Source organism: Roseateles sp. P2_H4 (genome assembly GCF_056403315.1).
In genome coordinates, this window is the sequence record NZ_JBFUFR010000033.1 from 1 (window position 1) to 54,528 (window position 54,528).

The 54,528-nt window shown below is 69.1% G+C and carries 55 protein-coding genes and 2 tRNA genes (1 of these 57 only partly in view); 38 read left to right on the plus strand and 19 right to left on the minus strand.

What is annotated here, in order from left to right; genetic code table 11:
• The 13 genes from AC1DW3_RS22245 to AC1DW3_RS22305 form a co-directional block, all read left to right on the plus strand.
• Positions 1-934: pseudouridine synthase (locus AC1DW3_RS22245; RefSeq protein WP_477934970.1), on the plus strand; the 934-nt coding region annotated here is incomplete at its 5' end.
• Positions 919-1,845 carry a tRNA (adenosine(37)-N6)-dimethylallyltransferase MiaA gene (miaA, locus tag AC1DW3_RS22250; RefSeq protein ID WP_477934972.1) on the plus strand — a complete coding sequence of 309 codons (927 nt, stop codon included), beginning with the start codon at positions 919-921 and terminating at the stop codon, positions 1,843-1,845. The genes AC1DW3_RS22245 and miaA, both read left to right, overlap by 16 nt.
• A gap of 72 nt (positions 1,846-1,917) precedes the next feature.
• The gene (locus tag AC1DW3_RS22255) at positions 1,918-2,802 is read left to right on the plus strand and encodes an SPFH domain-containing protein (protein WP_477934973.1); all 885 of its coding nucleotides are present in this window, start codon (positions 1,918-1,920) and stop codon (positions 2,800-2,802) included.
• Between the two features lie 10 nt (positions 2,803-2,812).
• Positions 2,813-3,022, plus strand: coding sequence for a type II toxin-antitoxin system antitoxin (locus AC1DW3_RS22260; protein WP_477934975.1), 210 nt, complete (start codon positions 2,813-2,815; stop codon positions 3,020-3,022).
• Complete coding sequence (locus AC1DW3_RS22265) at positions 3,019-3,672, plus strand: ABC transporter ATP-binding protein (protein WP_477934977.1); 654 nt, start codon at positions 3,019-3,021, stop codon at positions 3,670-3,672. Before AC1DW3_RS22260 ends, AC1DW3_RS22265 begins: the two co-directional genes overlap by 4 nt.
• The gene (locus AC1DW3_RS22270; RefSeq protein WP_477934979.1) at positions 3,669-6,218 is read left to right on the plus strand and encodes an ABC transporter permease; all 2,550 of its coding nucleotides are present in this window, start codon (positions 3,669-3,671) and stop codon (positions 6,216-6,218) included. Before AC1DW3_RS22265 ends, AC1DW3_RS22270 begins: the two co-directional genes overlap by 4 nt.
• A complete protein-coding gene (locus tag AC1DW3_RS22275; protein ID WP_477934981.1) occupies positions 6,218-7,252 on the plus strand; it encodes a lipocalin-like domain-containing protein in 1,035 nt (344 codons plus the stop codon). Before AC1DW3_RS22270 ends, AC1DW3_RS22275 begins: the two co-directional genes overlap by 1 nt.
• Positions 7,253-7,269: 17 nt before the next feature.
• Entirely contained in the window at positions 7,270-8,415 is a 1,146-nt protein-coding gene (locus AC1DW3_RS22280; protein WP_477934983.1) for a DegT/DnrJ/EryC1/StrS family aminotransferase, read from the plus strand.
• A gap of 4 nt (positions 8,416-8,419) precedes the next feature.
• A complete protein-coding gene (locus tag AC1DW3_RS22285) occupies positions 8,420-10,228 on the plus strand; it encodes an ABC transporter transmembrane domain-containing protein (protein ID WP_477934985.1) in 1,809 nt (602 codons plus the stop codon).
• Positions 10,229-10,347: 119 nt separating this feature from the next.
• Complete coding sequence (locus AC1DW3_RS22290; RefSeq protein WP_477934987.1) at positions 10,348-10,944, plus strand: hypothetical protein; 597 nt, start codon at positions 10,348-10,350, stop codon at positions 10,942-10,944.
• A 144-nt stretch (positions 10,945-11,088) separates the two neighbouring features.
• Entirely contained in the window at positions 11,089-11,904 is an 816-nt protein-coding gene (locus tag AC1DW3_RS22295; protein WP_477934989.1) for a thymidylate synthase, read from the plus strand.
• Positions 11,901-12,395 (plus strand): dihydrofolate reductase, encoded by a 495-nt coding sequence (locus AC1DW3_RS22300; protein ID WP_477934991.1) that lies wholly within the window; start codon positions 11,901-11,903, stop codon positions 12,393-12,395. The genes AC1DW3_RS22295 and AC1DW3_RS22300 overlap by 4 nt, the downstream gene beginning before the upstream one ends.
• Before the next feature lie 264 nt (positions 12,396-12,659).
• The gene (locus AC1DW3_RS22305) at positions 12,660-13,238 is read left to right on the plus strand and encodes a DUF4337 domain-containing protein (protein ID WP_477934993.1); all 579 of its coding nucleotides are present in this window, start codon (positions 12,660-12,662) and stop codon (positions 13,236-13,238) included.
• A gap of 4 nt (positions 13,239-13,242) precedes the next feature.
• Here AC1DW3_RS22305 and AC1DW3_RS22310 read toward each other — a convergent pair whose 3' ends face one another.
• From AC1DW3_RS22310 to AC1DW3_RS22320, 3 genes are read right to left on the minus strand one after another with little or no spacing between them, the layout of a single operon-like run.
• On the minus strand, positions 13,243-15,642 hold the full coding sequence (locus AC1DW3_RS22310) for a hybrid sensor histidine kinase/response regulator (RefSeq protein WP_477934995.1): 2,400 nt from the start codon (positions 15,640-15,642) through the stop codon (positions 13,243-13,245).
• Positions 15,643-15,666: 24 nt separating this feature from the next.
• Positions 15,667-16,269 carry a response regulator gene (locus AC1DW3_RS22315; protein WP_477934997.1) on the minus strand — a complete coding sequence of 201 codons (603 nt, stop codon included), beginning with the start codon at positions 16,267-16,269 and terminating at the stop codon, positions 15,667-15,669.
• Positions 16,270-16,273: 4 nt separating this feature from the next.
• The gene (locus tag AC1DW3_RS22320) at positions 16,274-16,639 is read right to left on the minus strand and encodes an Hpt domain-containing protein (protein ID WP_477934999.1); all 366 of its coding nucleotides are present in this window, start codon (positions 16,637-16,639) and stop codon (positions 16,274-16,276) included.
• Positions 16,640-16,857: 218 nt separating this feature from the next.
• Between AC1DW3_RS22320 and AC1DW3_RS22325 the strand changes: the two genes are divergently transcribed.
• The 14 genes from AC1DW3_RS22325 to AC1DW3_RS22390 all read left to right on the plus strand — a co-directional run bounded on the left by AC1DW3_RS22325 (position 16,858) and on the right by AC1DW3_RS22390 (position 30,131).
• On the plus strand, positions 16,858-18,555 hold the full coding sequence (locus AC1DW3_RS22325; RefSeq protein ID WP_477935001.1) for a methyl-accepting chemotaxis protein: 1,698 nt from the start codon (positions 16,858-16,860) through the stop codon (positions 18,553-18,555).
• Positions 18,556-18,646: 91 nt separating this feature from the next.
• The gene (locus tag AC1DW3_RS22330; protein ID WP_477935003.1) at positions 18,647-19,579 is read left to right on the plus strand and encodes a LysR substrate-binding domain-containing protein; all 933 of its coding nucleotides are present in this window, start codon (positions 18,647-18,649) and stop codon (positions 19,577-19,579) included.
• A gap of 127 nt (positions 19,580-19,706) precedes the next feature.
• A complete protein-coding gene (dctP, locus tag AC1DW3_RS22335; RefSeq protein WP_477935005.1) occupies positions 19,707-20,717 on the plus strand; it encodes a TRAP transporter substrate-binding protein DctP in 1,011 nt (336 codons plus the stop codon).
• 7 nt (positions 20,718-20,724) lie between these two features.
• The gene (locus AC1DW3_RS22340; protein ID WP_477935007.1) at positions 20,725-21,300 is read left to right on the plus strand and encodes a TRAP transporter small permease; all 576 of its coding nucleotides are present in this window, start codon (positions 20,725-20,727) and stop codon (positions 21,298-21,300) included.
• On the plus strand, positions 21,297-22,658 hold the full coding sequence (locus AC1DW3_RS22345; RefSeq protein ID WP_477935009.1) for a TRAP transporter large permease: 1,362 nt from the start codon (positions 21,297-21,299) through the stop codon (positions 22,656-22,658). The genes AC1DW3_RS22340 and AC1DW3_RS22345 overlap by 4 nt, the downstream gene beginning before the upstream one ends.
• Positions 22,659-22,668: 10 nt before the next feature.
• Complete coding sequence (mdcA, locus tag AC1DW3_RS22350) at positions 22,669-24,333, plus strand: malonate decarboxylase subunit alpha (protein ID WP_477935011.1); 1,665 nt, start codon at positions 22,669-22,671, stop codon at positions 24,331-24,333.
• A 10-nt stretch (positions 24,334-24,343) separates the two neighbouring features.
• Positions 24,344-24,661, plus strand: a complete 318-nt coding sequence (mdcC, locus tag AC1DW3_RS22355) for a malonate decarboxylase acyl carrier protein (protein WP_477935013.1) — start codon at positions 24,344-24,346, stop codon at positions 24,659-24,661.
• On the plus strand, positions 24,661-25,521 hold the full coding sequence (locus AC1DW3_RS22360) for a biotin-independent malonate decarboxylase subunit beta (protein ID WP_477935015.1): 861 nt from the start codon (positions 24,661-24,663) through the stop codon (positions 25,519-25,521). Before mdcC ends, AC1DW3_RS22360 begins: the two co-directional genes overlap by 1 nt.
• Positions 25,521-26,222, plus strand: a complete 702-nt coding sequence (locus AC1DW3_RS22365) for a biotin-independent malonate decarboxylase subunit gamma (RefSeq protein WP_477935017.1) — start codon at positions 25,521-25,523, stop codon at positions 26,220-26,222. The genes AC1DW3_RS22360 and AC1DW3_RS22365 overlap by 1 nt, the downstream gene beginning before the upstream one ends.
• A gap of 4 nt (positions 26,223-26,226) precedes the next feature.
• The gene (gene mdcG, locus AC1DW3_RS22370) at positions 26,227-26,859 is read left to right on the plus strand and encodes a malonate decarboxylase holo-[acyl-carrier-protein] synthase (protein WP_477935019.1); all 633 of its coding nucleotides are present in this window, start codon (positions 26,227-26,229) and stop codon (positions 26,857-26,859) included.
• Positions 26,856-27,677, plus strand: coding sequence for a triphosphoribosyl-dephospho-CoA synthase MdcB (gene mdcB / locus AC1DW3_RS22375; RefSeq protein WP_477935021.1), 822 nt, complete (start codon positions 26,856-26,858; stop codon positions 27,675-27,677). Before mdcG ends, mdcB begins: the two co-directional genes overlap by 4 nt.
• A gap of 77 nt (positions 27,678-27,754) precedes the next feature.
• Positions 27,755-28,666, plus strand: coding sequence for an acyltransferase domain-containing protein (locus AC1DW3_RS22380; protein WP_477935023.1), 912 nt, complete (start codon positions 27,755-27,757; stop codon positions 28,664-28,666).
• Between the two features lie 50 nt (positions 28,667-28,716).
• Complete coding sequence (locus AC1DW3_RS22385; protein WP_477935025.1) at positions 28,717-29,319, plus strand: helix-turn-helix domain-containing protein; 603 nt, start codon at positions 28,717-28,719, stop codon at positions 29,317-29,319.
• Entirely contained in the window at positions 29,316-30,131 is an 816-nt protein-coding gene (locus tag AC1DW3_RS22390; RefSeq protein WP_477935027.1) for an SRPBCC family protein, read from the plus strand. Before AC1DW3_RS22385 ends, AC1DW3_RS22390 begins: the two co-directional genes overlap by 4 nt.
• A 53-nt stretch (positions 30,132-30,184) precedes the next feature.
• On the opposite strand, the gene AC1DW3_RS22395 is transcribed toward AC1DW3_RS22390, so the two are convergent.
• From AC1DW3_RS22395 to AC1DW3_RS22425, 7 genes are all read right to left on the minus strand, one after another.
• A tRNA-Val gene (locus AC1DW3_RS22395) sits at positions 30,185-30,259 on the minus strand.
• Positions 30,260-30,331: 72 nt separating this feature from the next.
• Positions 30,332-30,406 (minus strand) — tRNA-Val (locus tag AC1DW3_RS22400).
• Positions 30,407-30,428: 22 nt separating this feature from the next.
• The gene (gene dnaQ / locus AC1DW3_RS22405) at positions 30,429-31,160 is read right to left on the minus strand and encodes a DNA polymerase III subunit epsilon (RefSeq protein WP_477935029.1); all 732 of its coding nucleotides are present in this window, start codon (positions 31,158-31,160) and stop codon (positions 30,429-30,431) included.
• Positions 31,157-31,966, minus strand: a complete 810-nt coding sequence (gene lgt / locus AC1DW3_RS22410; protein WP_477935031.1) for a prolipoprotein diacylglyceryl transferase — start codon at positions 31,964-31,966, stop codon at positions 31,157-31,159. The genes dnaQ and lgt overlap by 4 nt, the downstream gene beginning before the upstream one ends.
• 54 nt (positions 31,967-32,020) lie before the next feature.
• Positions 32,021-32,569, minus strand: coding sequence for a tetratricopeptide repeat protein (locus AC1DW3_RS22415; RefSeq protein WP_477935033.1), 549 nt, complete (start codon positions 32,567-32,569; stop codon positions 32,021-32,023).
• A complete protein-coding gene (locus tag AC1DW3_RS22420) occupies positions 32,569-32,991 on the minus strand; it encodes a hypothetical protein (protein ID WP_477935035.1) in 423 nt (140 codons plus the stop codon). Before AC1DW3_RS22420 ends, AC1DW3_RS22415 begins: the two co-directional genes overlap by 1 nt.
• 75 nt (positions 32,992-33,066) lie before the next feature.
• The gene (locus AC1DW3_RS22425; RefSeq protein WP_477935037.1) at positions 33,067-33,921 is read right to left on the minus strand and encodes a LysR family transcriptional regulator; all 855 of its coding nucleotides are present in this window, start codon (positions 33,919-33,921) and stop codon (positions 33,067-33,069) included.
• 91 nt (positions 33,922-34,012) lie between these two features.
• Between AC1DW3_RS22425 and ilvD the strand changes: the two genes are divergently transcribed.
• Positions 34,013-35,692 (plus strand): dihydroxy-acid dehydratase, encoded by a 1,680-nt coding sequence (ilvD, locus tag AC1DW3_RS22430; protein WP_477935039.1) that lies wholly within the window; start codon positions 34,013-34,015, stop codon positions 35,690-35,692.
• 116 nt (positions 35,693-35,808) lie between these two features.
• Here ilvD and AC1DW3_RS22435 read toward each other — a convergent pair whose 3' ends face one another.
• Complete coding sequence (locus AC1DW3_RS22435) at positions 35,809-36,069, minus strand: TIGR04438 family Trp-rich protein (protein ID WP_477935041.1); 261 nt, start codon at positions 36,067-36,069, stop codon at positions 35,809-35,811.
• 59 nt (positions 36,070-36,128) lie between these two features.
• On the opposite strand from AC1DW3_RS22435, the gene AC1DW3_RS22440 reads away from it, so the two are divergent.
• Both AC1DW3_RS22440 and AC1DW3_RS22445 read left to right on the plus strand, forming a co-directional pair.
• Positions 36,129-36,431 carry a c-type cytochrome gene (locus tag AC1DW3_RS22440; protein ID WP_477935043.1) on the plus strand — a complete coding sequence of 101 codons (303 nt, stop codon included), beginning with the start codon at positions 36,129-36,131 and terminating at the stop codon, positions 36,429-36,431.
• Between the two features lie 166 nt (positions 36,432-36,597).
• The gene (locus AC1DW3_RS22445) at positions 36,598-37,974 is read left to right on the plus strand and encodes an esterase-like activity of phytase family protein (RefSeq protein WP_477935045.1); all 1,377 of its coding nucleotides are present in this window, start codon (positions 36,598-36,600) and stop codon (positions 37,972-37,974) included.
• Between the two features lie 46 nt (positions 37,975-38,020).
• Here AC1DW3_RS22445 and AC1DW3_RS22450 read toward each other — a convergent pair whose 3' ends face one another.
• A complete protein-coding gene (locus AC1DW3_RS22450; protein ID WP_477935047.1) occupies positions 38,021-38,791 on the minus strand; it encodes an AraC family transcriptional regulator in 771 nt (256 codons plus the stop codon).
• Between the two features lie 88 nt (positions 38,792-38,879).
• Between AC1DW3_RS22450 and AC1DW3_RS22455 the strand changes: the two genes are divergently transcribed.
• Positions 38,880-39,224 carry a hypothetical protein gene (locus AC1DW3_RS22455; RefSeq protein WP_477935049.1) on the plus strand — a complete coding sequence of 115 codons (345 nt, stop codon included), beginning with the start codon at positions 38,880-38,882 and terminating at the stop codon, positions 39,222-39,224.
• Positions 39,225-39,351: 127 nt separating this feature from the next.
• Here AC1DW3_RS22455 and acs read toward each other — a convergent pair whose 3' ends face one another.
• The 3 genes from acs to AC1DW3_RS22470 all read right to left on the minus strand — a co-directional run bounded on the left by acs (position 39,352) and on the right by AC1DW3_RS22470 (position 42,679).
• Entirely contained in the window at positions 39,352-41,313 is a 1,962-nt protein-coding gene (acs, locus tag AC1DW3_RS22460; protein WP_477935051.1) for an acetate--CoA ligase, read from the minus strand.
• Positions 41,314-41,374: 61 nt separating this feature from the next.
• Positions 41,375-42,013 (minus strand): PEP-CTERM sorting domain-containing protein, encoded by a 639-nt coding sequence (locus tag AC1DW3_RS22465; RefSeq protein WP_477935053.1) that lies wholly within the window; start codon positions 42,011-42,013, stop codon positions 41,375-41,377.
• A 105-nt stretch (positions 42,014-42,118) separates the two neighbouring features.
• Positions 42,119-42,679, minus strand: a complete 561-nt coding sequence (locus AC1DW3_RS22470) for an ECF-type sigma factor (RefSeq protein ID WP_477935055.1) — start codon at positions 42,677-42,679, stop codon at positions 42,119-42,121.
• Positions 42,680-42,794: 115 nt separating this feature from the next.
• Here AC1DW3_RS22470 and AC1DW3_RS22475 point away from each other — a divergent pair, with 115 nt between their 5' ends.
• Both AC1DW3_RS22475 and AC1DW3_RS22480 read left to right on the plus strand, forming a co-directional pair.
• On the plus strand, positions 42,795-45,677 hold the full coding sequence (locus AC1DW3_RS22475) for a protein kinase domain-containing protein (RefSeq protein ID WP_477935057.1): 2,883 nt from the start codon (positions 42,795-42,797) through the stop codon (positions 45,675-45,677).
• A 52-nt stretch (positions 45,678-45,729) separates the two neighbouring features.
• On the plus strand, positions 45,730-46,353 hold the full coding sequence (locus AC1DW3_RS22480) for a TIGR00645 family protein (protein ID WP_477935059.1): 624 nt from the start codon (positions 45,730-45,732) through the stop codon (positions 46,351-46,353).
• Position 46,354: 1 nt separating this feature from the next.
• Here the strand turns inward: AC1DW3_RS22480 and fumC are convergent, their stop codons facing one another.
• Entirely contained in the window at positions 46,355-47,740 is a 1,386-nt protein-coding gene (fumC, locus tag AC1DW3_RS22485; RefSeq protein ID WP_477935061.1) for a class II fumarate hydratase, read from the minus strand.
• Positions 47,741-47,852: 112 nt separating this feature from the next.
• Between fumC and AC1DW3_RS22490 the strand changes: the two genes are divergently transcribed.
• Positions 47,853-49,394 (plus strand): fumarate hydratase, encoded by a 1,542-nt coding sequence (locus tag AC1DW3_RS22490; protein WP_477935063.1) that lies wholly within the window; start codon positions 47,853-47,855, stop codon positions 49,392-49,394.
• A gap of 3 nt (positions 49,395-49,397) precedes the next feature.
• Here AC1DW3_RS22490 and AC1DW3_RS22495 read toward each other — a convergent pair whose 3' ends face one another.
• Positions 49,398-49,679 (minus strand): hypothetical protein, encoded by a 282-nt coding sequence (locus tag AC1DW3_RS22495; protein ID WP_477935065.1) that lies wholly within the window; start codon positions 49,677-49,679, stop codon positions 49,398-49,400.
• A gap of 85 nt (positions 49,680-49,764) precedes the next feature.
• Between AC1DW3_RS22495 and AC1DW3_RS22500 the strand changes: the two genes are divergently transcribed.
• Genes AC1DW3_RS22500 through ahr form a run of 4 tightly spaced genes read left to right on the plus strand, consistent with a single transcriptional unit; the run spans position 49,765 to position 52,835 of the window.
• Positions 49,765-50,226: an N-acetyltransferase family protein gene (locus AC1DW3_RS22500; RefSeq protein WP_477935067.1), complete on the plus strand. Its 462-nt coding sequence runs from the start codon at positions 49,765-49,767 to the stop codon at positions 50,224-50,226.
• Complete coding sequence (locus AC1DW3_RS22505) at positions 50,213-50,914, plus strand: putative signal transducing protein (RefSeq protein ID WP_477935069.1); 702 nt, start codon at positions 50,213-50,215, stop codon at positions 50,912-50,914. Before AC1DW3_RS22500 ends, AC1DW3_RS22505 begins: the two co-directional genes overlap by 14 nt.
• A gap of 40 nt (positions 50,915-50,954) precedes the next feature.
• Positions 50,955-51,806, plus strand: coding sequence for a CE1 family esterase (locus tag AC1DW3_RS22510; RefSeq protein ID WP_477935071.1), 852 nt, complete (start codon positions 50,955-50,957; stop codon positions 51,804-51,806).
• A gap of 12 nt (positions 51,807-51,818) precedes the next feature.
• Positions 51,819-52,835, plus strand: a complete 1,017-nt coding sequence (gene ahr / locus AC1DW3_RS22515) for an NADPH-dependent aldehyde reductase Ahr (RefSeq protein WP_477935073.1) — start codon at positions 51,819-51,821, stop codon at positions 52,833-52,835.
• Here ahr and AC1DW3_RS22520 read toward each other — a convergent pair.
• Complete coding sequence (locus tag AC1DW3_RS22520) at positions 52,802-53,836, minus strand: PEP-CTERM sorting domain-containing protein (protein ID WP_477935075.1); 1,035 nt, start codon at positions 53,834-53,836, stop codon at positions 52,802-52,804. The genes ahr and AC1DW3_RS22520 overlap by 34 nt on opposite strands.
• Before the next feature lie 86 nt (positions 53,837-53,922).
• Positions 53,923-54,528 carry the final stretch of a mechanosensitive ion channel family protein gene (locus tag AC1DW3_RS22525; RefSeq protein WP_477935077.1) on the minus strand. 678 nt of this gene lie beyond the right edge of the window, so 606 of the gene's 1,284 nt are visible here — the last part of the coding sequence; its start codon lies beyond the right edge, outside the window — the gene reads right to left on this strand; its stop codon occupies positions 53,923-53,925.

A 54,528-nucleotide genomic window follows, 5' to 3' on the forward strand; every position in this document is an offset into this window, starting at 1 on the left:
CCCTGAGCGCGCCCCCCGTGCCCGGCCGGACGAGCGCCCGCCTTCGGACCGCCCGCCGCGCGTCGACCAGCGCCGCGTCGCCAACCGCGGCCCCGGCTTCGAGCCGCCGCAGCGCCCTCAGCAGCGCCGCAACCCGGCCCGGGAGGTGGCACCCGAGGACGGCGAGCGCCTGTCCAAGCGCATGGGCGAGTTGAAGCTCGCCTCGCGCCGCGAGGCCGACGACTGGATCGCCGCCGGCTGGGTGCGCGTCAATGGCAAGGTCGCCGTGCTCGGCCAGCGCGTCGGCCCCGACGTGCAGATCGACATCGACCCGGCCGCCCGCAACCAGCAGGCCCAGCTCGTCACCGTGCTGCTGCACAAGCCCATCGGCTATGTCTCCGGCCAGGCCGAGGACGGCTATGAGCCGGCCGTCGTGCTCTTCCAGCCCGAGAACCGCTGGACGGAAGATGCCTCCGGCATCAAGCCCAACGCCGGCCACCATCGCAATCTCGCGCCCGCGGGGCGGCTGGACATCGACTCCACCGGCCTGCTGGTGCTGACCCAGGACGGCCGCATCGCCCGCGTGCTGATCGGCGACGACTCCGACGTGGAGAAGGAATACCTCGTGCGCGTCGAGTTCGTCGGCCTGCCCGGGGCCGAGCCGGTGCCCGAGGGCACGCTGCCCAATGCGGCGCTGTCGAACAACAAGCTCGCCCTGCTCAACCACGGCCTGGAACTGGACGGCGAGGAGCTCAAGCCGGCCAAGGTCAGCTGGCAGAACGAGCATCAGCTGCGCTTCGTGCTGCGCGAGGGCAAGAAGCGCCAGATCCGCCGCATGTGCGAGCTGGTCGGCCTCAAGGTCGTCGGCCTGAAGCGCGTGCGCATCGGCCGCATCCCGCTGGGCCACCTGCCCGTCGGCCAATGGCGCTACCTCGCTCCATGGGAGAAGTTCTGACCCCAATCTGTCTTGCCGGCCCCACGGGCTGCGGCAAGACGGCGGCGGCCCTCGCGATTGCGGAGGTGCTGCCGGTCGAGATCATCAGCGTCGACTCGGCCCTGGTCTACCGCGGCATGGACATCGGCACGGCCAAGCCCACGGCCCCCGAGCAGGCCGCAGCGCCCCACCACCTGATCGACATCCTCGACCCGACCGAGAGCTACTCGGCCGCCGAGTTCGTGCGCGATGCCAAGCGGCTTGCCGCCGAGATCAGCGCACGCGGCCGGCTGCCGCTGCTGGTGGGCGGCACGATGCTGTACTTCAAGGCCCTGTTCGACGGCCTCTCCGCCCTGCCCCAGGCCGATGCCGAACTGCGCGCGGCCATCGACGCCGAGGCGGCCCAGGTCGGGTGGCCGGCCATGCATGCCGAGCTGGCGAGGCTTGACCCCGAGACCGGCGCCCGCCTGGCGCCCAACGACAGCCAGCGCATCCAGCGCGCCCTCGAGGTCATCCGCCTGACCGGCCGGCCCTTGAGCGCACTGCACGCCGCCTCGCGTGACGCAGGTGTGGACTGGCCGCTGTTCTCGCTCGAGCCCACCGACCGCGCCTGGCTGCACGAACGCCTGGCCCAGCGTTTCGACGTCATGCTCGCAGCAGGTCTTGTCGACGAAGTGAAGACGCTGCGCGCCCGCGGCGACCTGAGCCTGGCCCTGCCGTCCATGCGCTGCGTGGGCTATCGCCAAGCCTGGGAAGCCCTCGACAGCGAAGACTTCTCCGACCTGCGCGAGCGCGGCATCGCCGCCACCCGCCAACTGGCCAAGCGCCAGATCACCTGGCTGCGCAGCATGCCCCAGCGCCGCGTCATCGCCTGCGACGGCCCCCAGCCCATCGCCGAGCTGTTGGCGGGCCTGCAAAGACTGATGGGCTAGAAAGTCCTTGCGCCCGCCGGAAAGCCCCGCTAAAGTGATATCACTTTGATTCACTTTTGAGACAGGTTCACCATGCCCAATCACTCCCCGTCGCGCACCCTGGTGACCGAGAAGCCGGCGCTGGCCAGCAACGGCTATCTGATGGCCGTCGTGGGCCTGGCGCTCGTCGGCGCAGGCCTGTTCATGCTGACGCGCGGCCTGCCGCTCTATGGCATTCCCCTCGGTCTGGCCGGCCTCTTCGTGCTGATCGGCCTGTACATGCTCAACCCCAACCAGGCCGCCGCGCTGACGCTGTTCGGCGCCTACACCGGCAGCGACCGTGGCGCCGGCCTGCGCTGGGCCAACCCGCTGGCCCTCAAGAAGCGCGTCTCCCTGCGCGACCGCAACCTCAACGCGCCGGTGCTCAAGGTCAACGACCAGCGCGGCAACCCCATCGAGATCGCCGCCGTCGTCGTCTGGCGGGTGCGCGACACGGCCCAGGCGCTGTTCCAGGTCGACGACTACGAGGGCTATGTGCGCGTGCAGGCCGAAGCCGCCATCCGCCACCTGGCCGCCTGCTATGCCTATGACCATGCGGACGAAGTCGACGCCGGCGAGGTGACGCTGCGCGGCGGCCAGGACGCCGTGGCGCAAGCCCTGCGCACCGAACTGCAGGCCCGCTTCCACGATGCCGGTGTCGACGTGCTGGACGCCAAGATCAGCCACCTCGCCTATGCCCCCGAGATCGCCCAGGTGATGCTGCGCCGCCAGCAGGCCGAGGCCATCGTCGGCGCCCGCAGCAAGATCGTGCAGGGCGCGGTCGGCATGGTCGAGGCCGCTCTCAAGGGGCTGAGCGAGCGCGACATCGTGGTGCTGGACGACGAGCGTCGCGCGGCCATGGTCAGCAATCTGCTGGTCGTGCTGTGTTCGGATCGCGAAACCCAACCCGTGGTGAACACGGGCACGCTGTACACCTGATCCTGCAGGCATGGCCAGCCCCGACAAGAAGTCCTTCCCGCTGCGCGTCGACCCCGCGCTGTGGGCCGAGGTCGAGCGGCTCGCGGCGACGGAGCTGCGCAGCGCCAACGCGCAGGCCGAACTGCTGCTGCGCGAGGCCCTGGCACGACGCGGCGTCAAGCTCGCGCCACCCAAGGGTCGGGCGAACGCCGCTCGACAGGACCCAGAATCCGGTCCATGAGTCTTTTGAGTGCACGCCGCCTGTCCAAGGCCTATGGCGAGGTGGCGGTGTTTTCCGAGGTGGACCTGGACCTGCAGGCCGGCGAGATCGTCGCCCTGCTCGGCGAGTCCGGCAGCGGCAAGTCCACGCTGCTGAACTGCCTGGCCGGCCTGGACGAGGCCGACGCCGGTTCCATCACGCTGGCCGGCCAGGACCTGCGCAGCCTCGACGACGACGCCCGCTCGGCGCTGCGCCGCCGCGAGCTGGGCTTCATCTTCCAGGCCTTCCACCTGCTGCCCCATCTGAACGTGGCCGACAACGTCGCCCTGCCGCTGCGCCTGCTGGGCCAGCGTGACGACGAACGCGTGCGCCAGATGCTGGCCGCGGTCGAACTGGCCCCGCTGGCGGCACGCATGCCGCGCCAGCTCTCGGGCGGACAGTTGCAGCGCGTCGCGATCGCGCGCGCCCTGGTCCACCGCCCGCGCCTCGTGCTGGCCGACGAGCCCACCGGCAACCTCGACCCTCGCCATGCCGGCGAGGTGCTGGAACTGCTGCGGCGCTGCACGCAGGAGGCCGGCGCGGCCTGCCTGCTCGTCACGCACTCGGAGCGCGCGGCCGAGGCCACGGACCGGCGGCTGCGGCTGGACGCCAGCGGGCTGCACGCGGAATGACCTTGTGGCGCCACTTCAGCTGGCCCGCCTGGCGTGACCAGCCCGGCCGCGTCCTGCTCGCCGTCGTCGCCGTCATGCTCGGCGTCGCCCTGGCCTTCGGTGTGCACCTGCTCAATGGCGCCGCCCTCGCCGAGTTCGCACGGGCGGCGCGCGGCGTCAACGGCCAGCCCGACCTGGTGGTCAAGGCGCGTTCCGGCGCGCTGACCGATGCCGATCTCGTCGAGCTGCTGAACCGCCCCGAGGTCGCTGCCGCCAGCCCCGTCGTCGAGGCGCTGGCCTTGTGGCCCGGCCAGGTCGGGCCCGGCGGACGCGGCCTGTCCATCCACCTCATCGGCCTGGACCCGCTGGCCCTGCTGGCCTCGGCCGCCGCCGGCCAACCGCTGGCGCCCGAGCTGACGCCACAGGTCGACGGCGGCATCACCGGCCTGATGGGCGCCAACGCCGTGCACCTGAACGGCGCCGCCCGCAAGCTGCTGCCCGCTGGCGCCACCAAGCTGACGCTGCGCCTGCCCGGCGGTGGCACGCCGCGCGACATCGAGCTCAGCATCGGCGGCCGCGTCGCTGCCGACAACACCCCGCTGGGCGTGCTCGACATCGCCGATGCCCAGGCGCTGTTCGGCCGCGTCGGCAGCCTGGACCGCATCGACGTGCAGCTCGCGCCCGGCACGGACGCGAGCGCCTGGGCCGCCCGCCTGCCCACGCGCTGGCAGGCCACGCCGCCGACCGATGTCGGCGCCCATCTGTCCGACATGACGCGCTCCTACCGCGTCAACCTCGGCCTGCTGGCGCTGATGGCGCTGTTCACCGGCAGCTTCCTCGTCTACGCCGTGCTGTCGCTGGCCACCGCCCAACGCCTGCCGCAATGGGCCCTGGTGGGCGTGCTGGGCGTGTCCGCGCGCATGCGCTGGCGCCTGATCCTGACCGAAGGCGCGGTCATCGGCGTCGCCGGCACGCTGCTGGGCCTGGCCCTGGGCGTGGGCCTGGCGGCCGGAGCGCTCAAGCTGATGGGCAGCGACCTCGGCCTGCACGGCGCCAACGATTCGTCAGCCGAACTGCTGTTCAACCAGCCCCTGCTGCTGCCCGCCGTGGTCTATGGCGCCCTGGGCCTGGCCGCGGCTCTCCTCGCCGCGCTGGCGCCGGCACTGACGGTGCGCCGCATCGCCCCCGCCCTCGTGCTCAAGGGCCTGGGCCTGCCCGCCGGTCGCACGCTGCCAGCCTGGGCCGGTCTCGCGCTGCTGGCCCTGGGTGYAGCGCTGTCCTGGCTGCCCCCTCTTTTTAACGACACCCCCGTCGCCGCCTACCTGGCCATGTTCTTCCTGATGATGGGCGGCCTGGCCCTGGTGCCGGCCCTGGTGCAGGGCCTGACCGCCTTGTTGTCGCGGCTGCCGGCAAGAGCACAAGGGGCGCTGCTGCTGCTGGCCCGCGAGCGCAGCGGCGACCAGGCGACCGAGGCGCGCCGCTCGCTCGCCGGCGTCCTCGTCGCGCTGGCCCTGGCGGTGGCGATGACGGTCATGATCGGCAGCTTCCGCGAGTCGCTGATGCGCTGGCTGGACCATGCGCTGCCGGCCGACCTCTATGTGCGCAGCGCACTTCGCATCGGCGACGGCGTCCCGGCGCCCATCCCCGCGGCGCTGCTGGAAGCCCTGCCTCGCCTGCCCCAGGTCGCCCGTGCCATCCCGCAGCGCACCGCCCGGCTGCGCCTGGCAGCGGGGGCAGACCCGGTGGCGCTGACGACGCGCGACGTCGAGACCGGCAGCCTGCCCCTGATCGAGCGCTGGCAGGGCGCTGCGGCGCCCGGCGCCTTGCCCGTCTGGGTCAACGAAGCCGGGCGCGACCGCGACGGGCTGCAGCCTGGCCGCGTCTTCCAGGCCGAACTGGTCGACAGCGGCCGCACCGTCCAGCTGCAGGTGCAGGGCGTCTGGCGCGACTACTCGCGCCAGAACACCGCACTGTGGATGGCCCTGGCCGACTACCGCCGCGCCAGCGGCGACACGACCACCACCGAGCTGGCACTGTGGCTGGCGCCGGGGCAGACGCTGGACAGCGCGCGCGCCGTGGTGCGCCAGCTGGGCGGCGACAACGTCGAGATGGCCGCCGCCGGCGAACTGCGCGCGCTGTCGCTGAAGATCTTCGACCGCAGCTTCGCCATCACCCTGTGGCTGCAGGCCGTCGCCCTGGCCGTCGGCCTGTTCGGCGTCATCGCCAGCCAGTCGGCCCAGGCGCTGGCGCGACGCCGCGAGTTCGGCCTGTTGCGGCATCTGGGCCTGTCGCGGCGCCAGCTGATGCGGCTGCTGCTCATCGAGGCGAGCTTGCAGGGCGGCGCCGGCGCGCTCGCGGGCCTGGCGCTGGGGCTGGGCCTGAGCGCCATCCTCGTCTACGTCGTCAACCCGCAGAGTTTTCACTGGAGCATGGAGATGCATCTGCCGCTGGCGCGACTGGCCGCCCTGGTCGGCCTGGCCTTTGCCGCGGCCGTCGGTGCCTCGTTGCTGGCCGGCCGGCGCGCGCTGGGTGCCGACGCCGTGCGCGCAGTTCGGGAGGACGCTTGATGAAACGCCGTGCCCTGCTGCTCGCCGCGCTGCCCTTGCAGGCCCGAGCTGCCGCTCTGCAATTCCCGGCCGACTTCGGCGCGCATCCGCAGCAGAACATCGAGTGGTGGTATCTCACTGGCTTGCTCGGCGACGCTGGCGGCCCACCACGCTTCGGCTACCAGCTCACCTTCTTCCGCCTGCCCGGCCCCGCGGCCGCCGACCATCCCAGCGGCCTGGCGGCCAAGCAGCTGCTGCTCGGCCATGTCGCCCTGTCCGACCTCGGCGCGAAGCAGCAGCGCCACGGCCAGCGCCTGCTGCGCGCCCTGCCCGGCGCCGTGCACGCCATGACGGGCGATTGCGACGTCAGGTTGCGCGACTGGAGCTTGAAGCGCAGCGGCGACGGCTACCGCGCCGCCTTCAGCGGCCCCGGCTTCGCCCTGGAGCTGAAACTGGCCGCGCCCGATGCGCCGCTGCTGCAAGGCGATGCCGGCCTCTCGCGCAAGGGCCCCGATGCCGCGCAGTTCAGCCGCTATTACACCCGCCCCCAGCTCGCCGCCCAGGCGGCGCTGACGCTGGATGGCCAGCGCCACAGCCTCGCCGGCCGCGCCTGGCTGGACCATGAGTGGAGCGACAGCCTGCTGGGCCAGGCGGTGGGCTGGGACTGGCTGGGCCTGAACCTGCACGACGGCCGCGCGCTGACCCTGTTCCAGCTGCGCCGCAAGGACGGCAGCCGCGACTGGGCCGGCGGCAGCCTGCGCACGCCCGGCCAGCCCGACCGCAGCTTCACGCCCGACGAGGTCGACATGCAGCCGACGCGGCACTGGACCAGCCCGGCCACCGGCGCCCGCTACCCGGTCGAATGGCGGCTGAAGAGCCCCGCCGGCGAGATGCTGCTGAGCACTTATTTCGACGCCCAGGAGATCGATGCACGCCACAGCAGCGGCCTCGTCTACTGGGAAGGCGCGGCCCAGTTGTTCGACGCCGAAAAGCGGCCACTGGGCGCCGGCTATCTGGAATTGACCGGCTACGCGGGCCGCCCACCACTGCCGTGACCCACAATCCGCCGCCCATGTCTTCGCCTACTGCCCGTCAACCCACACGTCCCACCTTTGGCTGGGACAACCTCTCAGGCGAGCGCGCCGCCGGCCTGCCCGCCGTCGACGACCTGCCCCACACCCGGCTGCTGACCAGCGGCCGCGCCGCCCTGTTCGCCGCGATGAAGGCGCTGGGCGTGCAGGCCGGCGACAGCGTGCTGGCCCCCAGCTACCACTGCCCCACGCTGGTCGCGCCGCTGCGTGCGGCCGGTGCGGCCGTGCAGTTCTATCCCCTCGGCCCCGATGGCCTGCCGGCGCTGGACGCCATCACGCCGGCGCCCCGCACGCGCGCGCTGGTGGTGGCCCAGCTCTTCGGCCTGCCGCGCTCGCTGGCCGTCGCGAGAGCCTGGTGCGACCGGCACGGCATTGCGCTGGTGGAGGATTGCGCCCACAGCTTCTTCGGCCAGGCCGGCGAGCGTCCCATCGGCAACTGGGGTGACCTGGCGACGGCCAGCGTGTCCAAGTTCTTCCCGGTCTCGGAAGGCGGCCTGCTGGCCTCGGCCCAGCCGCTGCCCGCGCAGACGTTGCAGCCGGCCGGTGCCAGGCAGCAGATCAAGGCCTGGGTGGACCTGCTGGAGCGCGGCAGCGAGCAGGGCCGCCTGACCGGCCTGAACACGGCGCTGGGCGCCCTCTTCCGCCTGAAGAACGGCCCGCCGCGCCCGCCGGCCGCGAGCGCCCCGCCGCGCGTGCTGAGCGAAGCCGACCACATGACCGAATGCGACCTGGGCCGCAGCGAACAGGCCCCGACCGCGCTGACGCGGCAGCTCTTCGGCCTGCCACGCCAGCGCATCGTCGCGCGCCGCCGCGCCAATTACGAGACGCTGCATAGACTCACGCAGGACCTGCCAGGCGCTCGGCCGCTGCTGGGCGCCCTGCCCGCACAGGCCGCGCCCTATGTGATGCCGCTGTGGGTGGACGATGCCGAGCCCACCTATGCCGCACTGCGCGCCGCCGGCTGTGCGGTGTTCCGCTGGGACCGCGTCTGGCCGGGTGTGCCCGACTTCCACGACGACCACGGCGCACGCTGGCGCACCCATGTGCTGCAACTGCTCTGCCACCAGGACCTTGACGACGCGATGCTGGCCCGCACCTGCGCCGTGCTGAACGGGAAAAAGCTGTAACCCCATGAGTTCCTCCTCCGAACGCCCCGCCGCCAAGCAGGCCCGCTCCCTGAGCGGCCTGGCGCCCTTCCTGCGGCCCTACCGCGGCCGCATCGCGATGGCCTTCATGGCCCTGCTGCTGTCGGCCATGGCCACGCTGGCCTTCCCGCTGGCGCTGCGCGGCCTCATCGATGCGGGCTTTTCGGCCGGCGATCCCGGCGAGCGGCTGATGGCGCTGCGCGAGCATTTCCTGGCGATGTTCGGCGTCGGCGCCGCCCTCGGCCTGTTCTCGGCCTCGCGCTTCTACATGGTCACCTGGCTGGGCGAACGCGTCACCGCCGACCTGCGCAATGCCGTCTACACCCATGTGCTGCGCCAGAGCCCCGAGTTCTTCGAGACGACGCAGACCGGCGAGGTGCTGTCTCGCATCACGACCGACACCACCGTCGTGCAGACCGTCGTCGGCTCCAGCCTGTCCATGGGCCTGCGCAACATCGTCATGGGCACGGGCGCGCTGGTGATGCTGGTCGTCACCAACCCCTATGTGATGGGCCAGGTGCTGGGCATCCTGGTGCTGATCGTGGCGCCGGCGCTGTACTTCGGCCGCCGCGTGCGCAAGCTGTCGCGAGCCAGCCAGGACCGCGTCGCCGACACCTCGGCCATCGCCGCCGAGGTGCTGAACGCCGTCACCGTCGTGCAGAGCTACACCCAGGAGGCCGCCGAGGCCAAGCGCTTCTCGGCCGCCAGCGAGGCCGCCTTCGACACCGCCCGCAAGCGCACCCGCATCCGCAGCTTCATGGTGGCCTTCATCATCACGGCGGTGTTCGGCGCGATGCTGTGGGGCCTGTATCAAGGCACCCAGGCCGTTGTGGCCGGCAAGATCACGGCCGGCCATCTGGGCCAGACGGTCGTCTACGTGACCCTGCTCGTCAGCAGCGTGGCCGTGCTGGCTGAGGTCTGGGGCGATGTGCTGCGCGCGGCCGGCGCCACCGAGCGCCTCATCGAGCTGATGGAGGCGCGCTCACCGGTGGCCGAGCCCGCCCAACCAAGCGCCTTGACCGTGACCACCGGTGGCAGCCGCGTCGAGTTCGATGCCATCCAGTTCCACTATCCCTCCCGGCCCGCGACGCCGGCGCTGGACGGGCTCAGCCTGAGCGTCGCGGCTGGCGAAACGGTCGCCCTCGTCGGCCCCAGCGGCGCGGGCAAGAGCACGGTCTTCCAGATGCTGCTGCGCTTCTACGACCCGCAGTCCGGCTCGATCCGGCTCAACGGCGTGGAGACCCGCGAGCTGAGCCTCAACGACCTGCGCGCCAGCATCGGCGTCGTGCCGCAGGACAGCGTCATCTTCTCGACGACGGCGATGGAGAACATTCGTTATGGCCGGCCGACGGCGAGCGACGAAGAGGTCATGGCCGCAGCCAAGGCCGCCTTTGCCGACGACTTCATCCGCGCCCTGCCCGAGGGCTACGCCAGCTTCCTGGGCGAGCGCGGCGTGCGCCTCTCGGGCGGCCAGCGCCAGCGCATCAGCATCGCCCGCGCCATGCTGAAGAACCCGCCGCTGCTGCTGCTCGACGAAGCCACCAGTGCGCTGGACGCCGAAAGCGAACGCGTCGTGCAGGCGGCGCTGGAGGCCGCGATGCAGCACCGCACGACGCTGGTCATCGCGCACCGGCTGGCAACAATTCAGAAGGCCGACCGCATCGTCGTGCTGGACGCGGGGCGCATCGTCGACATCGGCCGGCATGAGGAGCTGGTCGCGCGCGGCGGGCTGTATGCCAAGCTGGCGGCGATGCAGTTTGGGCTGGAAACTGATGGAGTTAAATTTGAGATCTGACGCGAGCAGACGTCTCTCGAGTCGGCCCGGAGCTCCTAAACCTCAAGCGTGCGAGCGTGGCGTCTGACCCCGATGCTGGCGCTTGCAGCTTTATTGACTGTCTTTCCACTCCATAGCCAATGAGAACGTTCCTCGTCATACTTTCTATTTGCGCAATTTTCTCTACAACGGGTTGCGTCAGCTTTAGCAATCTCGAGAAATCTGCGACGCTTGCCCACAATTCACAAGACGCGATCATTGTCCTGGGTGCAAAACCCCGCTTTCGAGTAGCAATTGCACCTGGCGAAATCATTGAAGGGAAAGTAAAAATTGGCGCCATGGCGGCCATAAACACCTACCCGGAAGAAGGCTACATTGTGGGAAGAGTTTCCGCCGCAATGTTTCCGAACGAATATCATATTCAACTCATTCTTCCCGAAGGCATCAGTGGGGGCGCTTTTGGCCAAGCGTATGGCCCGTGCGGCGACGACCAAGTACTGTCGTTTCACGCCCCTGCCGGCAAGGTAATTTATGTGGGCGATGTGGAATATTCTCAAGAGAGCGGCAGGTTGGCCATAAAATACTCGGACGACATTGATCGCGCGCGAGATTTCATGAAACGCCACTATCCTGCCTTGGCCAATCAACTCGAATTCCCGGGACTGCAAACAAAACCAATCATCCACGTGAATTGCGGGGCGCGTGTAACTATCCCGGTTTACGTTCGGACCCGGTAAGTTTGAAGTTCGGAATCACCGGCAGCAGTCAAAGTGGCGAACACGCGCCCGCACCGCAGCACCGCGTCACAGACACCATGAAGTGAGGCAAGGCGCGCATCCCTCTGGATGGGCCACTTCGTCCGAGCAGAGACAATGCCGTCCATGACTGCTCCGCCCCGCCCTCCCCAGCAATACGAAGATTTCATGCGCCATGTCTACGAGCATGGCGTACAGAAAAGCGACCGCACCGGCACCGGCACGCGCAGCGTGTTCGGCCACCAGATGCGTTTCGACCTGGCCCAGGGCTTCCCGCTGGTGACGACGAAGAAGGTGCACCTGAAGTCCATCGTGCTGGAACTGCTGTGGTTCCTGCGCGGCGACAGCAACGTCAAATGGCTGCAGGAGCGCGGCGTGACGATCTGGAACGAGTGGGCGCGGGAAGACGGCGACCTCGGCCCGGTTTACGGCGTGCAGTGGCGCTCCTGGCCGACGCCGGACGGCGGGCACATCGACCAGATCGCCGACGTCGTCAAGACGCTGAAGTCCAACCCGGATTCGCGCCGCATCATCGTCAGCGCCTGGAATGTGGCCGAGCTGCCGAAGATGGCGCTGATGCCCTGCCACGCCTTTTTCCAGTTCTACGTGGCCGACGGCAAGCTCAGTTGCCAGCTCTACCAGCGCAGCGCCGACATCTTCCTCGGCGTGCCCTTCAACATCGCCTCATATGCGCTGCTGACCATGATGCTGGCCCAGCAATGCGACTTGCAGCTCGGCGACTTCATCTGGACCGGCGGCGACTGCCACATCTACGACAACCACGTGGAGCAGGTGCAGACCCAGCTTGCCCGCGAGCCGCGGCCCTACCCGACGATGACGATCAAGCGCCGGCCGGCGTCCATCTTCGACTACGAGTACGAGGACTTCGAGCTGAGCGGCTACGACCCGCATCCGGCCATCAAGGCGCCGGTGGCGGTATGAGCCGGATCACTCTCGTCGCGGCCGTGGCCCGCGACGGCGCCATCGGGCGCGACAATGCCCTGCTCTGGCATCTGCCCGAGGACATGGCGCGCTTCAAGGCGCTGACCGTGGGCAAGCCCGTCGTCATGGGCCGCAAGACCTGGGACTCGATACCGGCCAAGTTCCGCCCCCTGCCCGGCCGGCGCAATCTCGTCGTCAGCCGCTCGGTGAGCGAGCTGCCCGGCGCCGAGGTCTTCACCAGCCTGGACGCGGCCCTCGCGGCCTGCGCAGCCGCACCCGAGGTCTGCGTCATCGGCGGCGGCGAGATCTATGCGCTGGCCTTGCCACTGGCTGACAAGCTGGCGCTGACCGAGGTGGATGTCGTCTACCCTGATGCGGACAGGCATTTCCCGGCCTGGCCGCGAGAGCAATTCACCGAAGCAGCCCGTGAGCCGCGCCTCAGCGCCAACGGCATGCGCTTCGACTTCGTCGATTACCTACGCAAGGAATAGGGTCTACCTCAGCTGTGGGAATGGATGCGTTGCCACTCAAAAGTCCGCGAGCAAGGCGCGAAGTCGAAGCTGGGGTCGTCCCCAGTGAGGCGTCGCAACGCCGCGCGCGGGTTTTTGAGTGACAACCCTTAGGGAGAGGGTCTGCGCGGGCGCATGGCGTTGTTGCGCGCCTGGCCTGGGCACGAGCCCAGGCGGCGTCGCGCGTCTAGCCCTGCGCCCGCGCAGATCCTCTCGCACCCATTCCCACAACTGAGGTAGACCCCCATGTCCGGACACGGCTTCCACGTCCACGGCCCTCACGACCACGAGTTGGAGCACGCCGCCCAGCACGAGCCCAAGGGCTTTGCCGGCAAGCTGGCCGTCATCACGGCCATCCTGGCCACCGTCGGTGCCTTCTTCTCCTACACGGGTGGCGTGACGCAGGTGAACGCCGCCCTGTACAAGAACGACGCGGCCATCAAGAAGACCGAGGCCAGCAACCAATGGGCCTTCTTCCAGTCCAAGAGCAGCAAGCAGAACCTGTCAGAGCTGGCCCTGGACCTGAGCAACAACGAAGAGCAGAAGGCCAAGTACCGCGACAAGATCGCGCGCTACGAGAAGGAAAAGAACGAGATCAAGCTCAACGCCGAGAAGCTGGAGGCGGAGTCCAAGCATTTCGACGAGATGAGCGCCGAGCAGATCCATCTGCATCACCGCTGGGCCCAGGCGACGACGGCCCTGCAGGTTTCCATCGCGCTGGCCGCCATCACGCTGCTGACCAAGAAGCGCTGGATGGAGTGGGCGACGATCGTCGCCGGCCTTGTCGGCATGGCCCTGGGCGGCGCGGCCTGGATGCACGTCTGAACCTTCAGGCGGTGGCGGCCTCCCGGGCCGGCATCCAGCGCGCCATGCACTGCGCCAGCAGCTCCGGCTCGATGGGCTTGGAGAGGTAGTCCGACATCCCCGCGGCCAGGCATTTCTCGCGTTCACCGGCCAGCGAATTGGCCGTCATCGCGATGATGGGCAACTCGCGGCAATCCGGCAGCTGGCGGATGATGCCGGTGGCCTCGAAGCCGTCCATGCCGGGCATCTGGACGTCCATGACGATGGCGTCGAAGCGGTGCCGCTTCAGCTGCTCCAGCGCCTGGATCGCGTCGTCGGCAACCAGCACCTCCAGCCCGAAGGCGCCAAGCAGTTCGACGGCCACCAGCTGGTTGATGTCGTTGTCCTCGACCAGCAGCACGCGCCCGCTCAGCTGGGCCACCGGCGCAAGCTGCTGCGGCGCCGGCTCGTAGGTGGCGAGACCGCCCCTGACGATGACGCCATACAGCGTGTCCAGCAGCGTCGAGGGCGTCACGGGCTTCTGCAGCAGGCCGTCGGGTGCGTGCTCGGGCATGGCCGCCTCCACCACGTCGCGGTCGTAGGCCGACACCATGATGAAGGAGGCCGACGACAGCGAGTCGTAGCCCCGCAGCGCATCCACGACGGCGAAGCCGTCCAGGTCGGGCATGCGCCAGTCCACCAATGCGACCGCGAAGTGCTGGCCCTTGGCCTGAGCCACGCGGGCCACCTCCAGCGCCTGCGTGCCCGAAGCGGCTTCGACGACGCTCATGCCGAAGGAGCGCAGCATGGCCACCATCGTCAAACGGGCGGTGAAGTTGTCGTCCACCACGAGGGCGTTCATACCCTTGAGCATGTGGCGCGTCGCGCCGGCCCGCTCCAGTGCCTCAGCGGCCGGGGTTGCGCCGGCGGCGGGCTCCCGCAGCGCGACCGAGAAGCTGAAGGTGCTGCCATGGCCCGGCGTGCTCTGCAGCTCGATGTTGCCGCCCATCAGCGCGACGATGCGCTGGCTGATCGCCAGGCCCAGACCGGTGCCGCCATGCTTGCGCGTCGTCGAGCTGTCAGCCTGGCTGAAGGCATGGAAGAGCTGCGGCTGCGCCTCCACGGGGATGCCGGCGCCCGTATCCCGCACCGAAAACCGGATCGCCGGCGCGGTCGACTCATCGGCCGAGCCATCCGCCACGCGCGCGACGCTGATGCAGATCTCGCCCTGGCTGGTGAACTTCACCGCGTTGGCCGACAGGTTCAGCAGCACCTGCTTCAGGCGCAGCGCGTCGCCAAGCAAGGCGTTGGGCACGCCGTCGCCGCGGCAGACCACCAGCTCCACGGGCTTGTCGCCGATCAGCGTGTTCAAGGCCGTCGCGATCTCGTCGAAGACGGGGTCGAGCTCGAAAGGCGCGCTCTCCAGTTCCAGCTTGCCGGCGTCGATCTTGGAGAAATCGAGGATGTCGTTGATGAGGCGCAGCAGCGACTTGCCTGCGCCCTGGATCTTCTCCAGGTAGTCACGCTGGCGGGTGGTCAGCGTCGTGCGCAGCACGATGTGGGTCAGCCCGAGCACGGCATTCATCGGCGTGCGGATCTCGTGGCTCATGTTGGCCAGGAAGTCGGCCTTGGCCCGGCCGGCCTGCTCGGCCGCGTCACGCGCCCGCACGAGGTTCTCGCGGCCGGTGGCCAGCTTATCCGTCATGCGGCCCAGCGCGTTCTGCAACTGGCCCAGTTCGTCCGTCCGCGGACTGGGCTGCTCGGGATGCAGGTCGCCGTCGGCGACGCGGTTGGCCAGCGCCAGGCATTCCTCGACCGGCTGCAGCACCGAACGCAGGGCCCGGGCATAGCTCAGTGCGGCCGCGAACAGGAAGACGAAGGCCAGGGCCAGCAACGCCCAGACGCCGTCACGGCGCGTACGGTCGAAGGCGGCCACCGCCAGGCTCTCCTCGTGCCGCCCCGCGGTGACCACGGCGTCGATGGCCCGGCGATGGGTCTCATAGACCGACTGCACGCCAGCGAGTTCCGCACGCGCCCGGGCCGCGTCGCCCGCCTCGGCCGCAGAAATGACGCGAGCCGCGCCGTCGAACATCTGCTGGCTGGTGCGCGCCACGTCGCCGGCGATCAGCCGCTGCAGCTCCGGCGGTCCGCCGGCCGTCCAGGCGGCGAGCTCGCGGCGGCTTTCCGCGGCCAGCCGCTGCAGCTCGGCCCGCCCGGTCGCGACCGGCAGCGTGCCCTCGACCGTCTGCGACAGCACCAGCCGGGCTTCGATCAGATAGAGCGGCGGCGGCAGCACATTGGCCACCACCGCCGAGGAGTCCTGCGCCTGGGCCGCGCTGCGCCCCAGCGACTCGAAGCTCCACAGCGCGAAGGCCAGCACCGCGAGGATGGTGACGACCGCCGTCAAGCCGATCGTGTACAGGGATGAGCGCAGGGTCTTGAACATGGGTGGGGGATCGCTGGATGGGGCTCAGCGCGCACCGTCGACCACGGCCTTCAGAATTCGGATGAAGGCGACGGGATCGACGATGGGCTTGCGCATGTACTGGACGGCGCCGGGCAGTTCACCGCGCTGCGCCAGTTGGCGGGGCGTCAGGCTGGTCACGGCCACCAGGGCACGCGGACTCTGGCCTTCGCTGGCGGCGAGCTGCCTGAGCATCTCGAGGCCGTCCATATGGGGCATCTGGATGTCGGTGATGACGACATCCGCCTGTGTCTTGCCTATGGCCACGAGGCCGACAAAGCCGTTGTCGGCCACCGTCACCGACGCCCCCGGAAACGCCTCATCGACCAGAGCGGCGAGCAGGTCGCGATCGTCCGGGTTGTCGTCGACGATGACGATGTTGAGGGCCGCCTCGGCAGGCGCCGGCCCCACGGCCGCTCCGGAATGCCGGCTGATCAGTTCGTCGGCGCTGTCGGCGTCGATGCGGCGATGGCCGCCCAGCGTCTTCCAGGCCAGCAACTGGCCCGCGTCCACCCAGCGCTGCACGGTGGGAATGGACACGCCCATGCGCTTGGCGACATGGGCGGTGGAGTAGGAGCGGCGCTCCGGGGGGCTGCGGGTCTCGGGCACTTGACTACTTCCTTTGGGCAATGGCGCGCAGATCGACCTCGCCGCGCGCATAGGACTCCAGCACGCCGACGACGCAGCGGTGCTCCAGGGCAAAGGCGTCCAGCAGGCGGCTCAGGCCGACGCTGTCCGTGCCGTCATCGGCGCCCTCCTGCAGGGCCTGCGCGGCGGCGGACAGCCGACTGGCGCCCAGCGTGCCGGCGGTGGACGTCAGGTCGTGCGAGACCTTGCGCAAGACCTCGAGGTCGCCGCGGACCAGGGCCGCCCTTGCCCGGTCGGCGTCGCCGACGCGGGTGTCGAGGAAGCGGCGCGCGATGCGGTCGTAGAGCTCGACGCGGCCCAGGCAACGGCGCAGCCCCTCTTCGAACGACACGCTTGGCAGGTCCTCTGGCACAGGCTCCTCACGACAGCACCTCGATGGGGCAATTGTGAGGCGCGAGGACCGGATACGGCCCAATTCTCTTCATTTAATGCAGTAGGTGTGATTTATTTACTTTGTTTGTTTCATTCAATTTGAATGACACTGCAGGTAACCGATACGAGGCCAGCACCCGTGCGCAACCTGCCTCACACCGCCTGAAGGAGATCGACATGAACTTCCTGAGCAACCTGACCGTCCGAGGCAAGCTGGGCGCAGCCTTCGCCGCCGTGCTGGCCCTGATGGCCTTGCTCGCGGCGCTGTCGTGGCTGCAGATGTCCAACATCTACGAGCAGACCGACAAGATCCTGGTCTACCGCGTGGCGGGTGTGCGCGACAGCGGCAGGATGGCCACCACGGCGACCCGGGTCCGCACGCGCGAATACCGCGTCGCCGTCAGCCAACCCGACGAGTACGCCGCGGTGCTGGAGCGCTACAAGGAATCGGTGCGGGCCTTCGACAAGGCCAGCAAGGACTACTCGGACTTCCTCCTCGACGCCCAGGAGAAGCAGCTCTACGAGGCGGCGGCCAAGGCATGGGCCACCTACGCCAGCGCGGCCGACAAGGCGCTGGACCTGGCCAAGCAGGGGCAGCGCGAGGAGGCGATCACCGCCGTCGCGCAGACGTCCAAGCTGTTCGACGAGGCCCAGACCGCCATCGTCGCCCTGGTCAGCTTCAACGACGACGGCGCCAAGGCCGATGCCAGCCAGGCCCAGGCCCAGTTCAGCAAGAGCGGCGTCTACCTGGCCGTGACCCTCGGCCTGGCGACGCTGGTGGCCATCGGCCTGGGCTTCACCATCTCCCGCGCCATCACCCGCCCGCTGAACGAGGCGGTGCGCCTGGCCGAGGCCGTGGCCGGCGGCGACCTGTCCCAGGACATCACGGCCCAGGGCCGCGACGAGATTGCCAAGCTGTCCCAGGCGCTGGGCCAGATGGTCGTGAAGCTGCGTCACATCGTGTCGGACGTCCGCCACGGCGTGGAGTCGGTCTCGACGGCCGCCACGCAGATCTCGGCCGGCAACACCGATCTCAGCCAGCGCACCGAGGAGCAGGCGGCCAATCTGCAGCAGACCGCCGCGTCGATGGAAGAGCTGACCTCCACCGTGCGCCAGAACGCCGACAACGCCCGCGCGGCCGCGCAGCTGTCGCAGAACGCCCGTGAGGTCGCGACGCGTGGCGGCGAGGTGGTGCACAACGTCGTCACGACGATGGAGGCCATCACCGAAAGCTCCAAGCGCATCGCCGACATCATCGGCACCATCGACGGCATCGCCTTCCAGACCAACATCCTGGCGTTGAACGCCGCCGTCGAAGCGGCCCGGGCCGGCGAGCAGGGGCGCGGCTTCGCCGTCGTGGCGGGCGAGGTGCGCACGCTCGCGCAGCGCAGCGCCCAGGCCGCCAAGGAGATCAAGACGCTGATCGGCCAGAGCGTCGAGAAGGTGGACGCCGGCTCCCGGCTGGTCAGTGATGCCGGCAAGACCATGCACGAGATCGTCGCCCAGGTGCAGCGCGTCAACGACCTGGTGGGCGAGATCAGCTCGGCCAGCCACGAGCAGACGCAGGGCATCGAGCAGGTGGGCAATGCCGTCACCCAGCTGGACCAGGTCACCCAGCAGAACGCTGCCTTGGTGGAGGAGTCCGCCGCCGCGGCCGAGAGCATGAAGCACCAGGCCCAGAAGCTGTCCCAAGCGGTGGCGGTCTTCAACGTCGGCGCCTTGTCAGCGGCGCATACGGAGCCGGCCGCCAGACCGAAGGCCAAGGCTGCTGCACCTGCTGCCAAGCCGGACAAGCCGCCCGCCCGCCCCTTCACGCCGCGCGCACCAGCCCTTGCAGCCGCGGCCGAAGCCCAAGGCGACTGGTCGTCCTTCTGATGACGCCCGCCGACAGCCGGCGTCAAGGTCGCGCACGCAGGCTGACGATGCGCCGCCCGCGCGCGCCGGGCACTCGCTACGATGCTCCGTCATGCTCAACCGCATCGACGAAGAGATCACCTTCCGCAAGCTGGAGATCCTGCTCGCCTTCATGGAGAGCGGCAATCTGGCGCGGGCGGCGGAGCGGCTGGGCATCAGCGCCGTCAGCGTGCACCGCGCATTGCATTCTCTGGAGACGGGTACGCGCTGCAGCCTGTTCCGGCTCGAAGGCCGCAACCTGCAACCCACCGACGCCGCCCATGCGCTGGCCGATGTCGCACGCGAGGTGCTGCAGACCATGGCCCATGGCATCCGCGCGACGCGCGAGATCGCTGGCTATGCCGCCGACCGAATTCGCATCGGATCTCTCTATTCACTGACCAGCGTCACCGTGCCGGCCCTCATCATGGGCCTGCGCCTGCGCAAGCCCGACATCCAGACCGAGTTGGTGCTGGGCTCCAACAACGACCTGCTGCGCAAGCTGCGCGAGGGCAGCGTGGACGCCACCGTCATGGGCCATCCCGAAGGCGCGAGCGACGTCGAGTCGCAGCTGCTGTTCGAGGACGACATCTTCTTCGCCGCGCCGGCCGACTCGCCCTATGCCCAGCAGCCCGAGATCGACCTCAGCGCCTGCGCCGACGAGCGCTTCGTGTCGCTGAACGAAGGCTATGTGACCCACGACCGCTTCATCGACGCCTTCCGCGTGGCCGGCTTCGATCCCCATGTCGTCATGACGACCAACGACATCTTCTCGCTGATGAACCTGGTGGGCGGCGGCATCGGCTGCACCGTGCTGCCGGGTCGCATCCGCGGCGTGCTGCCGCGCAACGTGGTCCTGGTGCCTTTGCAGCCGCGCTTCCAGATGCGCCAGAAGATCAGCGTCGTCTTCCTGCGTACGCGCGAGCGCGATCCCAACCTGCTGTCGCTGCTGGCCGCCTGCCGCAGCCACTCGGCGGAACTCCAGGCCGCCAGACCCCTAGGTTGAACAAGGGTTAACCCACGATCCTTGCAGCCGGCGTAAACGTCATCCGGCGGGGTTGATTGATCGTCCAGGGGGCCGCTCCCACACTGCGGCCGCATACCGTCACTGATGGCGGACTCTGGAGACAAGCATGACCCTGACCCGACGCGATTGGCTGGCCGCGACCGCCGCTGCCACTGCCTGGCCCACCGCTTTCGCCCAGGCGGGCAGCCTGAAGATCTCGCACCAGTTCCCCAGCGGCACGCTGACCGAGGGCGACTTCCGCGACCGCCTATGCCGCAAGTTCGCCGCCGAGGTCGAGAAGCGCAGCAGCGGCGCGCTGAAGGCCTCGGTCTACCCGGGCTCGTCGCTGATGAAGACCAACGCGCAGTTCTCGGCCATGCGCAAGGGCGCGCTGGATATGAGCCTGGTGCCGCTGTCCTATGCCGGTGGCGAGGTGGCCGAAACCAATGCCGGCCTGATGCCGGCCCTGGTGCCCAGCTACGAGCAGGGCGCGGCCTGGAAGACCGCCGAGGTCGGCAAGCTGCTGTCCAAGGTGCTGGACGACAAGGGCGTCATCATCGTCAGCTGGGTCTGGCAGGCCGGCGGCGTGGCCAGCCGCGCACGGCCGCTGGTGACGCCGGATGACGCCAAGGGCCTGAAGGTGCGCGGCGGCAGCCGCGAGATGGACATGATGCTCAAGCAGGCCGGCGCCTCCGTCATCACGCTGCCGTCCAACGAGATCTACGCGGCGATGCAGACCGGCGCCATGGACGCCGCCATGACGTCCTCCACCAGCTTCATCTCCTTCAAGCTGGAGGAGATCGCCAAGCACCTGACCTCGGGCCGCCAACGCACCTACTGGTTCATGTTCGAGCCGCTGATGATCTCCAAGGAGGTCTTCAACAAGCTGCCCAAGGCGCAGCAGGACATCGTGATGGCCGTCGGCGCCGAGATGGAGGTCTTTGCCCGCGAAGCCGCCAAGGCCGATGACCAGGCGGCGGCTGCGATCTACGCCAAGGCCGGCGCCAAGGTCTATGACATGGACGAGCCGACGCTGAAGAAGTGGCAGGCCATCGCACGCGACACCGCGTGGAAGGACTTCGGCGAGAAGAACGAGTCCTGCGCCGCCATCCTCAAGGCCGCTCAGAAGCTGCTCTGAGGCCGACATGAGCCACGGTTTTGAAATGCAGCCGGCGGTGGTCGCCGGCATCGACCCCGACACACCCGCGCTGCTGCGGCCCGTCGCCCGGGCACTGAACTTCGTCAACCACGCCATGGTGGTGCTCGGCATGCTGGCCCTGCTGGTGGCGTCCTGCGTGCTGACCTACAGCGTCGTGTCGCGCTATGTGATGAAGGCGTCCACCGACTGGCAGGACGAGGCCGCCGTGTTCTGCCTGGTCGGTGCCACCTTCCTGTGCGGCGCCTTCGTGCAGGCCTTGCGCGGCCACGTCGGCATCGAGGCCATGGCCGGCCTGCTGCCGCGCTCGCTCAACCGCCTGCGCCTGATGCTGGTGGACCTGATGTGCACGGCCTTCTGCGCCTTCTTCGCCTGGAAGTCCTGGACGCTGTTCCACGAGGCCTGGGCCGAGGGCCAGACGACGTCGTCCTCCTGGGCGCCGCCACTGTGGATTCCCTACGGCCTGATGGCCCTGGGCATGACGCTGTTGAGCCTGCAGTTGCTGGTGCAGCTCACGGCCCGCATCAACGGCCTCTTCAAACCTGCACAAGGAGCAGCAGCATGAGCATGCTTTTACTGGGCTCGCTGTTCGGCGTCGTCACGCTGCTGTTCATGTTCTCGGGCGCGCCGATCGCGTTCGCGCTCGGCAGCGTCGCGGTGCTGTTCATGGCCATCTTCATGCCGGCCTCGGCACTCGACACCGTCACCCAGAACGTCTACGAGGAGATGGCCAGCATCACGCTGCTCTCCATTCCCCTCTTCATCCTGAAGGGCGCGGCCATCGGCAAGTCACGCGCCGGCCAGGACCTCTACGCCGCCATGCATGTGTGGATGGGCCGCATCCCCGGCGGCCTGGGCATTGCCAATGTGTTCGCCTGCGCGCTGTTCGCGGCCATGGCCGGCTCCAGCCCGGCGACCTGCTCGGCCATCGGCAGCGCCGGCATCCCGGAGATGCGCAAGCGCGGCTACTCGCCGGGCTTTGCGGCCGGCATCATCGCGGCCGGCGGCACCCTGGGCATCCTGCTGCCGCCGTCGATCACGATGATCCTGTATGCAGTGGCGGCCGAGCAGTCGCTGGGCCGGCTCTTCCTGGCCGGCATCATGCCGGGCGTGCTGCTGGTCGCGCTGTTCGCCACCTATGCGGCCTTGCGCTACCGCAAGGAATATGCGCTGGCCGAGGCCGAGTACAAGCGCACCGGTGCTGCCTCGGCCCTGCTGGCCAACGAGACCTTCACGAACCGCCAGAAGTTCGAGATGCTGCCGCGCGTCGTGCCCTTCGTGCTGCTGCTGATCGGCGTCATGGTGGCGCTGTATGGCGGCTTCGCGACGCCGTCGGAAACCGCCGGCCTGGGCGCCCTGCTGGCGCTGGCGCTGATCGCCATCATCTACGGCGTCTGGCGCCCCAAGGACGTGGCGCCCATCCTCACGTCGACGCTGAAGGAGTCGACCATGCTGATGTTCATCATCGGCATGTCACTGCTGTTCTCGTACGTGATGAGCTATCTGCACATCAGCCAGGCGACGGCGGAGTGGATCGTCGGCATGCAGCTGTCCAAATGGGTGCTGCTGGCGGCGGTGCTGCTGATGGTCATCCTGCTGGGCTTCTTCCTGCCGCCGGTCAGCATCATCCTGATGACGGCGCCCATCATCCTGCCGCCGCTCAAGGCCGCGGGGTTCGACCTGATCTGGTTCGGCATCCTGATGACCATCGTCATGGAGACCGGCCTCATCCACCCGCCGGTAGGCCTGAACATCTTCGTCATCAAGAACATCGCGCCCGACATCGACCTGCGCGACATCATCTGGGGCGTGCTGCCCTTCGTCGTGCTGATGCTGCTGGCGGTGCTGCTGATCTGCATCTTCCCGGGCATCGCGACGGCGCTGCCTGACCTGGTGATGGGCGTCGCCGCCAAGGCGCACTGAGGAGCTGACGATGAACGCTCCCGCCTGGAATCTGCGCGACCGCCAGCGTCGTGAGCGCCTCGCTCGAGCCGCTGAAGTCAGCGGCGTGCAGGGCCGACGCGTCGCCACCGAGGCCATCGTGCCGCTGCTGGAGGCCGTGCTGCAGCCCGGCGACCGTGTCTGCCTGGAAGGCAATAACCAGAAGCAGGCCGACTTCCTGGCGGAGTCGCTGACCCAGGTGAACCCGCAGCGCGTGCGCGACCTGCACATGGTGCAGTCGGTGCTGGCCCTGCCCGAGCACCTGGACGTGTTCGAGAGCGGCATCGCCAAGCGGCTGGACTTTTCCTTCTCCGGCCCGCAGGGCGCGCGCCTGGCCAAGCTGGTCAGCAGTGGCGGCATCGAGATCGGCGCCATCCACACCTACCTGGAACTCTTCGCCCGCTACTTCGTCGACCTGACGCCCAAGGTGGCCCTCGTGGCCGCGCATGCCGCGGATGCGCAAGGCAATCTCTACACCGGCCCCAACACCGAGGACACGCCGGCCATCGTCGAGGCCACGGCCTTCTCGGGCGGCATCGTCATCGCCCAGGTCAACGAGATCGTGGATGTCCTGCCACGCATCGACATCCCCGCCGACTGGGTGGACTTCGTCGTGCAGGCGCCGCGCCCCAACCTCGTCGAGCCGCTGTTCACCCGCGACCCGGCGCAGATCAGCGAGATCCAGGTGCTGATGGCCATGATGGCCATCAAGGGCATCTATGCCGAGTACGGCGTGCAGCGCCTCAACCACGGCATCGGCTTCGACACGGCGGCCATCGAGTTGCTGCTGCCTACCTATGCCGAGTCGCTGGGGCTGAAGGGCAAGATCTGCAAGCACTGGGCGTTGAACCCGCACCCAGCGCTGATCCCCGCCATCGAGGCCGGTTGGGTCGAGTCCATCCACTCCTTCGGCTCCGAGCTGGGCATGGAGGACTACATCCGCGCCCGCTCCGACGTCTTCTTCACCGGCGCCGACGGCAGCCTGCGCAGCAACCGCGCCTTCTGCCAGGCGGCCGGCCATTACGCCTGCGACCTCTTCATCGGCTCCACGCTGCAGATCGACCTGCAGGGCAACAGCTCCACCGCGACGCTGGGCCGCATCACCGGTTTTGGCGGCGCCCCCAACATGGGCGCCGATGCGCGCGGTCGCCGCCACGCCAGCCCCGCCTGGCTGAAGGCCGGCCGTGAGGTGCGCGATGGCCGGCCGGGTGCCGCCGGCACGCCACGCGGCCAGAAGCTGGTGGTGCAGATGGTCGAGACCTTCCGCGAGCACATGCAGCCGGCCTTCGTCGAACGCCTCGATGCCTGGACGCTGCAGGAGCAGGCCGGTATGGCCCTGCCGCCGATCATGATCTACGGCGACGACGTGAGCCACATCCTGACCGAGGAAGGCATTGCCAACCTGCTGCTGTGCCGCAGCGACGAGGAGCGCGAGCAGGCCATCCGCGGCGTGGCCGGCTACACGGCGGTGGGCCTGGCGCGCGACGCGCGCATGGTGGAGAACCTGCGTGACCGTGGCGTCATCAAGCGGCCTGCCGACCTCGGCATCGACCCGCGCGACGCCACGCGCAACCTGCTCGCCGCACGCAGCATGCGCGACCTCGTGCGCGCCTCGGGTGGCCTCTACAGCCCACCCAAGCGTTTCCGCAACTGGTGAGGAGGAGAAGATGACCACCCCTGGCCTCGAAACCCTGGACTACGCCCTCACCGGCACGCGCCCGGCCGGCAATTTCACGCCGGTGCTGGTCGGCGTGGTCGGCTCCGGCAATCTCGAAGTGCTGCTGGAACCCGCGGCCGGCAGCGACTGCCGCGTCCACATCGAAACCTCGGCGCGCGGCTTCGGCACTATCTGGTCGGCCGTCGTCAGCGACTTCCACCAGCGCCACCAGCTCGCCGGCGTGCAGCTGTCCATCCACGACATGGGCGCCACACCCGCCGTCGTCAGCCTGCGGCTGGACCAGGCCGCGCAGGAGCTGCAGCCATGATGTCTTCTTACGCAGAATGCTCGGCGCGCGAACGCTTGGCCATGGTCGTCGATGCCGGCAGCTTCCATGAATGGCTGCCGCCTGCGATGCGGCTGACCAGCCCTCATCTCGCCCAGCTCGGCGTGCCCTCCTCCTTCGACGACGGCGTGGCCATCGGGCGCGCGACGTTGGCAGGCAGCGAGGTCTTCGTTGCCGCGCAGGAAGGCCAGTTCATGGGTGGCGGCGTCGGCGAGGTGCATGGCGCCAAGCTGGTCGGCCTGCTCAAGCGCGCCCTGCGCGACAAGCCACGCGCGGTGCTGCTGCTGGCCGAATCCGGCGGCGTGCGCCTGCATGAAGCGAACGCCGGCCTCATCGCCGTCTCCGAAGTCATGCGCGCGCTGCTCGATGTGCGCGCGGCCGGCATCCCGGTCATCGTGCTGATTGGCGGGGCCAACGGCTGCTTCGGCGGCATGGGCATCGTCGCGCGCTGCGCCGACCACATCGTCATGAGCGACCTCGGCCGCCTGGCCATGTCCGGCCCCGAAGTCATCGAGGCCTCGCACGGCGTCGAGGAGTTCGACTCGCGTGACCGAGCGCTGGTCTGGCGCACCACCGGCGGCAAGCACCGCTGGCTGAGCGGCGACTGCGACGTGCTGGTGGAAGACGACGTCGCCGCCTTCCGTGAGGCAGCCATTGCGGCGCTGGATTCAGCGCGGCCGGTCACGCTGGACTTGCTCGAAGTCGAGCACGCGCGGCTGGCCGCCCGGCTGGACTTCGATGGCGCCGAAGCCACCGCGCTGTGGTCCGCCATGGGCGTGCAGAACGCTGCCCGCGTGCCCGATCTCGACGTGGCCGGTGTGCTGGCCCTGGGAGCCCACTGATGGACTGGCAGACGCTTGCAACCCAGCTCTTCGGCGCTGACCACGGCATCGAGCGCGACGGCGATTGCCTGCGCGGCGAGGTCGAGTTTGACGGCGAACCCCTCGCCGTCATTGGCACCACAGCCCACGCCCCCATCGGCGTGCAACTCGCGCTGGTGCAGGCCCGCGCCGTGCTCGACACGATGGCAAACCACCCCGGCCGCGCCATGCTGCTGCTGATCGACACCCAAGGCCAGCAGCTGCGCCGCCGCGACGAACTGCTGGGCATCAACCGCGCCATGGCCCATCTCGGCATGTGCATCGACCTGGCCCGCCGCCGCGGCCACCGCGTGCTCGGCCTCGTCTACGACCAGGCGCTGTCGGGTGGTTTCATCACCTCCGGGCTGATCGCCGACGCCTGCGACGCCCTCCCCGAGGCCGAGATCCGCGTCATGCGCCTGCCGGCCATGGCCCGCGTCACCAAGCTGCCCGAGGCGCTGCTGGCCCAGCTGTCCGAGTCCAACCCGGTGTTCGCGCCAGGGGTCGGCAACTATGTCGCCATGGGCGGCGTGCGCCGGCTCTGGCAGGGCGACCTGGCGCAAGCCCTTCGCGAGGCGTTGGCGGACGCGCCGACCGCGGACCGCCGCGCCGAGGACGGTGCGGCGCGCGGTGGCCGCCACCTGGCCGCCAGCGTCATGCAGCGCGTGCTCGACGCGGCCTGAGGCCATGACCGCCCTGCACCGCCACCAGATCGCAAGGCTGTCGGCTGCGGGCTGGCAGCGGCTGCTGGATCGCGATTGGGACGCCGAGGCGCAGGAATGCCTGGGTCACTGGGCCGAACAAGGCTTGCCCCTCGTCGTCACGCGCCAAGGCGCCGATGAGGCCCTCGCGATGGGCCTGTGTGCCCCGCGCCGCTGGAGCCATCGCCGCCTCGCTCTGCGTGTGGCGCGGACCGACGTGCTGTATTTCGACGAGTTCCCGCGCCTGGACCAGATCGTCATGCAACTGCCCCCGAACGCCCGACCGCCGGCACGCCATCTTGCGCTGGCTCTGCGGGCCAGCGGTGCGACGGCACGCGTCTACGGCAGCCACGGCTGGCAGCACCTGACCGGGCTCCCGCATGTGCGCGACGGCTCCGACCTCGACGTCTGGGTGGGCGTGAGCAGCGCCGAACAGGCCGACGCCGTCGCCGCGGCCTTGAACGCCTTCACCTCACTCTCCCGCCGCCTGGATGGCGAACTGGTTTTTGACGGCGACGCCGCCGTGGCCTGGCGCGAATGGCTGGCCTGGCGCCGTGGCGGTGCTCAGGCTTTGCTGGTGAAACGGCTTCACGGCGCTTCCATGGAGGCGATGGCATGAGAGCCCTTGCGTGCACCTCGCTCGCACCGACCGCCCATGAGATCGGCCGCGCCGCCACGCTGGCCCTCTACGACGAGCTCGCGCTGTCGCCCAAGCCCGGCCTCGTCACATTGACCGACCGCGGCAGCCATGCCGACATGGACGCCCACACCTTCATGCGCAGCCTGTTTGCGCTGCGCGGCTACTTCGTTCGCATCGCCGAGCTGGGGGCCGAGGGCGCGCCCTTCGAAGCGCTGGAGCGCTGCGGCATCGCGGCCGAGGCCCGCATGCTGGCGGCAACGGGCGGCATCAACACCCACCGCGGCGCCATCTTCATGCTGGGCCTGCTCTGTGCTGCAGCGGGCGCACTGGGCCGACGCCCCACGCCGGCATTGATCAGGCAGACGCTGCTGGCACGCTGGGGCGAGGCGCTCACCAGACGCGCGCAGCGGTCGCCCACGCTGCCGGGTGGCCTGGCGGCGCGGCGCTTCAATCTGCGCAGCGCTTCGGCCGAAGCCGCGATGGGCTTCCCGACGCTGTTCGAGACGGCAGTGCCGGCATTGAACCGGGCTCGCGGCCTGTCGACTCAAGACGCGCGCCTGGACACGCTGTTTGCCATCATGGCCGTGCTGGACGACAGCAACCTCGCCCACCGCGGCGGCCTCGAAGGGCTGCGCTTCGCCCAGGCGAGCGCTAGAGACTTTCTCGCCACGGGTGGCGCATCCCGAGGTCAGGAAGCCGCCCAAGCCCTCGCAGCCGAGTTCGTGCGGCGCAATCTGTCGCCCGGCGGCACGGCCGATACGCTCGCCGCCGCCTGCTGGCTGGAGCGCCTGAGCTGAATGAGCGCCGCGCCGGGCCGCCCCAAGCAAGCTCGCTCCCGCTTGGCGGGACAGGCCGCAGGCCGGAGGGTGCACCAGTGACCCTCGCACTGCTCTTCCCCGGGCAGGGCGCCCAGCATGCGCAGATGCTGCCCTGGCTGGATGCGCAGCCCGCCGCCAAGCCGGCGCTGGACGCCCTGGCCCGGCACCTGCGGCCGGACTGGCGTGATGCCCTGAACGACCCGGGCTGGCTGCATGTCAACCGGGTCGCCCAGTTGCTGTTGACGGGCGTGGGCATCGCCGCCTGGCAGACGCTGGCAGCGCAGTTGCCGCAGCCGCTGGTGGTGGCTGGCTATAGCGTCGGTGAACTCGCCGCCTTCGCGGCGGCGGGTGTGTTCGACGCCGACACGGCTCTCGATCTCGCGGCGGCGCGCGCGCAGGCCATGGACGAGAGCGTGGTGGGCCGGCGCACGGGATTGCTCGCCGTTCAAGGGCCTCACGCCCTGCCCCTGGCCCAGGCGTGGCCCGCTGTCTCCATCGCCATCCGCATCAGCGCGGAACGCGTCATCGTCGGCGGGGCCGCGGAAGACCTGGACGAGTGCGCAGCGCGTTGGGGCGCCGCTGGCCTGCGGTGTACGCGCCTGCCCGTGGGCCTGGCTTCGCATACCGCGGCCATGGCGCCGGCCGTGACGGCCTTCTCGCGGCAGCTTGCCGCGCTGGATCTGCACGCACCGCGCAGCGCCGTGGCCTGCAACTTCACGGGGGCCGCCAGCCGCAGCCCCGCCGCACTCGCCTCGGCCCTGGCGGGCCAGATCGCCAGCACCGTGCGTTGGGACGACTGCATGGACTGCATTGCCGAACGCCGCGTCCGCTGCGTGCTGGAGATCGGCCCGGGCAGCGCGCTGGCGGCCATGTGGCGCGAACGGCACCCGGACATTCCGGTGCGTTCCATCGACGAGTTCCAGGGGCCGGAGGGCATCCTGAGCTGGGCGCTTCGGCAGCTTGGCTGAACGGTGTTCAGCGCATTGACAATTAAATTTGTCAAAGCTAAATTGGCTTCATGTTGGATGTCGAAGTCATCGAGAACCCGGCGGCCGCCACGGCGGCCCTGGACCCCATACGAAGCCTGTTGCTTTCGGAACTGACGGAGCCCATCTCGGCCGCGACCTTGGCGGCGCGGGTCGGCCTGGCCCGACAGAAGGTCACCTACCACCTGAACGCGCTGGAAGCGCATGGGCTGGTGCAGCTGGCCGAGGAGCGCAGATGGGGCGGGCTGACGGAACGGCTGCTGGTGGCGACTGCGGCTTCCTACGTCGTCTCGCCGAGCGCCCTGGGCGCGGCCGGTGCCGACCCGGCGCGTGAAGGCGACAGGCTGTCCGCCAGCTACCTGATTGCCCTGGGCGCCCGCATCGTTCGCGAGCTGGGCGCGCTGGTGCGCTCTTCAAACGACTCGGGCAAGCGCCTGGCCACGCTGGCGGTGGATACCGAGATCCGCTTCCGGTCGGCCGCGGACCGCGCCGCCTTCAGCAACGAACTCACCGAGGCCATCGCCAAGCTGGCCTGGAACTACCACGACGAAACCGCCCCCGGCGGCCGCGCGCATCGCCTCGTGGTGGTGGCGCACCCGGCGCCGAAGAAATCCGAGCCCAAGGAGCCATCATGACCGTGAAGCGAGAAGCCTCAGGACGCCGATCCGTCCAGATCGAGTTCGAGGTCCCCGGCACGCCGGAAGAGGTCTGGCAGGCCATCGCCACCGGTCCCGGCATTTCGTCCTGGCTGATGCCGGCCGAATTCGAGCAGCGCGATGGCAAGCCCCATGCCTTGAAGCTGGACTTCGGCACGGGCATGGCCCCGCGCTCGGTGGTGACGACCTGGGACCCGCCGCACATGCTCGCCATGCAGGGCGAGGGTCTCGCGCCTGGCTCACCACCCATCGCAGCCGAGTGGCACATCGAGGCGCAGGCCGGCGGCACGTGCACGCTTCGCCTCGTCCACAGCCTCTTTGCCAGCACCGACGATTGGGACGACCAGCTGGAATATGTCGAGTCCGGATGGAGCGCCTTCCTGCGCACGCTGCAGATCTACCTGACGCATTTCCGCGGCCAGGCCTCGACGCTGACGAAATGGATGGTCCCTGTGCCGGGCACGGAAGCCCAAGCCTGGCAGTCGCTGACCGGCGCGCTGGGGCTGCAAGCCGCGAGCGTCGGCCAGCGCTGGACGGCGCCCGCCGGCGTGCCGGAGCTCAGCGGCATCGTGGAGTACATGAGCGAGTCGCCCTACGACATCCTGGTGCGGGTCGACAAGCCGGGGCCGGCCGTCGCAGCCTTTGGCGCGGTCGACATGGGCGGACCCTGCATGGTGGGGATGAACGTCTATTTCTACGGCGACCAGGCGGCCGCTGCGGCCGCCCGCGAAACCCCGCGGTGGCAGGCCTGGACTCAGGTGCAGTTCCCAATGCCGGCCGAGACCCCTTGAACGGCCCAAAAGCAAAAAACCGGCTCAAGGCCGGTTTGCTGCAAGCGGGTGATTGGTGGGCGGTGCAGGTTTCGAACCTGCGACCCCCACAGTGTGAATGTGGTGCTCTACCCCTGAGCTAACCGCCCAATCAGAACCTGCTTCGGCCTTTTTCAGGCCACCCCGTGAATCCAGCGCTCGATGTCCACCAAGAGAAATCTTGGTGGGCGGTGCAGGTTTCGAACCTGCGACCCCCACAGTGTGAATGTGGTGCTCTACCCCTGAGCTAACCGCCCGAGCGCTTCCGGGAACCCAAGATTATGCCACGGCTTGAGGCGCTGGCTCGACTTTGCGCCACTGACAGGCGCCGCCCGCCGCCTTGTCCAGATCGGTGAGCAGCTTGGCGTGGGCGGCCACCTCGGCATCGCTGGCCCGCAGCACCGGCAGCTCGAAGCGGCTCAGGTCCAGCACTTCGACGGCCGCGTGGCCGTCACCACCGGCGCCGTCGCCATGCTCGTCCATCAGCAGCGCGTCCTGGCCGCGCGTCAGGCGGATGTAGACGTCGGCGAGCAGTTCGGCGTCCAGCAGCGCGCCGTGCAGCACGCGCTTGGTGTTGTCCACTTCCAGGCGGCGGCACAACGCGTCCAGCGAATTGGCCTTGCCGGGGAAGAGCTCGCGCGCCATCAGCAGCGTGTCGCGCACGCCGCCGACATGATCGGTCAGCACGCCGCGCTTCAGGCGCTTGAGCTCAGCATTGATGAAGCCGATGTCGAACGGCGCGTTGTGGATGACCAGCTCGGCACCGGCGAGAAAGTCGAGCAGTTGGTCGACGATCTCGGCGAACTTGGGCTTGTCGGACAAAAAGGCCTCGGTCAGCCCGTGCACGCGCAGCGCATCCTCGTGGCTGGCGCGTTCGGGGTTGATGTAGAGGTGCAGGTGGTTGCCGGTCAACTGGCGGTTGACCATCTCCACGCAGCCCACCTCGATGACGCGGTCGCCCTTGTCGGCCTCCAGGCCGGTGGTTTCGGTGTCGAAGAAGATCTGTCTCATGCAGGTCTCGTGTTTCGCTTGGTTGCCCAGGCAAAGATGGCGGCGCCCACGATGATCATCGGCAGGCTCAGCCACTGGCCCTGGCTCCAGCTCAGCGCACGCAGGCCCAGGAAATCATCGGGCTCGCGGAAGTATTCGGCGACGAAGCGCAGCGCGCCATAGCCCATCATGAAGACACCGGAGATCTGACCGGTCGCACGCGGCTTGCGGGCATAGAACCACAGGATGATGAAAAGCAGCAGGCCTTCACCCGACGCCTGGTAGAGCTGCGAAGGATGCCGGGCGATGCCGCCGTCATTGGCCTGCGGGAAGATCATGGCCCAGGGCAGGTCGGCCGGCGCCGCGCGCCCCCACAGCTCGCCATTGATGAAATTGCCCAGCCGCACCGAGACGATGCCGGTCGGCACGCAGGGGGCGACCAGGTCGGACACCTCGAAGAAGCTGCGGCCGCGGCGGCGGCCGAAGAAATACAGGCCCAGCAGCACGCCGAGCAGGCCGCCATGGAAGGACATGCCGCCATCCCAGACCCGTATGATCTCGGTCAGGTGCTGGAAGTAGTAGCCGGGCTTGTAGAAGAAGCAGTAGCCCAGCCGCCCGCCCAGCACGACACCCAGCACACCGTAGAACAGCACGTCATCGACGTCCCGCTTGGTCCAGCCGACGGCGACGTGCTGGGGCATGCGCGAGCGCAGCGTGGCCAGCCACAGGAAGAGGCCGAAGGCGATCAGGTAGGTGATGCCATACCAATGGATGCCCCCGGAGCCGATGTGGATGGCGATGGGGTCGAACTGAGGATGAACCAGCATGGCTCGATGGGAAGAAGAGCGGCCGGCATCATAGCCAGCGCCCTTCCCTTGCCGTCAGGCGAGGCTGGCCAGCAGCTTTTTCGCTTCCTCGACATTGCGCGGATTGGCGCGCTTGTTCTGCACGAAACGCTCCAGCGCCGCCTTGGCACCGGCCTTGTCTCCCTTGGCCAGCAGGGCCTGGCCGAGGCGGTGGTCGATGGGCAGGCGCTCGGCGCCTTCCAGGGCGCGGGCGCGCTCCAGGGACTTGATGGCGTCTTCGGGCTGCCCTTGGTCCAGCGCCGTGCGGCCCAGGCCATAGGGTCCGGCCGCATGCGCCGGGTAGTCGCGCTGCAGCGCCTCGAACACGCCGCGGGCCTTGACGAAGTTCTTCTGCTCCATGTGCTCGAAGCCGACACGCGTCCACGCGCCGCGCAATTCGCGCTGCAGGGCGTGGTCGTCGCCCCCCTTCACGCCGCCCAGTTCGCGCTCCGCGCCGGCCCAATCCTTCTCGTTCATCGCCACCAGGGCGCGCAGCACCTTGGCCTGTTCGGGCTGGCGCGGCTGGGCCTGCTCCGCCAGTTCCTTGGCCTTGGCCGTGCTGCCACCGGCAAACCCGGGCGCCATCAGATAGAACTGCGCCAGGCCGCTGCGCGCCTCGAAAAGCTGCGGATCCAGCTCGACCGCCTTGACAACTGCTCCTTGGTCTTGGTGGCCAGGCCCGGCATCTTGAAGACGCTGGCCGTCATGGCCTGCTGGCCGTAGACGCGGCCGAGGGCATAGGCGCAGACGGCCTGCGGGCGCTTGTCGACGCAGACCTGCAGGGGCGGCACGGCGGCCTCCAGGCGGGCGCCGTCGTTGTCTTCCACGGCGGCCATGGCGAGGGCCACGGCGGCCTGGTCGTCATCGCCCTTGGCCTTGGCGGCGCGCACGAGGTCGGCGGTCTTGCCGGCGTCGAGCCAGGCCTGCCACTGCGGGTCCTTGAGCAGGTCGGCGCGAGCGGCGCCGGCGACCATGGCCAGTACGAGGGGAAGCAAACGAAGGGTCATGCAAGGGACTCCAGGAAGGTGGGGCGTCAACGCTGTGAAGCAGTTCACGGATGTTCGGGTTTGCCCGGCGTGACTTCAGGCATGGCTGGCAACGTGCTCGACGAATCGAGCCACCACCGGCGGCGCATCGGCGCGCCAGATCAGGCTGGTCTCGACCTGGGGCGCGCCGGGCATGGCACGGTAGCTCACGCCGGCGCGCTGCAGGCCCTGCAGGCTGGCCGGCACCCAGGCCACGCCGATGGCGGCGGACACGAGGTTGACGATGGTCTGCATCTGGATGGCCTCCTGGGCGACACCGGCGCCGCCGTGGTGGACCAGGATGGCGTCGTAGAGCGAAGGCGCCACGTCGCGCGGGAAGATCACCAGCGGCGCCGCACGGCATTGGGCATCACTGGGCGTCTCGTCACTGCTGGGCAGGGCCAGCAACAGCGGCTCGACGCCGATGGACAGGCGCTGGAAGCCCGCCGGCGCGGCGCCCGGCGTGTGGATGACGAAGCCGGCGTCGATGCTGCCGGCCTCGAATTCGCGCAACTGCACGTCCAGCGTCGCCTCGCGCAGCGCCAGCACCACCTGCGGGCAGGCCTCGCGGAAAGACCGCAGCCACTGCGGCAGGCCACCGAAGCCGACGGTCGACACGAAGGCCAGGCGCAGCCGCCCCGCCAGGCCATCCGCCACCGCCCTCACCTCGGCCGGCAACGCAGCGGCGTCCAGCAGCAGCCTTTGGGCCGACGCCTGCAGCGCCGCGCCGGCCGGCGTGAGGCGCACGCTGCGGCTGCTGCGCTCGAAGAGCTGCACGCCGAGCTGGGCCTCCAGCTTGCGCACGGCCTGGGTCAGCGGCGGCTGGCTCATGTGCAGGCGCTCGGCGGCGCGGCCGAAGTGCAGCAGCTCGGCCACGGCAAGGAATTGCTGGAGGGGTCTCAGCTCGATCATTGATTCACCATGCATATCAATGCAGAGTGAACAATATATTTGAAAAGCATCGCCACCCGCGCCAAACTGCCGGCTTCTCCAGGAGTCAGCCATGAGCTTCAACCGCCGTAGCAAGAACATCACCGAGGGCGTTGCCCGCGCGCCCAACCGCTCCATGTACTACGGCATGGGCTACCAGGAGAGCGATTTCGGCAAGCCGATGATCGGCATCGCCAACGGCCACTCCACCATCACGCCCTGCAATTCCGGCCTGCAAAAGCTCGCCGACGCGGCCGTCATCGGCCTGAAGGCGGCCGGCGCCAACGCCCAGCTGTTCGGCACGCCGACCATCTCCGACGGCATGGCCATGGGCACCGAGGGCATGAAGTACAGCCTGGTGTCGCGCGAGGTCATCTCCGACTGCGTCGAGACCTGCGTGGGCGGACAGTGGCTGGACGGCGTCATGGTCATCGGTGGCTGCGACAAGAACATGCCCGGCGGCATGATGGGCATGCTGCGCGCCAATGTGCCGGCCATCTACATCTACGGCGGCACCATCAAGCCCGGCCACTACAAGGGCCAGGACCTCAACATCGTCAGCGTCTTCGAGGCCGTCGGCCAGTTCAGCGCCGGCAAGATGAGTGAGGAAGACTTCTGCCAGATCGAGAAGCGCGCCATCCCCGGCAGCGGCTCCTGCGGCGGCATGTACACGGCCAATACCATGAGCTCGGCCTTCGAGGCCCTGGGCATGAGCCTGCCCTACTCGTCCAGCATGTCCAACGTCGAGGACGAGGTGGTCGAGAACGTCAAGCTGGCCGCCGACTGCCTGGTGGAAGCCGTGAAGGCCGACCTGAAGCCGCGCGACATCGTCACCAAGGAGGCCATCGAGAACGCCGTCGCCGTCATCATGGCCACCGGCGGCTCGACGAATGCGGTGCTCCACTTCCTGGCCATCGCCCACGCGGCCGAGGTGGACTGGACCATCGACGACTTCGAGCGCATGCGCAAGAAGATCCCGGTGCTGTGCAACCTCAAGCCCAGCGGCAAATACCTGGCCGTGGACCTGCACAAGGCCGGCGGCGTGCCCGCCGTCATGAAGGAGCTGCTGAGCGCCGGCCTGCTGCACGGCGACTGCATCACCATCACCGGCAAGACCGTGGCCGAGAACCTGGCCGACGTGCCGGCGCTGAGCGCCGAGCAGGACGTCATCCAGCCCGTCGCCAAGCCCATCTACGCCGAGGGCCACCTCGCCATCCTGCGCGGCAATCTGAGCCCGGAAGGCTGCGTGGCCAAGATCACCGGCCTCAAGACGCCGGTGATGACCGGCCCGGCACGTGTCTTCGACGACGAACAGAGCGCGCTCGCCGCCATCATGGCCAACAAGATCGTGGCCGGCGACGTCATGGTGCTGCGCTATCTCGGCCCCAAGGGCGGCCCGGGCATGCCGGAGATGCTGGCGCCCACCGGTGCGCTGATCGGCCAGGGCCTGGGGGAAAGCGTCGGCCTCATCACCGACGGCCGCTTCTCTGGGGGCACCTGGGGCATGGTCGTCGGGCATGTGGCGCCCGAGGCCTACGAGGGCGGCGTCATCGCGCTGGTGCAGGAGGGCGACTCCATCACCATCGATGCTCATCAGCTGGTGCTGAACCTGAACGTCGATGACGCCGAGCTGGCCAAGCGCCGCACGACCTGGGTCAAGCCGGCGCCGCGCTACACGCGGGGCGTGCTGGCGAAGTTTGCCAAGAATGCGTCGAGCGCCAGCTCAGGGGCGGTGCTGGACAAATTCGAGTGAGTTCGCTCGCGAACTCACAGCCAGCTTCGGCCACGAAGCTGGCCTGAAGCCGCCTGGCGGCTTCAGATCGAATTTGGGCGCTGGATCGAAGAGACAGCGTCAACTCTTCGAATGGATCAGCGTTTCTTCTTCGTCCCCGGCTTGACCTGCCCCAGCCCTTCCATCAGCTCCTCGCGCCGGGCCGCCTTCTTGGCGTCCAGCGCGTTCATGGCCTTCTTCTGCGTCAGGCCGCTGGAATCCGCCCAGGCCCACCAGACCGCGGCCAGCGCAAAAGGCGACAGCACGATGATCCAGGCCCAGAAGTCGTCCTTGTGGAACTGCACCCAGCCGCCCAGACGCAACACGATCAAGAGCACGCCGATCAACACGAAACCCATGCGGGCTCTCCTTCAGGTATCTTTGCAACCACTGTAGTCCAACGTCCCGAAAGGTTCGCATGAAGAATGTCCTGATTCTCAGCCTCGCCCTCGTCATCGCCCCTGCCGCCTTCGCCAACCAGGAGCTGGCGCAGAAGAAGAACTGCATGGCCTGCCATGCGCTGGACAAGAAGCTGGTCGGCCCGGCCTACAAGGACGTGGCGGCCAAGTACGCCAAGGACAAGGACGCCTACAAGAAGCTGGCCGACAAGATCGTCAAGGGCGGCTCCGGCATCTGGGGCCCCGTGCCCATGCCGGCCAACACCCAGGTCAGCCCGGCAGAGGCCGAGACGCTGGCGAAGTGGATCCTGACGGTCAAATAAGGCCGTCGCCCCGCCAGAACAGGCCCCGCGGGGCCTGTTTGCCTTTCGAGGCGGTGAATCCCTGGAACGCCAGTGCGGCGCATGGGGCCGGCTTCACGGCCCGGTCATGGCAATTGCCAAGAATCCACGGCGCGCAGGCCGTCTGCGCGCTCTGCTGGCGCCGCCCATGACCCACCACCGCATCCCCAAACTCGCAGCCATCGCAGCGACCGTCGCCGCCCTGTTCGCCGCGGGCGCCGCCCAGGCCGCCTCGGCCACGCTGGAAGGCTGGGCGCTGATGCCGGCCAACACCTTCGCCGAAGGCCCGACCACCGGCCAGTTCGCCAGCGGCGCGGGTGGCAACGCCCTGCCCCTGCTGGACAAGCAATCCGTGCAGGGCTTCTCCGCCGTGCTGGCCGGCCCGAAGGCAGGCACCTATCTCTTCATGCCGGACAACGGCTTCGGCGCCAAGGAAAACTCGGCCGACGCGCTGCTGCGCATGTATGCCGTCACGCCCGACTTCAAGACGGCCCTCGGCGGCAGCGGCACCATCTCGGCAGCCAACTTCACGAGCGGCGCGGCGATGCCCGGCTTCACGGCCGGCAGCTATATGGGCCTGTCCGACCCGAACAATCTGCTGCCCATCAAGATCCAGGCCGACTACAGCCGCTACTACAACAGCGCGGCCAACCCGCTGGTCGCCGCCAGCATCCGCTCCGGCCGCCAACTGACCGGCGCCGACCTCGACATCGAATCGGTGCGCAAGGACAAGAACGGCAACCTGTGGTTCGGCGACGAATTCGGCCCCTATCTGATCAAGACCAATGCCCAGGGCGTGGTGCAGCGCCGCGAGATCGGCATGCTGGGTGTGCTGTCGCCGCAGAACGAGGCCGTCATCAACGGCAGCGCCAGCGCCACGCTGGGCCGCTCCAACGGCTTCGAAGGCATGGCCATCAACCCGAATGGCGACCGCCTCTACACGCTGCTGGAAGGCACGGTCACCGGCGACCCGACGAAGACGCTGCGCATCAACGCCTTCGACGTCAACACCGAGGCCTACACCGGCCAGCAATGGACCTACAAGCTCGACACCGCCGGCACCAACATCGGTGACATGACGGCCATCAACGACCACGAGTTCCTGATCATCGAGCGCAACGGCGCCACGGCCACCGGCGGCGGCACGCCCTTCAAGAAGATCTTCAGGATCGACTTGAGCCAGGTGGATGGCAGCGGCAACGTGCTGAAGACGGAATTGGTCAATCTGATGGACATCGCCGACCCTCACGACCTGAACGGCGACGGCAGCACCGCCTTCACCTTCCCGTTCACGACCATCGAGAGCGTGCTCATCCTGGACGCCCACACCCTGCTGGTGGCCAACGACAACAACTACCCCGGCACCGGCGGCCGCAACCTGGGTTCGGACAACACCGAGTTCCTGAAGATCCATCTGGACCAGGCGCTGAATGTGTCAGCTGTGCCGGAGCCGGCCAGCCTGGCACTGATGCTGGGCGGCCTGGGTATGGTGGGCCTGAAGCTGCGCAATCGTCAGCGCGGCTGAAGCGGTTGACTGCGTGTCCAGGGTCGCCCACCGGGCGGCCTTTTTTCTAGCAATAGGTCTGGCGCGGCAGCAGCAGCGTCGGGGCCAGGCCCGTGGCGCGCTGCATCTCGCGCACGAAGTGGGATTGATCGTAGTAGCCGGCGCCCATCGCCACATCCGTGAGCGTCATGTCCGCGGCATAGCTCAGCACTGCGGAACGCAAGCGCACCGCCCGGGCGAAGCGTTTGGGGCTGACGCCCACCGCGGCGGTGAAGCGCCGCTCCAGCGTGTCGACGCTGACGCCCAGCACCTGCGCCAGGGCCGAAATCCTGATGTCCGCGGGGGTGGCTCGTATGTGGTTCACCGCCGCGACGGCCATCACATCGGCAACAGGGCCGGCGCCGATCCGTTCTGCAACACCCGCCTCCAACAGGCCCATGCGCGCCGCATCGTCGGGCGCTTCGACCAGGCGGTCGCAGAGCACCTGCAGCTCTTGCTCAGGCCACAGGGCAGACAGGTCGCAGCTACGGTCGACGATCTGGCGCGCCTCCACGCCCAAGGCCGCAGCAGCCGCCGGATGCAGATGGGCCAACACGAGAACACCGCCCGCCGAAGTGCGGATCGTGCGCGAACTGCAATGCACGCCCGTCAGCGTGAAGCGCGGCAGCGTTTCCCAGGCGCCGTGTCGCCACTGCTGCGCCGAACCGGCGATGCGCAGGCCGACGCTGACACGGCTCTCGGCCACCAATGTGCGCTGCAAGGGCTCGGCCACGCGCAGCACCACCAGACCTTCGATCAGGCCGCCGGGTGCGGAGACTTCAGACGCGATCAGTTGCATGTCGTGCGAGGCGGGTTTGCGGAAATTGTCCAATCCCGCGAAAGGCCTTGCCGGCATGCTGGCTGCACCTGAACGCACTCGACCTGCCATGCAAGTTTTCGCCTTCCTCTACCGCCCCACCCGCTCACTGAACACCGCCGAACTCACCGACCGCACCCAGCGCATCCGTGAATGGGTCCTGGCCCGGCGCGAGGCCGGCCAGGTGCTGGCGGTGTCCGTCTTCGACAAGGCCGGTGGCGTGCTCAGGCATGACGCCGACGACGCCGAACACGAAGCATCGTCCCTGGCAGGCTGCACGCTGGTGACCGCCGCCGACCTGCCTGCCGCACTGGCCCTGGCCCGGGACTTCCCCGGTCGCCACTTCGGTACCGACATTGAGGTGCGGCCGGTCGTCACCTTCCTGCCGCCACCCGTGGTGGCGCAGGGTCAATAAGCCTGCCCGAGCTGTTCCAGGATGGCCGGGTTCTGGTGATCGCTCACGTGGCAAGCCACATGAGCACTCCCCAAATCCCGCTGTCGACTTCGCCTCTTCCGCACTTCGTGCGGCTTGAGCAGCAGGGTCAGTAGGCCTGACCCAATTGCTCAAGGATCGCGGGATTCTCCAAGGTCGACGTGTCCTGGGTGACGCTCTCCCCCTTGGCCACCGACCTCAACAACCGCCGCATGATCTTGCCCGAGCGCGTCTTGGGCAGGTTGTCGCCGAAGCGGATGTCCTTGGGCTTGGCGATGGGGCCGATCTCCTTGGCCACGTGGTCGCGCAGCTGCTTGGCAATCGCCTTGGCCTCGTCGCCGCTGGGGCGGGGGCGCTTCAGCACGACGAAGGCGCAGATGGCCTCGCCGGTGGTGTCGTCCGGGCGGCCGACGACGGCCGCCTCGGCCACCAGTTCGGTGCAGCTGACCAAGGCCGACTCGATCTCCATCGTGCCCATGCGGTGGCCGGACACGTTCAGCACGTCGTCGATGCGGCCGGTGATGGTGAAGTAGCCCGTCTCGGCGTCGCGGATGGCGCCGTCGCCGGCCAGGTAGTAGCCCTTGAGCTCGGCCGGGTAGTAGCTCTTCTTGAAGCGCTCCGGGTCACCGTAGATCGTGCGGATCATGCTGGGCCACGGCTTCTTGATGACGAGGATGCCGCCCTGGCCGTTGGGCACGTCGTTGCCGGTCTCGTCGACGATGGCCGCCGTGATGCCCGGGAAGGGCAGCGTGCAGGAGCCCGGCACCAGCGTCGTCGCGCCCGGCAGCGGCGTGATCACGTGACCACCGGTCTCGGTCTGCCAGAAGGTGTCGACGATGGGGCAGCGCTTGCCGCCCACGTGCTCGTAGTACCACTCCCAAGCCGCGGGGTTGATGGGCTCGCCCACCGAGCCCAGCAGGCGCAGGCTGCTCAGGTCGGAACGCGCCGGGTGGACGGCGGCGTTGCTCTCGGCCGCCTTGATCAGCGAGCGGATGGCCGTGGGCGCCGTGTAGAAGATCGTGACCTTGTGCTTCTCGATCATCTGCCAGAAGCGGCCGGCGTCCGGGTAGGTGGGCACGCCCTCGAAGACGATCTCGGTGCCACCCAGGGCCAGCGGGCCGTAGGTGATGTAGGTGTGGCCCGTGACCCAGCCGATGTCGGCCGTGCACCAGAAGATGTCGTCGTCCTTCAGGTCGAAGGTCCACTTGGTCGTCAGCGCCGCATGCAGCAGATAGCCGCCGGTGCTGTGCTGCACGCCCTTGGGCTTGCCGGTGGAGCCCGAGGTGTAGAGCAGGAAGAGCGGGTGCTCGGCCTCGACCCATTCCGGCGCGCAGCTCGTCGACTCGGCGTCCATCAGGTCATGCAACCAGACGTCGCGGCCGTCGATCCAGTTGATCTTTCCGCCGGTGCGCTTGTAGACGATGACGTCCTTCAGCGTCGGGCACGAGCCGCCGTCCAGCGCCTCGTCGACGATGGCCTTCAGCGGCAGGGCCTTGCCGCCGCGGGCCTGCTCGTCGGCGCAGATGATGGCCACGGCGCCGGCGTCCTGCACACGGTCGCGCAGCGACTGGGCCGAGAAGCCGCCGAACACGACCGAGTGCGTCGCACCGATGCGCGCGCAGGCCTGCATGGCCACCACGCCTTCGACGGACATCGGCATGTAGATGACGACGCGGTCGCCCTTCTGGATGCCACGGCCCTTCAGCGCGTTGGCGAGCTGGCTGACCTTGGCCAGCAGCTCGGCGTAGGTCACCTTGGTGACCGTGCCATCGTCGGCCTCGAAGATCAGCGCGGTCTTGCCGCCCTTGCCAGCCTCGACATGGCGGTCCAGGCAGTTGTAGGAGACATTGAGCTTGCCGTCCTCGAACCACTTGAAGAACGGGGCATCGCTGTCGTTGAGCGTCTTGGTGAAGGGCGTCTGCCAGCTCAGCAGCTCGCGGGCCTGGCGGGCCCAGAAGCCGGCGTAGTCCTTCTCAGCCTCGGCCACCAGCGCGGCGTAGCCTGCTTCACCCTTGACGTGGGCATTGGCGACCCATTCGGGGCTGGGGGCGTAGGTGTTCAGCGTGCTCATCGGTGTGTCTCCTCGTTTGGCTGCTTGGCGCGCACTGTGCGAGGAGTCACTGACGAAGCCCTTACTCTCGGCTCACCGTCCCAGCCATGGCCCGGCGCCGCAGCCAGGCGACCAGGCCCAGGCTGAGCGACACCAGGCCGGCACTGGCCGGCTCCGGCACGTTTGCGATCTGCAGATTGTCTATCGTCAAGGCCCCGTCGAAGCTGGCGGTGCGAATCCTCAGTTCGTCGAAGACGATATCGCGGAAACCAAAGATGTTGACCGGGTCCAGCACCGACGACGGCGCGGTGGCCGCCTCGACCAGCACGCCGTGCAGATAGGCCTCGAGGGTCGAGATCCCCTGGTCGGCCGTCACCAGCGCGAACGCCGCGGCCGTGGTGGGCGCCAGGAAGTGGATGGTGAAGTCGTCCTCGTGGCCGATGCCGGCCCGGTAGTTGCCGATCCGGTTGCCGCTCATGTTCGGAAACCGCGGGTCCAGGTCGGCGTTGGCAAAGGCGGCCTCGAACCGCAGGCCCAGGCCGAGGAACTGGTCGGTGACGCGCTGGTTGGGGCCCAGCGGGATACCGTCGAAATCGACGCTGCGATGCGGCTCGTTCAGCCCGACACCGTCGTGGATGAAGCCGGCCCGGGCCGCGCCGGTCATCAGGGCCAGGGTAGCGAGGGCGGCCGCCGGCAGGCGTCGCAATTGCGCTTGAATCATGTCGAACTCCCAGGGATTGAAGGCGACGGAGCAAAGACCCCGTCCCTCTTCAGGACGCAGGCGGCCGCCCGATCCGGACACGCCCCCCTAGGTTCATGGAAGCGTTCACTGCCCCAGCAACACCCCCAGCAGCAGCCTGGCCTTGTCCCAGTCGCGCCGCACCGTGCGGTCGGTGAGCTGCAGGGCCTCGGCGATCTCGAGGTCGCTGTAGCCACCGAAGTAGCGCATCTCGACGACCTTGGCCAGGCGCGGCTCGGCGGCGGCCAGCGCTTCGAGGGCCTCATGCACCTTCAGCACCTCGTCTTCGCCGGCCGGCGTGCTGTCGGCGATGTGGGTGTCCAGTGTCAGCCGGGCCAGGTCGCCACCGCGGCGCTGGGCCTGGCGCTCGCGCACCGCGTCGATGATGACGGAGCGCATCACCTGCGAGGCATAGGCGAAGAAGGCGCGCCGGCTGTCCGGCCGCAACCGGCCGCTGCCGAGGAAGCGCAGATAGCTCTCGTGCACCAGCACCGTCGTGTCGAGCACGGTGTTGCGGCCGCCGTCGCGCAGGCGTGAGCGGGCCAGCTTGCGCAGTTCGCTATAGGCGGCAGCGAAGAGGCGGTCCTGGGCGCCGGCACTACCGGCATTGACCTGCTCGATCAGGATTTCGATGGTGTCGTCTGGCACGGGCGCATGCTGCCAGCGCCCGGCCGCCACGGCCATCATCCGGACTGGGGATGTCCGCTCTGGCCACGCGCTTGCGTCTGACCTAGCGTGCGAACCCCATGAAAAGAGTAAAGCGATGCTGACCCCGGAGGACATGAGCCGGCTGAGCCGGCTGCTCGACGAAGCGCTGGCGCTCGCCCCGGAGCGCCGCGAAGCGTGGCTCGCCGCCCTGCCACCCGAGGCCGCCCACCTGGCGGCGCCGCTGCGCGACATGCTGTCGCGAGCCCCCAACCCCCTGACCCTGCCGCGCCTGGGCAGCTGGGAGGGCGAGGATGCGGCGGCCGTGCACGCGGGCGACCGCATCGGCCCCTACCGCCTCATCGAGGAGATCGGCCGCGGCGGCATGGGCAGCGTTTGGAGGGCCGAGCGGGCGGATGGCAGCTACCAGCGCGAGGTGGCGCTGAAGCTGCCGCGGCTGACCTGGGGCGACGGGCTGGCCAGGCTGATGGCCCAGGAGCGCGACATCGGCGCCATGCTGGAGCACCCAAACATCGCCCGCCTCTACGACGCCGGCATCGACGCGCGCGGCTGGCCCTATCTGGCCCTGGAACTGGTGGCCGGCCGGCCCATCGACGCCTGGTGCCGCGAGCAGGGTCTCGGCGTTGCGGACAAGCTGGCCCTGCTGCTGCAGATCATGCGCGCCGTCAGCTATGCCCATGGCCGCCTCGTCGTGCACCGCGACATCAAGCCGTCCAACGTGCTCGTCACGCCGAGCGGCGAGGTCCGGCTGCTGGACTTCGGCATCGCCAGGCTGCTCGGCAATGCCGCTGCCGACGTGACCGAGGACGGCATGCGCCGCCTGACGCCGCACTACGCCTCCCCCGAGCAATTGCGCGGCGAGCCCGTGACGGTGGCCACCGACGTCTACAGCCTGGGCGTGCTGGCCTTCGAGCTGCTGACCGGACAGACGCCGTATCGCCTGGCCCGCCCGAGCCGCGCCGCCTGGGAGGAGGCGGTGCTGCAAGGCGAGCCCGAGCGGGCCAGCAGCCGTTGCGAGGACAGCTCGACGGCCCGTGCGCTGCGCGGCGACATCGACGCCATCCTCGCCAAGGCGCTGAAGCGCGACCCCGCCGCGCGCTATGCCAGCGTCGACGCCTTCGCCCAGGATCTGGAGCGCCATCTGCGCGGCGAGGCCGTGCTGGCCCAGCCGGACAGCGCCTGGTATCGCCTGGGCCGCACGCTGCGCCGCCACCGGCTGGCATTCGCGACGACGGCCATCGTCGTCATGGCCCTTGCCGTGGGCGGCGGCCTCGCCCTGCGCCAGGCCCAGCGTGCCGAACTGGCCGCCCAACGCCAGCGCGTCGTCACCGGCTTTGCCGCGGCCCTGCTGCGCGCCAGCCAGACGGCCTTCCACGCCCGCGCCGACGCCCGCTACCCCACGCCCGAGCTGGCCTTGGCTGACAGTGCCGCGTTGATCGAGCAGCGCTTTACCGGCGAACCCGAGCTGCAGGCCGAACTGCTGGGCGCCGTCGCCCGGCTCTTCCTGGACATGGGCCGGCCTCAGCTAGCCGCCCAACAGGCCGGCCGGCAGTTCGAGGCCCTGCAGCGCGCGGGCGCCTCACCCGCCGAGCGCGCCAGGCCCCGTCTGCTTGCCGCCCAGGCCTGGTTGAGCGCCAGCCAATGGCCCGAAGCCGAAGCGGCGGCACACGAGGTGTTGATCCTGGCCGGCAGCGACACGGTGCTGCGCGCCGAAGCCCTGGCCTGCCTCGCCCAGGCCATCTGGTGGGGCGGACGCCCCGACGCAGCCGCAGCGCCGCTGAAGACCCTGGAAGAGCTGCTGCCTCGCCTGCCTGCCAGCACCACGGCGGCCGCACGCTGGCATGCGCTGCGTGCCGAGATGGCCGAGCGTGACGGGCACTTCGAGCAGGCCGACGGCCATTTCGCGCGCGCCGTCGAACTGGCCGCAGGACCCGACCCGATGCTGGCCCAACGGTTGCGCCAGCTGGCGGCATACAGCCTCGTGGAACGCGGCCAGTTGGAGGCCGCCCGGCCGCTCGTGCAGGCCACCGCGCAGGGCTTGCGCGAACAGGGCGGCGAGGCGGCCATCGAAGCCCGCGTCGTCGAGGCCGAGTTCGCCGTGGCGGCCTGGCGCCACGGCCAGCTCAACTTCGCCCAGGCTACCGAGGCCGTGGACTCCGCCGAAGCCTTCATCGACGCACAGCGGGCCCGGCCGATGGACCTCTCGACCCGCATCGGCTACGCGCGCGGTGACCTGGCCCTGACCCATGGCGATGTCCAGGCCGGCATACGGGCCGCGAAGGGCTCCGGCGACTGGCAAAGCCCACTGCCACGCGAGGTGCAGGGGCTGCGCAGGGCGCGGTTCTGGAGTGACCTGAGCCTGGCGACGGGCGACCCCTTCGCCCGGGATGTCGGCGCCTGGCTGGCGCGGGGGCGCACGCAATTGGGCATGGTCGGGCATCCGGATACGGCGGCCGACACCGCGCGCGCCGCGCTGGCGCAAGCCTGGCACGGCGACCCTGCAGCCGGGCTGGCCTGGCTGGACCACACGCCGGCGATCGAGGGCATGGGCGCGCAAGCCATCGCCGCCCGCGCGCAACTGGCCTGGGTGCGGGCGCAGATTCTGCTCGACCTGGACCGCCCCGCTGCTGCGGCAAGCGCCGTGCAGGGGCAGCCGCCGGTGCCGGTCAGGGCCGTGCGCGAGGAGCTGTTCAGCACCGCCGCCGTCGCCGCCCAGCTCGCCTGCACGCAAGGCCAGGCCGCGCGGGGTCGGGACGAGCTGGTCGCGCAGGCCGAGGCCCTGCTGCAGGACCGCAACCCCGCCGCACCCCGCCCCGCCTGGCTGCGCGCCCACGCCGGCCTGTGCGCTCTGGCCGCTGGCGACCGCACTGGCGCCCTCGCACTGGCAGCCCAGGCCCGCCAGGCCTTCAAGGCGCAGCCCGACGTCGCACCCTACTTCAAGCGGCCCCTGCTGGAACTGGAAGCGGCGCTGCGTCACTGACACGAGCCCTCCCTAGAATCCGACCGCTCTTCCCCTGCCCCCGAAGGATCCGATGACCGCCCCGCTGCGCCCCCTGCCCCGCCTCATCTTCGCCAGCCGCTGGCTGCAGCTGCCGCTCTACCTCGGGCTGATCCTGGCCCAGGCGGTCTACGTCTACCAGTTCTGGACCGAGCTGGTGCATCTCATCGAGGCGGCCTTCGGTGACCAGCACGCGTTGGAGATCCTGGTCAAGAGCATCGGCTACAAGAGCGCGCCGCTCAAGGATGCCGCCGGCCTGATCGTGGGCTACGAGCCCATCGTCAAGCTCAACGAGACCGTGCTGATGCTGGTCGTCCTCGGGCTGATCGACGTGGTCATGATCTCCAACCTGCTGATCATGGTCATCGTCGGCGGCTACGAGACCTTCGTGTCGCGCATGGACCTCGACGGCCACCCCGACCAGCCCGAGTGGCTGAGCCATGTGAACGCCTCGGTGCTGAAGGTCAAGCTGGCCACGGCCATCATCGGCATCAGCTCCATCCACCTGCTGAAGACCTTCATCAACGCCGACAACTACGCCGAGAAGACGCTGATGTGGCAGACCATCATCCACGTCGCCTTCCTGTTGTCGGCCATGGCCATCGCGATGACGGACCGGCTGCTGCCACAGCCCGCCCACCACGGCGACAAGCACTGAGTCAGCGGCCGACCATCTGACCTGGCACCACCCAGGCGTCGAACTGCTCGGCCGTCACATGGCCGAGCGCCAACGCGGCCTCCCGCAGGCTGCTGCCATCCTTGTGCGCCTTCTTGGCGATCTGGGCGGCCTTGTCGTAGCCGATGTGGGGGTTGAGCGCCGTCACCAGCATCAGTGAGCGCGCCACCAGCTCGGCGATGCGCGCCTCGTTGGGGGCTATGCCGACGGCGCAATGCCGGTTGAAGCTGGCCATGCCGTCCGCCAGCAGGCGCACGCTCTGCAGGAAGTTGTGGATGACCATGGGACGGAAGACGTTGAGCTCGAAGTTGCCCGACGCACCGCCAATGTTGATGGCCACGTCATTGCCCATGACCTGGGCGGCCAGCATGGTCACCGCCTCGCTCTGCGTCGGGTTGACCTTGCCCGGCATGATGGACGAACCCGGCTCGTTCTCCGGGATGCTGATCTCGCCGATGCCGCTGCGCGGGCCGCTGGCCAGCCAGCGCACGTCGTTGGCGATCTTGTTCATGCTGGCGGCCAGCGTCTTCAGTGCGCCATGGGCATGGACCAGGGCATCACAAGAAGCCATGGCCTCGAACTTGTTGGGCGCCGTGACGAAGGGATGGCCGGTCAGCCGTGCCAGTTCGGCCGCCACGGCCTCCGCATAGCCCTTGGGCGCATTCAGGCCGGTGCCGACGGCCGTGCCGCCCAGGGCCAGCTCGTGGAGATGCGGCAGCGCCGCCAGCACATGGCGCTCGCCATGGGCCAGTTGCGCCACCCAGCCCGAGATCTCCTGCCCCAGCGTCAGCGGCGTCGCATCCTGCAGATGGGTGCGGCCGATCTTGACGATGCCGTCAAACGCCTCGGCCTTCTGCCGCAGCGTCTCTCGCAAGGCCCGCAGCGGCGGCAGCAGCCGCTCCGTCAGCGCCTGCACGGCGGCCACATGCATCGCGGTCGGGAAGACGTCGTTGCTGCTCTGGCTGCGGTTCACATCGTCGTTGGGGTGCACCAGCCGCCCCTCGCCGCGCTCGCCGCCCAGCAGCTCGCTGGCGCGGTTGGCCAGCACCTCGTTGACGTTCATGTTGGTCTGCGTGCCCGAGCCGGTCTGCCAGACGACGAGGGGGAACTCGTCGACATGCTGACCGCCAATGACCTCATCGGCCGCCGCCACGATGGCCTCGGTCTTCTTCGCGTCCTGCAGGCCCAGCGCCTGGTTCACCACCGCCGACGCCCGCTTCACGCGGGCCAGCGCCCGGATCAGCTCGGGCGCCTGGCGCTCGCCCGAGATGTCAAAGTTCTGCAGCGAGCGCTGCGTCTGCGCGCCCCACAGCTTGTCGGCCGGCACCTCGATGGGGCCGAAGGTGTCGCGTTCGAGTCGGGTGGTCATGGGGTTGCCGAAGCGTGAAAACAGAATCACCAGCATAGGCTCGATGAGAACCATTCTCATCAGTAGGGCTTCGATAATGGGAGGGTTTGTCCACCCACCTCCGGACCGCCTCATGAGCACCACGATCCGCCAGCAAGACCTCATCGACAGCGTTGCTGCCGCCCTGCAGTACATCAGCTACTACCACCCGGCCGACTACATCGCCCACCTGGCCCGCGCCTACGAGAGCGAAGCCTCGCCGGCCGCCAAGGACGCGATCGCGCAGATCCTCACCAACAGCCGCATGTGCGCCGAAGGCAAGCGGCCCATCTGCCAGGACACCGGCATCGTCAACGTCTTCCTGAAGATCGGCATGGACGTGCGCTGGGAAGGCTTCAAGGGCAGCATCGAGGACGCCGTCAACGAAGGCGTGCGCCAGGGTTACCTCAACCCCGACAACAAGCTGCGCGCCAGCGTGCTGGACGACCCCATCTTTGCGCGCAAGAACACCAAGGACAACACGCCCGCCGTCGTGCAGATGGAGCTGGTGCCCGGCAACACCGTGGACGTCATCGTCGCGGCCAAGGGCGGCGGCTCGGAGAACAAGAGCAAGGTCTATATGCTCAACCCCAGCGACGACATCGTCGACTGGGTGCTGAAGACCGTCCCGACCATGGGCGCCGGCTGGTGCCCGCCCGGCATGCTGGGCATCGGCGTCGGCGGCACGGCCGAGAAGGCCGCCCTGCTGGCCAAGCAGGCGCTGATGGAAGACATCGACATGTACGAGCTGCTGCAGCGCGGGCCGCAGAACAAGCTCGAGGAAATGCGCATCGAGCTCTACCAGAAGGTCAACGCGCTGGGCATCGGCGCCCAGGGCCTGGGCGGCCTGACGACGGTGCTGGACGTGAAGATCAAGACCTTCCCGACGCATGCGGCCAGCAAGCCCATCGCGATGATCCCGAACTGCGCGGCCACCCGCCATGCGCACTTCGTGCTGGACGGTAGCGGCCCGACCTACCTGGAGCCGCCCAGCCTGGACCTGTGGCCCGACGTGAACTGGGCGCCCGACTACAACAAGAGCAAGCGTGTCGACCTGAATGCGCTGACACGCGAAGAAGTGGCGAGCTGGAAGCCGGGCGAGACGCTGCTGCTGAACGGCAAGATGCTGACCGGCCGCGACGCCGCGCACAAGCGCATCCAGGACATGCTGGCCAAGGGTGAGACGCTGCCGGTGGACTTCACCAACCGCGTCATCTACTACGTCGGCCCCGTGGACCCGGTGCGCGACGAAGTGGTGGGCCCGGCCGGCCCGACGACGGCCACGCGCATGGACAAGTTCACCGACATGATGCTGGCCAAGACCGGCCTCATCGCCATGATCGGCAAGGCCGAGCGCGGCCCCGTCGCCATCGAGTCCATCAAGAACCACAAGAGCGCCTACCTGATGGCGGTGGGCGGTTCAGCCTACCTCGTCAGCAAGGCCATCAAGGGCGCCAAGGTGCTGGGCTTCGAGGACATGGGCATGGAAGCCATCTACGAGTTCGACGTGGTGGACATGCCCGTCACCGTGGCCGTGGACGCCAACGGTACCAGCGCCCACATCACCGGCCCGGCCGAGTGGAAGCAGCGCATCGCCTCGGGCAAGGCCGTGGCGATCCCGGTCGCCGCAGGCTGAGGCCTAGCGCTTCGGCGGCGGTGCCGAAGCGCCCGGCGGCGGGGGCGGCGGCATGTCCTTGGGCCGGCAGGCCAACGGCCGGCCCTCGGGCGCCCAGCAACTGCCCTTCATCGTGCGGCTCTCGTGCGTGAAGCTGCAGTCCGCGCCGGCCTTGGCCGTCTTGCAGGCGGCCAGCGCCTCGGGCGGCGGGCCACGGTGTTCGCCACCCGGTGGCGGACCGCCCTGGGGCTGGGCGCTCGCGGCGGCAGCGACGAAAAGAAGGCTTAAACACAGGCGGGTCTTCATGAGCGTCATTCGTGGGGAGGGGTGAGGTGCATCTTGCCGCCAGATCGTGAATGCAATGTATGCATCGCCTCCACAATGCTTCACGATGCCTATCCAAATCCGCACCCTCCAACCTTCTGATCGCAGCGACTGGCAACCCCTCTGGGACGGCTACAACGCCTTCTACGGCCGAGCCGGTGAAACCGCCCTGCCCGCCCAGGTCACCGAAACGACCTGGGCACGCTTCTTCGACGCCACCGAGCCGGTGCACGCCTTCGTGGCCGTCGACGAAGACGGCCGCCTGCTCGGCCTCACGCATTACCTCTACCACCGCAGCACGACGCGCATCGAGCTGACCTGCTATCTGCAGGACCTCTTCACCACGCCCGAGGCCCGTGGCCGTGGCGTCGGCCGCGCGCTGATCGAGGCCGTCTACGCGGCGGCCCGCGAGGCCGGCGTGAAGCGCGTCTACTGGCAGACCCACACCACCAACGCCGCCGGCCGCGCGCTGTACGACAAGGTCGCGCAACACCTGGGCTTCATCGTCTACGGCCATGACGTCGCCTGACATCCCGGCGCCGGAGGGCGACTTCCATCCCGTCGCGAGCTGCTCGACGCCGACCGAGGCGCATCTGCTGAAAGGCGTGCTGGAGTCGGCCGGCCTGGACGCCGTCACCACCGACGGCCATTTGCTGCAGGCCTACGACTGGCTGACGCCCGCCGTGGGTGGCGTGCGCGTGCTGGTGCCGGCGGCCCAGGTCGCCGCGGCCAACGAGGCACTGGCGGCCTACCGAGCGGGCGACTACGAGCTGCCGGGCGAAGACGCGACGCCGCGGTCCGCCACCGAGACGCTCGCCGCGCCCATCTTCAGCCCCGACATCGCCGCGCTGCTGAGCTTCTTCGTCGTGACGCCCGCCTTCGGTGCCGGTGTGCAGCTGCTGAACGCACGCGCCCTGCAAGGCCGCGCAGCCGGCGCCTTGACCTGGGCCTGGTTCGGCCTGCTGGCCGCGGCCACCTTGACGACCATGGTCGCCGTCGCGCGCTGGCCCGACGGGCCCCTCAACCCCGCTGGCGTGGCGCTCGTCACGTCGCTGCTGACGGCGGCCTGGTATCTGACGGCCGGCCAGCCCCAGAGTCGCGCGGTGCTGCAGCGCTACGGTCCGGCCTACCCGCGCCGCAGCCTCGTGCCGCTGGCGCTGGGCGCGGTGGCCGCGCAATTCGTGCTGGGCTTCTTCATCGCCTCCTGGCTGCAGTAGACGGCGGCTTTATGCTGGCCTCCCCTCGGAGGACTCTCACGTGCGCCTGTTCCCATTTGCCGCCGTCCTGGCGCTGCTGTGCACCCTGTCGCCGCTCGCCCAGGCGCAGGCCGTCGCCTGCTCGCTGTCGCCGGTCGCCGGTGAGATGCGCGAACTGACGTCGGGCGGCCGCACGCGCACCTACCGGCTGTTCGTCCCTCCCGCCGTCGCGGGCCGCACGCAGCTGCCGCTGGTCTTCGACCTGCATGGCACCGGCGGCAAGACTGCCGGTCGTGCCAGGGAAAGCGGCTTCGAGGCCCTGGCCGCCCGCGAAGGCTTTGCCGTCGCCACGCTGCAGGCCGAGGAATCGCGCTGGAACGTGCCGGTGGCCAGCATCCGCGCTGACGATGTGCAGTACGTGTCCGACGTCCTCGACCACATCGCCGCCCAGGTCTGCATCGACGCCAGGCGCGTGTATTCGACCGGCTTCTCGGGCGGCGGGCGCATGTCCTCGCTGCTGGGCTGCCGGCTCAACCACCGCATCGCGGCCATCGCGCCGGTGGGCGGGCTGCGCTGGCTGGGCCCCTGCCCGGGGCGCGCCGTGCCCGTGCTGACCGTGCACGGCCTGGCCGACCTGACCAACCCCTACGAAGGCCACGGCGACCGCGGCCCCGAATGGGTCGAAAGCGTGCCCGAAGCCCTGGCCGGCTGGGCGGCCCACAACCGTTGCCAACCCAAGCTCGTGCAGGATGCCCAGCCCGGGCCGCTGCAGACGGTCCGCTACGCTGGCTGCACCGGCGACGCCGAGGTCAGGTTGCTGCGCATCGACGGCATGGGCCACATCTGGCCCCGTACCGAGGTCGATGCGACCGCCGTGATCTGGCAGTTCTTCAAGGCCCACCCGCTGCAATAAAAGGAGACCCGCATGTCCAACATCCGCGCCTACGCCGCCCTTTCCCCCGGCGGCGCCCTGCAGCCCTTCGACTACGACCCCGGCCCGCTGGGCGACGAGGAGGTCGAGATCACGGTCGAGCACTGCGGCATCTGCCACTCCGACCTCGCCATGATCGACAGCGAGTGGTTCCCGGCCGCCTATCCCGTCGTGCCCGGCCACGAGGTCGTCGGCCGCATCACGGCCCTGGGCGCCCATGCCAAGGGCCGCCAGATCGGCCAGCGCGTCGGCGTGGGTTGGCATGCCAGCAGCTGCACGCACTGCAATTTCTGTCTCGGCGGTGAGCAGCACCTGTGCGGCAAACGCCAGCCGACGCTGATCGGCCGGCACGGTGGCTTCGCCGACCGGCTGCGTTCGCACTGGAGCTGGGCCGTGCCCCTGCCCGACGCGCTGGACCCCGCCGCGGCAGGCCCGCTGATGTGCGGCGGCGGCACCGTCTTCCTGCCCTTCGTGCTGCACGCCATCAAGCCGACCGACCGCGTCGGCGTCGTCGGCATCGGCGGCCTCGGCCACCTGGCCGTCAAGTTCGCGCGCGCCTGGGGCTGCGAGGTGACAGCCTTCACGTCCAGCGCCTCCAAGCGCGACGAGGCGCTGGCCCTGGGCGCCCACAAGACCCTGTCCAGCGTCGACAAGGCCGAACTGAAGGCCGCCGCCGGCAGCCTGGACTTCCTGCTCATCACCGTCGGCGCCGCGCTGAACTGGGATGCGCTGCTGGCCACGCTGGCACCCAAGGGCCGCATGCACCTGGTGGGCGTCGTCACCGACGCGATGAACCTGAAGAGTGGTGGCCTGCTGAGCTGGCAGAAGAGCCTGTCGGCGTCACCGACGCCGCCGCCCTCGGTCCTCAGGACCATGCTGGAGTTTTCCGCACGGCACCAGATCCTGCCGCAGGTGGAGCGCTTCGCGATGAGCCGCGTCAACGACGCCCTCGATCACCTGCGCTCCGGCAAGGCGCGCTACCGGGTCGTGCTGGACGCCGACTTCCGCTGAGCGCGGCGCAGGCCGAACAGCGCGCTGAGCGCCAGGCCGGTCAGCGCCAGCGAGGCCGGCTCGGGCACGTTGCCGGCGTTGATGATGATGGGCGCGGCCAGCGCGGCCGCCGCCGTGAAATCGCTGGGGTCGGCAACGAAGGCGCCGGCCGCGTCCTTTTCACCGAGAGTGCTCGTGAAGGTGTGGGTGGCGTCGAGCTCGCCGCCGAAACGCGCCCACAGGCCCAGATAGCTTTCGATGAAGTAGTAGCGGCCGGTCTCGACGGTGAAGTCAATGTCGGTCGCCGTGCCCGAGGCCGTGATGCCCAGGTTCTCCACCTGGCCTTCGAGGCGGAAGTCCGCGCGGCCGGACGCCTGGCTCCAGAAGCCGCTGCTCTGCGGATCGAAGCCGAAGCCGGTGTCGGGGTCGAAATCGAAGGTCGAGGCCAGCAGCGAGAACACCGTCACCCGCGTCTTGGCGTAGACGGATGCGTTGGTGGTGCCGAGGTCGGCATCGCCCGGCAGGTCGAGGATGGGCGTGGGTGCGACGTTGGAGCTGAAGTCCAGCACGTTGTGCACGCTGCGCACTTCGCTGCCGGGGCCCGTGTACTGGAAGCTCTGCAGGCCCAGCGAGTGGCCGGACACACGCGCGTACTCGCCGGCGAAGGCACCCTGCTTGAGCAGCAGCACGCCGGCAGCACCGGAGGCGTCGATGGAGGAGCGGGTTGCCTCGCCGCCATGCATGCCGATGGGGTTGGTGGCGGCCGTCGCGGCGGCCGTGCCACCGATGGCCATCTGCGAGTTCTGCTCGATGATGGGCCGGAAGATGGGGTTGCCGGCACCGTCCAGGGCGGCCTCGCAGCGGTCGGGCGTCACGCTGCCGGCGGCCTGGGCGGCCGGGCTGCGGCAGTCGCGCACATAGGTCGCCGCAAAAGCCCCGTTGGAGATGGCCGTCGGCACCGCGCTGGCGCCGGTCGTGGCGGCGGCGAGGAGGAGGCAGAAAGCGGTGGGGGTGAGGCGCATGGACAGTTCTCCCTGGCTGAACTGCAGCGATTGTGCTGAGCCGGCGCGCGGGGTCACCCTCAAGTTGCGCGACGGGAAAACCCGCACTAGGGCGCTGTGTCGGGCGCCGACTTCGGTTGCCGCTGCACCTGCTGCGGATAGGGGATGTCCACACCCAGGCGCTGCAGCGTGTGCAGCACGGCCAGGTTCACGTCCGAGCGCACGCCGCCGCTGCCGTTCTCGGGGTCCATGATCCAGAAAAACACGCTGAGCTCGATGCCGCTGTCGGCAAAGCGGCTCAGCTGCACCGAGGGACCCGGGTCGCTGAGGACCCGCGGCACCTCGACGACGGCGGCGGCCAACGCCTTCATGACGGCATCGACGTCGCAGTCGTAATCGACCTGCACCATCGTCGACAGCAGCACCCGCGGGTCGGCCAGCGACGAGTTCTCGACCCGCTGCGTGATCAGGATCTCGTTGGGCACGATGGCTTCCTTGCCGCCCAGCGACCGGATCACCGTGTAGCGCGTCTTGATGTCCGTCACGCGGCCCTCGAAGCCGTCGACCTTGACCATGTCGCCGATGCGCAAGCTGCGCTCGGCCAGGATGACAAAGCCGCTCACATAGTTGGCCGCCAGCTTCTGCAGGCCAAAACCCAGGCCCACGCCCAGCGCGCCGCCGAGCACGCCCAAAGCGGTCAGGTCGATGCCGGC

Excerpts from the sequence above, each read along its gene's own strand:
- AC1DW3_RS22265 (WP_477934977.1), top strand. The coding sequence starts at position 3,019 with ATGAGTCTTTTGAGTGCACGCCGCCTGTCCAAGGCCTATGGCGAGGTG.
- fumC (WP_477935061.1), bottom strand. The coding sequence starts at position 47,740 with ATGACCACCCGACTCGAACGCGACACCTTCGGCCCCATCGAGGTGCCG.
- AC1DW3_RS22255 (WP_477934973.1), top strand. The coding sequence starts at position 1,918 with ATGCCCAATCACTCCCCGTCGCGCACCCTGGTGACCGAGAAGCCGGCG.
- AC1DW3_RS22480 (WP_477935059.1), top strand. The coding sequence starts at position 45,730 with ATGACCGCCCCGCTGCGCCCCCTGCCCCGCCTCATCTTCGCCAGCCGC.
- AC1DW3_RS22425 (WP_477935037.1), bottom strand. The coding sequence starts at position 33,921 with ATGATCGAGCTGAGACCCCTCCAGCAATTCCTTGCCGTGGCCGAGCTG.
- AC1DW3_RS22360 (WP_477935015.1), top strand. The coding sequence starts at position 24,661 with ATGTCTTCTTACGCAGAATGCTCGGCGCGCGAACGCTTGGCCATGGTC.
- AC1DW3_RS22345 (WP_477935009.1), top strand. The coding sequence starts at position 21,297 with ATGAGCATGCTTTTACTGGGCTCGCTGTTCGGCGTCGTCACGCTGCTG.
- AC1DW3_RS22415 (WP_477935033.1), bottom strand. The coding sequence starts at position 32,569 with ATGGCGCCCGGGTTTGCCGGTGGCAGCACGGCCAAGGCCAAGGAACTG.
- AC1DW3_RS22495 (WP_477935065.1), bottom strand. The coding sequence starts at position 49,679 with ATGAAGACCCGCCTGTGTTTAAGCCTTCTTTTCGTCGCTGCCGCCGCG.
- miaA (WP_477934972.1), top strand. The coding sequence starts at position 919 with ATGGGAGAAGTTCTGACCCCAATCTGTCTTGCCGGCCCCACGGGCTGC.
- dctP (WP_477935005.1), top strand. The coding sequence starts at position 19,707 with ATGACCCTGACCCGACGCGATTGGCTGGCCGCGACCGCCGCTGCCACT.
- AC1DW3_RS22490 (WP_477935063.1), top strand. The coding sequence starts at position 47,853 with ATGAGCACCACGATCCGCCAGCAAGACCTCATCGACAGCGTTGCTGCC.
- dnaQ (WP_477935029.1), bottom strand. The coding sequence starts at position 31,160 with ATGAGACAGATCTTCTTCGACACCGAAACCACCGGCCTGGAGGCCGAC.
- AC1DW3_RS22445 (WP_477935045.1), top strand. The coding sequence starts at position 36,598 with ATGACCCACCACCGCATCCCCAAACTCGCAGCCATCGCAGCGACCGTC.
- AC1DW3_RS22475 (WP_477935057.1), top strand. The coding sequence starts at position 42,795 with ATGCTGACCCCGGAGGACATGAGCCGGCTGAGCCGGCTGCTCGACGAA.
- AC1DW3_RS22295 (WP_477934989.1), top strand. The coding sequence starts at position 11,089 with ATGACTGCTCCGCCCCGCCCTCCCCAGCAATACGAAGATTTCATGCGC.
- mdcG (WP_477935019.1), top strand. The coding sequence starts at position 26,227 with ATGACCGCCCTGCACCGCCACCAGATCGCAAGGCTGTCGGCTGCGGGC.
- AC1DW3_RS22450 (WP_477935047.1), bottom strand. The coding sequence starts at position 38,791 with ATGCAACTGATCGCGTCTGAAGTCTCCGCACCCGGCGGCCTGATCGAA.
- ilvD (WP_477935039.1), top strand. The coding sequence starts at position 34,013 with ATGAGCTTCAACCGCCGTAGCAAGAACATCACCGAGGGCGTTGCCCGC.
- AC1DW3_RS22275 (WP_477934981.1), top strand. The coding sequence starts at position 6,218 with ATGAAACGCCGTGCCCTGCTGCTCGCCGCGCTGCCCTTGCAGGCCCGA.
- acs (WP_477935051.1), bottom strand. The coding sequence starts at position 41,313 with ATGAGCACGCTGAACACCTACGCCCCCAGCCCCGAATGGGTCGCCAAT.
- AC1DW3_RS22520 (WP_477935075.1), bottom strand. The coding sequence starts at position 53,836 with ATGCGCCTCACCCCCACCGCTTTCTGCCTCCTCCTCGCCGCCGCCACG.
- AC1DW3_RS22435 (WP_477935041.1), bottom strand. The coding sequence starts at position 36,069 with ATGGGTTTCGTGTTGATCGGCGTGCTCTTGATCGTGTTGCGTCTGGGC.
- ahr (WP_477935073.1), top strand. The coding sequence starts at position 51,819 with ATGTCCAACATCCGCGCCTACGCCGCCCTTTCCCCCGGCGGCGCCCTG.
- AC1DW3_RS22285 (WP_477934985.1), top strand. The coding sequence starts at position 8,420 with ATGAGTTCCTCCTCCGAACGCCCCGCCGCCAAGCAGGCCCGCTCCCTG.
- mdcC (WP_477935013.1), top strand. The coding sequence starts at position 24,344 with ATGACCACCCCTGGCCTCGAAACCCTGGACTACGCCCTCACCGGCACG.
- AC1DW3_RS22420 (WP_477935035.1), bottom strand. The coding sequence starts at position 32,991 with ATGACCCTTCGTTTGCTTCCCCTCGTACTGGCCATGGTCGCCGGCGCC.
- AC1DW3_RS22310 (WP_477934995.1), bottom strand. The coding sequence starts at position 15,642 with ATGTTCAAGACCCTGCGCTCATCCCTGTACACGATCGGCTTGACGGCG.
- AC1DW3_RS22365 (WP_477935017.1), top strand. The coding sequence starts at position 25,521 with ATGGACTGGCAGACGCTTGCAACCCAGCTCTTCGGCGCTGACCACGGC.
- AC1DW3_RS22390 (WP_477935027.1), top strand. The coding sequence starts at position 29,316 with ATGACCGTGAAGCGAGAAGCCTCAGGACGCCGATCCGTCCAGATCGAG.
- AC1DW3_RS22290 (WP_477934987.1), top strand. The coding sequence starts at position 10,348 with ATGAGAACGTTCCTCGTCATACTTTCTATTTGCGCAATTTTCTCTACA.
- AC1DW3_RS22260 (WP_477934975.1), top strand. The coding sequence starts at position 2,813 with ATGGCCAGCCCCGACAAGAAGTCCTTCCCGCTGCGCGTCGACCCCGCG.
- mdcB (WP_477935021.1), top strand. The coding sequence starts at position 26,856 with ATGAGAGCCCTTGCGTGCACCTCGCTCGCACCGACCGCCCATGAGATC.
- lgt (WP_477935031.1), bottom strand. The coding sequence starts at position 31,966 with ATGCTGGTTCATCCTCAGTTCGACCCCATCGCCATCCACATCGGCTCC.
- AC1DW3_RS22385 (WP_477935025.1), top strand. The coding sequence starts at position 28,717 with ATGTTGGATGTCGAAGTCATCGAGAACCCGGCGGCCGCCACGGCGGCC.
- AC1DW3_RS22325 (WP_477935001.1), top strand. The coding sequence starts at position 16,858 with ATGAACTTCCTGAGCAACCTGACCGTCCGAGGCAAGCTGGGCGCAGCC.
- AC1DW3_RS22465 (WP_477935053.1), bottom strand. The coding sequence starts at position 42,013 with ATGATTCAAGCGCAATTGCGACGCCTGCCGGCGGCCGCCCTCGCTACC.
- AC1DW3_RS22300 (WP_477934991.1), top strand. The coding sequence starts at position 11,901 with ATGAGCCGGATCACTCTCGTCGCGGCCGTGGCCCGCGACGGCGCCATC.
- AC1DW3_RS22455 (WP_477935049.1), top strand. The coding sequence starts at position 38,880 with ATGCAAGTTTTCGCCTTCCTCTACCGCCCCACCCGCTCACTGAACACC.
- AC1DW3_RS22330 (WP_477935003.1), top strand. The coding sequence starts at position 18,647 with ATGCTCAACCGCATCGACGAAGAGATCACCTTCCGCAAGCTGGAGATC.
- AC1DW3_RS22440 (WP_477935043.1), top strand. The coding sequence starts at position 36,129 with ATGAAGAATGTCCTGATTCTCAGCCTCGCCCTCGTCATCGCCCCTGCC.
- AC1DW3_RS22305 (WP_477934993.1), top strand. The coding sequence starts at position 12,660 with ATGTCCGGACACGGCTTCCACGTCCACGGCCCTCACGACCACGAGTTG.
- AC1DW3_RS22505 (WP_477935069.1), top strand. The coding sequence starts at position 50,213 with ATGACGTCGCCTGACATCCCGGCGCCGGAGGGCGACTTCCATCCCGTC.
- AC1DW3_RS22340 (WP_477935007.1), top strand. The coding sequence starts at position 20,725 with ATGAGCCACGGTTTTGAAATGCAGCCGGCGGTGGTCGCCGGCATCGAC.
- AC1DW3_RS22280 (WP_477934983.1), top strand. The coding sequence starts at position 7,270 with ATGTCTTCGCCTACTGCCCGTCAACCCACACGTCCCACCTTTGGCTGG.
- AC1DW3_RS22500 (WP_477935067.1), top strand. The coding sequence starts at position 49,765 with ATGCCTATCCAAATCCGCACCCTCCAACCTTCTGATCGCAGCGACTGG.
- mdcA (WP_477935011.1), top strand. The coding sequence starts at position 22,669 with ATGAACGCTCCCGCCTGGAATCTGCGCGACCGCCAGCGTCGTGAGCGC.